Source organism: Alteromonas sp. 1_MG-2023, from assembly GCF_030547075.1.
In the GTDB taxonomy this organism is placed as follows: domain Bacteria; phylum Pseudomonadota; class Gammaproteobacteria; order Enterobacterales; family Alteromonadaceae; genus Alteromonas.
This window is the reverse complement of the sequence record NZ_JAUOQH010000013.1, coordinates 1-57671: the sequence shown is the minus strand read 5'-3', so window position 1 is coordinate 57671 and position 57671 is coordinate 1. Positions and strand designations below refer to the sequence as shown.

The window sequence follows — 57671 nt, the reverse complement described above, 5'->3', positions numbered from 1 at the left end:
AATTCCATTGAGTTCAGTGAGTGAAGTAGGTGACGGTTCGCTCAGACTAGAGGTGGTAAGTTCTCAAGCCCTTATCGAAAAACGCTCTTTCATGTATGTGCGCTTTAATAATGCCACTATTGGCCAAATCGCTTTTGATCCTCGTCGTCCTAGCCTTATTTCAAATATTGAAATACCTCAACAGCTATGGCGCGCTGGTTTTAATCGCTTAACACTAGCCGTAAGCCAGCATTATGCCGAAATGTGTGTAGATGGCAGTGCCCCTGAGCTTTGGAGTGAAGTTAACGTTTATAATTCTACCTTAACCCTAGATTCAACGGTTGCGGTAGATGATTTTAATCTTGATGATCTTGCGGGCTTTTTCAATCCAGGCATTGGCGGACAGCGAGATGTACAGCTTTTAACTGTACAAAATTCAGAAGGCTCTGTGGTAGATAAAACACTTCCATTGGTTGCGCAAGCACTCGCGCTTAGAAATCAATATCAGCCGCTTAGTGTGTCGCACGACTATATTCCAGATATGTATCAGTTACCCGAGGTAGAAACCGAAAACCCGCAGTCGTTTTGGAATGAAAGCCGAATAGATAGATTTGAAAACACCGCTTGGTATCTAGGGGCAGGAAAAACTCAGCAAGTGCATGTTTTAGTGGGCACTGAAAAGTCTCTTTCTCCTTTGTTATCCGATGCAGTGATAAACGAGATCAGTGGTCCGTATTTAAAGGCTGAGCGCACGCCTGCTTTCTTAGCAGCAGATAAAACCTGGGTGCCAGCGTCTTACCGTTTAATTGTAAGTGGTGAGAGCGTAGAAGATGTATATACCGCAGCAAAAGCCTTGGCGGTAATGGATGACGTGCTGAACCCAGTGTCGAGTATTGTAGTGCGTTCACAATCGCAAATGGGTGCAGAGATGCTACAACAAACACCCGTATTGCAGCCGGGTGAGCGTTACAGTTTTAGTGATTTAGGTGTGGGAACGGAACAATTTAAAGATGAGGGAAGTTTTGTTAAAGCGCTAACGGTAAGATTACCTGCTGACTTTTACGTTCCGGAGAACGCCAGTGTTCAGTTTTTATTAGATTTTGCTTATGGCGCGGGTGTTGGTCCTGGCTCTAATATGAACGTAAATGTAAATGGAGAATTAGTTCATGGATTGTATTTAGGCGATGAAAACGGCGAGTCTTTCAGAGATTACCAATTAAAAATTCCAGCGAGATTTTTTAAAGGTGGCATCAACAGTATTGAATTCCAACCGACGATGCGCGCGCCTTTAGCGGGTGTACCATGTAGCAACGTATTCGGCTCACACTTACTATTTCAATTGAATGATTCATCTAGCATAGAATTGCCTGAGGCTGGCCATGTTGCCGTGCAACCCGACTTAAACTTGTTTAGTGAAACCGCGTACCCCTTTGCGCGCTACAGCACTGCGCCACCAAGTAGTATTTATATCTCTTCCGACGAATATTTAGATAGTGCCTTAACCCTGGCTGGCAAATTAGGCCAAGTAGCACAAAGCCCCTTGCTTAATTTAGCAATCACCCGTGATGCGAATTCAAATAAGGGGTCGTTAATCGTGCTTGGTACGCCTGACGCGTTAAGTGATATTGACCAAGATAGCTTGGTATCAGCCGTGGGGAATACTAAAAGCTGGCCCTACCGTGCACAGAATATGTTGTATAACCGCGTTAGGGATATCGCCAACGATAAGTCGTATCGTAAAATGCGTACCAGTGGCGTTACGGTGCAAGAGAGCGATTTAGGCGAGCAAGCCGTACTTATTGCTGAACGTCATCCAAACAATAGCGCTACCGATACCTTATTTTTGCTGGTGGCTCAAACCCCAGAACTGTTGAACAGTAGAATTAACGACTTAACCAGCTTGTCCCTTTGGGGGCAAATGGCCGGTGACTTCTTCGTTTGGGATGATAATTTAACGCCATTACTTGTCATGCAAGTGAGTGAAAAGTTCGAAGTGGGTGATGCAGACAATTTCTGGCTAACAACTCGGTTATGGTTATCTAATAACCCTTGGTACTGGCTTATCAGCTTTATGTTGCTGGTATTTTTAGTAAGCCTATTGATTTATCTATTGCTAAGACGCCGAAATAAACAAGTACAAGACTCATGGTAACGTATCTTAGAAGGCTACTCTGCGTAGTAGTATTGGGAGGGCTGGTAACGTCATGTTCTAGCCCAGACAATCGTGATATTCAAAAGGCTTTTCAAGCCTATCAAGCCCTGTTTATTGATAATGGTCGTATAGTCGACACGGGCAATCAGAATGTGTCGCACAGCGAAGGGCAAGGGTATGGCTTGTTGTTCGCGGTAGCAGCTGATGATAAAGCTACTTTTGATAGGGTATGGGCTTGGACAAAAACCGTAATGCAACGGGAAGATAAGCTATTCCACTGGCGCTATCGCCCTTGTGTTTCTAAAGACAAAAACTGTATTGATGACCCTAATAATGCCTCTGATGGCGACCTGCTTATTGCATGGGCATTGTTACGAGCGTCAGAAAAGTGGGGCGATGGGCATTATCGCGAAGAATCTGCCGATATCATGCAGGCTATGGAGTCGAGTTTATTTTTTGAAACTGAAAAGTACTTGGTGATGCTGCCTGGTGAGTACGGGTTTGTAGAGGACGCCTCGGTACAAACTAATCTATCTTATTGGGTTTTCCCTGCTATTGATGCAATGGCGAAAGAATCGAAAACCCCACACCGCTGGCGATCGCTGCACGAAAGCGGTACATCACTTATTTATCAGGCAAAATTTTCAAAGCAAAACCTTCCCCCCGATTGGTTGCGTATTTCATCAGGCACATTATCGTTGGAAAACACCGTATCTCAAGAATATGGCTTTAATGCGTGCCGTATTCCGCTTCATTTGGTATGGGCCGGTATTGACGACGATGCCTTTTTTACAGATATTAAACAATGGTGGGATGGAGATAATACGCCTGCGACCATGAATTTAATTACCGAAGAGCAAGCAGAATATTCGATGACTCCCGGTATGCAGGCGGTTGAATCGGCTGTTCGACATATCCTTGATAACGAACCTTTAGTTCTACCTACTATCGATAGAAATATGGATTACTATTCTGCTAGTTTAACGCTGCTTTCGATGGTTGCGGTTATGGATACTACCCATTAATGTCTCAGTTACTTTCGCCTTACTGGCAACGTTCTAAGATAAACGTGGCAATAATTGCAGCGTGTGTTGCAACGCCCTTATCAACTATTGTTAGTATCAATGCTAGCGCTCAGGTAACCACTACCTACAAAGAACAGCAAGAGAAGTTACAGCCATTAGCGCGTTTAGATAAGCCAGATGTCACTGGCTTGTGGTATCACATCAATGAAAAACAAACAGTCTTAGCGAATCAAGAATTAGGCAGGCTTAAATACGAATTTCCTAATTGGGTCGTTCCCGACGATATTCAGCAGGCTATAAAAACGCTGAATGCACCTTCTGCTGCGCAATCTACGCCCGAGCCAGTTATCGCAACCCAGCCTGCACCTGATGAGGTATCGCTACCTACACAAGAGCCTTCAAAAGAGCCATCAAAAGATGCGCCATTGCGAAGGCTTGCTAGCCAATCACAATCACAGAGAGCAGGCATCACGCAGAACCACTTTAATCGCCTATCTCGGCTTGCCGATAGCTTAGAGCGCTACGATTATCATATGCTACTAGGTTGGACAGCTATTGATAAAAGCTTGTTACCTGAAGCCAAGCACCATTTTGCGCGAGCAGATAGGTTGCATACTACGGTTATCGAGAAAAAAGGGGCGGTTGAAGGGCTACAGGCTGTGATCAACAGCCGCATAGAGCTAGCCTTGAAGGAGGGTATTAGCATTGGTGGCGGTGACGGTAGCTCTGATGGTAGCTCTGATGGCACTCGTAATACTAAGCTCCTGGCGCTTTTACAAGAAGCTTCAACCGATGCAAGTCAGTTGGCCCAAGTAAAGGCTGCGCTTAGCGGAGCGGCTTGGGAGCAGTACGATAAAGAGCAGTACGATAAAGCGTTAAATCTATTTACTTTGCTAGATGATAGTGAGGGGATGTGGTTAAGTTTGCATGCACAAGGGCTCACCACAGAAGCGGCAGAGTTTGCGTGCGACCGCGCCGATTCCCAGGTTTTCTTAACCCGTTGTGCCGATTTTTTAGCGACAGAACAAGTTCGTTACTATGAAGAAAGTGCCTTTGCGAAAAGTGTTGAGGCTGGCCTTTCATTAAAAAGTATTCGTCGATTACGCGTAGGTGAACAAGCACTTCTGGGGTGGGCTGCGTCAAAATCCTTAGATGCTTCCCAACATCATGCTGACATTGCAAAAGCGGCTTTTAGCGAAACGTTAAAAGCACAACCTGACAACCAAGATATTGCTAATGCGTTAATAAATTTAGAGGAAGACAACTCAGCGCAATTGAAACAATTAGCGAACGAGTTCCCTCTTATTGCTCTAATTCAGCAGCGTAAATTAGTCACCAATGCGTGGCCTAGAAAACAATTTATTTTAGCGTTCAACAATAATGATAGTAGGGCTACCGAGGCACAGACGAAAGATGCCTACACAGCAGTGGCGGGGTTAACCACCCGTTCACGGAGTGGTCAAGAAGGGTTAGGCAACTTTGATGAGTTGATTAGTTATGTTGGGGTAGGCGGTATGGTAGCTGACTGGCGCTGGCAAGTTGCATTGGATTATAAGCAACTTTATAGCGGTAAACCGGCAGAAGGAAGTTGGTTTGCCAATGGCGAAACGACAAGTAGCTTTTTAGGTATATCTGGATTTGAAGATAAAGAAATGCGGGCTGAAGTTGAATATCAGCAAGAAGCATTTAACTTTTATGCAAATGCAGAATATAGCTTATTTGATCAACCCGAAAATGCCACCCTTACCGGGCAAATCTCGGCCACCTGGTTTTTACCCAAAGTCACCTTAGCGACCACATTATTTCGTTTACCTAAACAAGATAGCTTATTAAGCCAAACAGGTACGTTAAATAGCGAACACACTGACTCTTGGGGTTATGTATTAGCTGATGGCGTCTCTGTCTTAGCGGCACACAGTTTTAGACCTCAATGGTCTATTGCAGGCACATTTTCGTGGGCTAAGCTTTCTGGTGAACGGGTAGACGAAAACCAATCTCTTTCTCTGCGCGCTGATATTGGTTACGACTTAGCGCCCATCGTTTCAGAGAGGCTCGATTATTGGCGAGTGGGTCACTTTGCAAGTTACTTGGGCTATGAAAAGAATTTAAGCGGCTTCACTTATGGAAATGGTGGCTATTTCAGCCCAGATTACTTAGTGAGTATTGGCGGTTACTCAGAACTCTTAACGATGGAAGCGCATCGCTGGCAGTTTAAACTAAGTGCATCTTTAGGATTATCTATATTGCAAGAGTCGGATGACTTAAGGTTTCCACTGCTATCAACAACAGATCCTTCCTATGCGGACGTTGGTGATAAAAGGCTGCCATATAATAGTAGTACTGGCTTAAGTGGTAATGCTATGTTTGAGGGGCAGTACAGGCTGTCTGAGCAATGGATAGTCGCGGGGTATATTGGGAAGGCATTTGCTGTTGAATATCAGTCATTCGAAGCTGGTGTTCAAATTCGTTGGCGGCCCGGCAAAGGAATCGGTGTAACCAGTGACGAGCTAATGCGCTCGTCACCTCGATTATCAGGCTTTGCGCTGTAATTTACGACGTACAAATAGCATGGCTAACGCAGGAAGTAGCATAAGTACCGAACCTGGTGCTGATACCTGAGTAATGCCGAAGGCATAGTTATTAACCTGTCCGGTTGGCGCCAAGTAGGTTACTCCTTGGCTGTCCGTTAAATACACTTCAGGGGTATATACGCTGCTGGCTATTAGGTTTCCGTCTATGTGACCATTATAAAAAGCGACATCTGCGTATGGTGCAAGTATGCTGCCTTTAATCCCTACCGATTCCAGTGTCACCTCAGTAGCGTCAACAAAGTTAAACAAAATATTGTTGGTGTAAGTACCATCGTGTCGATAATCGGCATTTTGATCGTTATCTAAATATTGGCCATCAAACGCCGTGTTGAAAAAGCCAGTGTTAAATAGTGATACAGCATCGCCCACAACATTAATTATGTTGTAGCTGGTGGTCGAAAAGTCGTAAGTAATACTTTTATTACCGACCGAAAACCACTCGGCATCTATGGTGAAGATATTAATATCGTCATCTTCACCAGAAAAAACAATTCCATCAATACTGCTGCTGTCGGTACAGCCGGTAGCGCCTTGGCAGTAGAATGTGGTTTCTCCATTCACTGTCATATTGGCAAAGTCTGAAGACTGCGCTTTAACTTCACTCTCTATGGCAGCAAAATCAATATTGTCTACTTGTACTGTTGAAACTGCTTCAATACTGGCGTCATCACTTATCGATGAGTTTGCATCGGAAGAAATACTGTTGCCAGCTGTTGCACTGCCAGCACTTACTTCAGAGTTTGTCAGCGATATGCTATCAACAGCATTGATGTTTCCATTTTCAATTTGGCTGTTAATCAGTGATATATCGGTGGCATTAACACTGCCATTATTTACTTCAGCATTCTGCGCTATAAAAGTTTCCCCAGCATTCACATCACCATTGGTGACGGCAGTTTCACTAATACTAATGTCTCCGCCCGCATTTACCGTATCTTCAAACTCGACGTTATTAGCAACAATATCCCCACTCACCGTGGTTTCGCCATTGCGAATCTTTCCATTGGTATAGGAAACATCACCGCCCACATAAAATGAGCTTGCAGTTAAATCGGGGGAAAGTTGAAGGCCGATATCAAAATCGTTAACCGTAACATTGCCACCTACGGCAAGAGAGCCCTCTACATCGGAGTAGTATCCGGTATAGTCTTCAAAAATGAAGGCGTTATAATCGAAGGCTTCGCTAAGAGTTATTTGGGCCGCATGCAGGGGCATTGTTGCTAAAAATGACAAAGCAACTGCACGTGTTACACCAGTAATACTGTTTTTAATCTTGTAACTTGAATTTGAATTACGCATAAATTTCTCCAGTGACATCGAAGACTGGAATCTATTTTTCAACATGGATCACCAGGCACACCGAATAGTACGATCTGAACAAATTTCATGCATTAGCACAAGAGATACTTTGGTATACCCCTAGATACAAAAAAACCGCCTAGAAGGCGGTTTTTCTAAAGTTGAAGGGCGTTAGCCTTTCTTAACAAGTACCGAAACTTTATCGATACCAGCTACTTTAACCTGGTTCATTACTTCTACCACTGTACCGTGTTCAGTATCTTCATCAGCTTGGATTGCTGCTGAATCAGTGTTGTTTTCCGCTAAATAAGTTTGCGTGTTTGCAACAACGCGGCGGATGTCAACTTCACGGCCACCCATCATGATAGTGCCATCAGCAGCTATACGAATAGATAGGGCTTTAGAAGGCTGATCGTTCTTAGCCTGATTGTCTTCTGGGCGGTTTGTATCTAACCCTTTTTCTTTCACGAACGAGGTCGTTACGATGAAGAAAATCAACATGATGAACACGATGTCCAACATGGGGGTCATATCAATCTGAGCCTCGTCTTCGGCCGAGGTATGCTTTTTTCTTTTCATCTCGTCTTCTTTTTTCTGTTACGTTCGAGCGCTTTAGTATACTGCCTGTAACAAAAATAAACAGGGTTTTGTACAAAACAGCGTGCTCGTTAACACTTATTGCTGAAAAATTGCTCAGTTTCCATCGTAAAACAACAAACTTAAGATTGTTTGTGGGAAATGGCGACGCCTAATTGGTAAAAATACAACATCAACGACTCATTGAGCGCTATACGCAAATTACCATGAGGATAAATGCCAAGTCTAGCCTCTGTTGATCTTTTTGTGCCTTGAACTAAGAATGCATTTTTGATCGTATGGTCTTGAACGCAGGCCTCAAAGGCCCTAGCGGCCATTTCTTGGGGCATTGCGTAGTAATAGATTTTTAATGCGCGATCCGCTTCTACAGATCGCACAAAATAATCGTTAGGCCGATTATTGTTGTCTAAAAACAACGAAGAGAAGCATTTACTCAGTTTTTCATTGAGCGGATGGGGGTTAAGGGGGGCATTATCTAGCCATGCTTGAGAGGCGAAGCTGCCTACATCTACATCGGCAAACATTTTAGGCGCGATATAATGATCAAACGCATGAAACCACTCATGGGCTAATGCCCCTGCACCAGCATTCTTGGCTAATGCGAGTTGTCTTCGTGCACTATTATAATGAGCACTAGCGCCTTTTTGACCGCCACTGCCAAAAGCCAACGACAATGTGCCATTTAAAGATAGCACTTGTTCGTTAACGTTTAAAATGGTGGCCAAATCATACAAGGCGTCGAAGAATAGATTCGCCGCTATTTGCTGCTCATCAGCCGTTACCCATTTTCCAATGGTGATACTCGAAAAATTAAACAGTTTGCGAATATCTTGAAAAGTGACGTCGGCACCATCTCTATGGCTAGGACCATTACGATAGAATTCTTGGTGTATGCGCCCTTGGCTCACAGTTAACCCGCTAGCGACATAAGCAGTTGCTCACACCATGTAGCAATACGTTCTTCTGATTTGTCGTATTGGTTTTCGTCGTCTAATGAGAGCCCTAAAAACTGTGACTTATCTTCCGTTAATGCTTTGGACGCTGTGAACTCATAGCCCTCGTTGGGCCAATAACCAATGATAGTGCAGTTGGAAGGGGCGATAGCATCGTGCAGCATCCCCAAGGCATCTTGAAACCAATCAGCATAACCAAGTTGGTCGCCCATGCCATACAAGGCTACAGTTTTACCTTCCAAATTAAGCTGGTGGGCTTCTTCCCAGTGCGACTCCCAGTCTTCTTGAAGTTCACCAAAGTCCCAGGTAGAAATACCGAAGATAATAACGTCGTAGTCGGCGGTTCTAGCCAAACTAACATCTTTAATGTTGTGAACATCTACAATGTCTTCGTCGAATAAGCTGTTCAATTGTGCCTGAATTTTCTCCGCTGCCATTTCCGTATAACAGGTTGTTGAACCGTAGAACAAGCCAATCGACAGCGCATTATCACTCATGAAAACCTCTTTCGTACAAACTAATCATCTTTTAAGGGCGGGAATTCTACCTCTTTACCGTTGCTCAACAAAGCTTTGCAGCCAACAACTGTACTATTTTGTCAAATTTGTAATATACCAATGGCGCAGCCGTTATAAAGCTCACCGTATCTTGATGATGCTTTAGCGGTCATTGATATATTTCTATGCCGTTCCTTCGTGTGCCATCTAATTCTCGTCGTCCGTAGCTAGCACGCCTTTTACAAAGTGTGAAAGTCATGTTGCATGGCTTCAATAGATGAAACTTTAATGCTCCCCTCCCTTGACCTATGTGCAGCACATAGGTTTATTATTGAGGTGTTGAAATCACATGGAGCTAAATTATGTATGTAAAACAATTAGCTAAATTAATGGATGTGACGCCTGATACCGTTCGTCACTACACTCGAATGGGCCTTTTGAACCCCGTACGCAGTGAAGGCAATGGGTACCAGCAATATACGAACGCAGATAAACAACGTTTACAGTTTATTAAAAGCGCTCGCCAACTTGGATTTTCTTTAAAAGATGTGCAACGTATTATCTCTGAATCAGAGAAAGGGAATTGTCCTTGCCCACTTACGCGTGAGCTTATAGCTAAACGTTTAAAAGAAACTGAAACGCTTTTTCAAGAAACGCTTAAATTACGTACGCGCATGCAATCTGCATTGAAACAGTGGGAAGCATTTGATGATGGCGCTGTTTCAAGTGATATATGTAGTTTAATAGAAACATTTTCCGATCCTATTCCTAAGCCCGTAACTAATGAGGTGCGTGATGAATAGTAGTAAAAGTACCGAGCTGAATTTTATAATTGAAGGCGCTAATTGTAGCAGCTGCGTAGCCAAAATAGAAAAAGCCTTAAAGAACGTGCAAGGTACAAATAATGCAGAAATGAACTTTGCAGAGCGCACTGTGCGAGTAGAGGGAAGCGCTGAGCAAAACATGCTAGTAAAAGCGGTTGAAGACATAGGCTATGGCGCAAAACCTATGGGCAATAAATCTGATCAAGACGCCCTTGACGAAAAAGCTAAATCGGATAATGCGCATTACAAAAAACTCATACGAAATATGATGCTTGCCTTAGGTGTAGGCGTACCTTTAATGGTTTACGGCCTTATTTTTGATATGAGTGTAACGACAACAACACAACGCATAGCATGGTTTGCTGTGGGAATTGTTACCTTGGTCGTGATGACGGTATCGGGTAAGCATTTTTATAACGGTGCATGGCAGGGGTTTAAGAATCATTCTGCAAATATGGATACGCTAATAGCTCTCGGTACAGGCACTGCGTGGCTATATTCAATGTTTGTCGTCATAGCGCCCAGTTTATTACCTGAGGTGGCAAGGCACGTTTATTTTGAAGCATCTTCGATGATTATAGGTTTAATAAGTTTAGGCCTTGCCTTTGAGATTAAAGCCCGTGGGCGTACTTCACAAGCAATTAAGCGCTTAATTGGCTTGCAGGCTAAAACAGCGCGAGTTGTACGCCAGGGGCAAGAGCAAGATATTGATATAAGCGATGTACAAATAAACGATAACGTACGTGTACGGCCTGGCGAAAAAATACCGGTAGATGGCAATGTACTTGAAGGTAGTAGCCGTGTTGACGAGTCAATGCTCACAGGTGAACCGATGCCGGTAAGCAAACAAGCTGGTGATAAAGTTGTTGCTGGCAGCATAAATAAAAGTGGCACTTTATTATTTGAAGCCACACATGTTGGGCATGAAACCACCCTTGCTAATATTATTAATATGGTTAAGCGGGCACAAAACTCCAAGCCTTCGATAGGGCGCTTAGCTGATGTTGTATCAGGTATATTTGTACCTACAGTGATGATTATTGCCGTACTGGCTGCGCTCGCATGGCTTAATTTTGGCCCAGAGCCTTCAATTGCTTATGCTGTGGTCGCACTTACCACTGTGCTTATTATTGCGTGCCCCTGTGCACTAGGTTTAGCAACGCCTATGTCGGTAATGGTGGGGGTTGGTAAAGCCGCTGAATCAGGTATTTTAATTCGCAATGGCGAGTCCCTGCAAACCACCTCTAAAATCACAACAATGATTTTAGATAAAACCGGCACCATCACTCAAGGTAAACCACAAGTAACAGACGTTGTTACGTTTAATAACGCGGATGAAAGTAACGTAATGCTGCTAGTGGCAAGCTTAGAGAGTGGCTCTGAGCACCCTCTAGCAGACGCTATTACGCAGTACGCTGAGAAACAAAGCCTGAAGTTAAGTAAAGTTACCGACTTTGAAGCCATTACAGGTAAAGGTGTAAGCGGTACGGTGAACGAGCAAACTCTGTTATTTGGTAATAAAGCGCTTATGGATAAATACGAGATTGCCGTTGACGAAGCCGCTGAGCGAGCACAAGGCTTTGCAAAAGATGCTAAAACGCCCATGTATCTTGCTTCTAATAACCAGCTAACAGCGTTAATTGCGGTGGCCGATCCAATAAAAGAAGACTCAGCTGAGGCAATTAAGCGTCTGCAAAATAAAGGCATTCATATTGTAATGCTAACTGGTGATAACCAAGCAACCGCGCACGCTGTAGCTAAAAAAGTCGGTATTAATGATTTTATCGCAGAAGTGCTGCCAGAGGATAAAGTAAACGAAGTCACTAAACGTCAACAGCAAGGCGAGGTTGTAGGTATGACCGGGGATGGTATTAACGATGCTCCTGCGCTTGCCACGGCGGATGTAGGTTTTGCAATTGGAACAGGCACAGATGTAGCTATTGAAAGTGCCGATGTCACATTAATGCGAGGTTCACTCCACGGTTTAGCTGATGCAATAGCGATAAGTAGCGCGACTATTGGTAACATTAAGCAAAACCTGTTCGGTGCCTTTATTTATAACGTAGCGGGTATTCCTCTTGCAGCAGGCGTGCTCTATCCATTTTTTGGCTTGTTATTAAACCCTGTTGTTGCGGGAGCCGCTATGGCGCTTTCATCGTTAACGGTTGTTACTAACGCTAACCGCTTACGCTTTTTTAAGCCCAATAAATCTTAGGGAGTAGATTATGTTGATGATTAATATACTCGGCGCTGTTCTAATAACGGCAATCATTTACTGGTTTTGGTTGTACAAACCAAAGCAAATTGAAACTGATAATAATACAGCCACTATAGTGGTAGATAACGGCGTGTATCAGCCTGCCAATATCAAAGTCGCGGCCGATAAAAAAGTAGAGCTCACTTTTGATAGAAAAGACAGTGCACCGTGCGCCGAAACCGTAGTGTTTCCACAACTGGATATAAGCAAAAGCTTGGCAATGGGGGATGACAATAAAATCACTTTGCCTGCTCTTAAAGCTGGCGAATACGTTTTTCATTGCCAAATGCAAATGTACAAAGGCACGTTAATCGCGAAGTAGTATTATCCTGAATTAATATTGATACGGCCTAACAGCATGTTGAGCTATGCAATAGGTTAGGTCGCCCACGCCCCGCAAGCTACAGTTATTCTTTTAAATTATGCTGGCGAGCTTATTCCCTAGTGAGGTTCACAGTCTTTTTTCGTACAAACTAATCATCTTTTAAGGGCGGGAATTCTACCTCTTTACCGTTGCTCAACAAAGCTTTGCAGCCAACAACTGTACTATTTTGTGAAATTTGTAATATACCGATGGCGCAGCCGTTATAAAGCTCACCGTATCCTGATGAAGGTTCTCTGGCGGTGACCGACATATTTCTGCGTCTTGTGAACACATTGAGCACAGATTTTGGCCCATAGAAAACACGGTTAAGCCTATCTAACCAGCGAATTAAGCCATCGGGAAAGGCGTTCTTTAATCCGCTACAAGTAAACTGGGTAATGTGAGGGCTATTGCGGCGAAAACGTAGTCTTACGTCATATACAAACGAGTAATGAACATCACCGGATAAGATAATAAATTCAGGGGGCGTTTTGTAATGCCGAAAAATGTTCAACATGACATTTGCCGTGCCTTTGTGTGCCATCCAGTTTTCGGCGTCCACAGTAAGTGCCTTGCCAAAGAAGGTGAAAGTCTTTTGAATGGCTTCAATAAATTTAACCCCATAAATAGGGGCAGCCGACACCACTATTACGGCATCCTTTCCAATAATATTGTGCTGAAAGTCGCACAGCGCTTCCCAGTCCATCAAGCCAGACGGCTTTTTCATACTCGATTCCGAGCGCCAACGACGGGTTCGGGTATCTAGTACCTCAATAGGTGGCGTAGTGTCTAAGCGATAGTTCCAATGTTCAAAGTCTAACAATTGTTCGATGAGTTCGTCTTGTTCCACCATGCCCGTTTCGGTAAAGGTGTCGCACGCTCTTGCAACTAACGGCGCGCATTTTTGCGGCGCATTGCCCCAACCTTGGCAAAGTAAATAGCCGATAAGGGCATTGCCAATCATGCGTTTAGAGAAGGGGTTCCCATAAACTTCTTGTTCCCAACCTCGTGTAAGATTCCAGTCGTCGGTGACATCATGGTCGTCAAAAATCATATAAACAGGAATGTGCGCCAGCGCCCGTCGAACATTTGGCAACTTATTTACAAACCCTTCAATGGCACTTTGTTCTTTTTTAAAAGTGTCTTTGTGTTGCGCGGCTACATCATTGATATGAAAAGTCACATTTCGCCACAGGGCAGGGGACCACACCAAGAAATACATAGCCATCACTTCAGCACAACTTATTAAGTGGTTTTGCGCATTAACCGAGGTGAATATGGGTTTTCTTTTGGCACCAAAGAAGAGTGATGAGAGGGCGGTGTTTGTTTCTGTTTGTGGCAGTAACTGCTCTCGCTCATAAAAACCATGGGGGTGAGTAGGCAACTCTGCTGAGTTATCTAATATCGCGCCATCAAGTGGCTCTTCGAAAAGCCCAAGCAAGGCTATGGTTTGGTGAATGGCTTGTAGGGTAGGGCCGGCGACATCATCGGTGTATACCTGATCCCCTGTCATCATAAGCACATCAGGGCGAGGGCTGTTTGACGCAATGGCGTTATCGAGCAAATGATCGACTTGGGCCAGGGCATCATCGCCATCAAAATGAGGCTTTCGACAAGAGCCATGCAGTATGGTTTCTGGCTTGTTGGTCCAGCAAAAGCTTAATGCAGTTTGGTCTGAATAAAGTAAAGATTCGAGATCTTCAAGCCACTTTTCTTGGCACTCAGCCGCCGTAAAGGTAAGTTGGTAGTAAACAGGTATATTGGCAGTAAAGCTTTCATCTATAGTAGCAGACAATAAGTGAATGAATGCGTGTTTACCTACTTGTACACAGGTGCAATCCAACTCTGCTTCTAGCTGCACATCATGTTGCGTCAGCGAAAATGTTGGGACTGTACTCTTAGACGTTACTAACCAAATGTGACAGGTGTTTTGTGTCACTCGTCTAACGATTGGGCCTGCAATTACCGCAGGAATATATTGCTTAAAAATAATAGCTCCTACCAAAAGCAATCAGAAGAAAAATGTACCTTACTCTTTTTTGGTTTTAAACGGTATGGAAGATATACTCGCTTACAATTTTTAACCCATTGGGTTTTGCTGATACTAGCGTTATTACTAGATGCGCCCTTTCACAAAATGCTTAGGTAGCATTTTGGTTAGCCGCATCTTAAGTTGAAGGAAAAAGGTTATGTTGAAAAGTTGTGCCGTTGCCGCATGTACTGGGCTTTTGCTTGCTGGTGCTATTACAGGCTGTAGTGAAAAAAAAGAAGCCACATTTACCGAAGCAGCACCAAGTGCAAATACCGCTACGGTATTAACATCAATAGGGCGCTGGATATCCACCGATACTAGCGATGTTATGCAAGACCCTCAAACCTCAGGGCTTATTGAAATTGATGGCCAACTCGTGACCATTGCAGATGGGAGTGCCGCGTTCGAGCAGCAAAGAAAACTGCATTTTCTTGATAAAGATACGGCAACATTAACCAACTCAAGTAATGCATTCAACCTAGCCACAAAAGTGCGCCGAAGTTGTTTTAGTGACTACTTAACTAATGCACCAGATTTAGAAGCGCTAGCAAGCGACCCAAGTAACCCGAATGTGATTTATACCGTTACCGAAGATGCCACCCGCACGGGGACTCTCTCAACCCGCTGCGAAAAGAAATATCAAAACACGGGCTCTACCGATTATCCCACCTTGTTGGTTCGATTAGAGCGGGATGAGAATGATAGCGTCACCATGACCCATGTTCGTCCTTTGCAGTTTCCTACCGAATTTGAAGTGGGTAACTTTCCCAACGACGGTATTGAGGGCATGGCCATGGCAAAAGATGGCACCTTGTACTTAGGTCTTGAGAAAGACAAAACAGGGCAGCCGCGTATTTTTTCATTAAACATAACGGATGATTTTTGGCAAAGTGCGGATTTCGCTGTGGTAGATGAACCTGATTTATCGGTGCCTATTTTTGATGCGGGTAGCCACCCAATTAATGGCTTAGCGCTTTATAGTACTGCGGATAACGATGATAATTTCTTACTTGCTGCTGCTAGAAACGACAACGAAGTATGGGTCATTGATGTAGCCGGTAAAGTTGAAACCAAGCGTATTCCCATGCAGTTTAATGTAAGTGCGGACAATAATTGTGGCGAATATGTAATGGATAACGCCTCAATTGAAGGACTGGTAGTAGTAGAAGATACCTTGTGGTTAATTAACGACCCGTGGAAAGTAAACTACTTGAAGAACGTCAAATGTGAAGCAGAGACACCACGTTACGAAGCCATGGCACCGCTGTTGTTCTCGGTGCCTTTAAATGACGCATGGTTTCAGTAGTGCTATGCGTCAGTAGCACTAAGCTTCAGTAGCAAAGAACTCCAAAAACGCTATGTTGCAATAGCGCTGGGCTTCAATACACAGGCTATTGATAGAAATAAAAAATGCGGTTACAGATTTTAATCTGTAACCGCATTTTTGTTTGGCTTTTCAAGGCGAGCAAGCCAAGCTAATTCTATTGTGGCCGCTTATGCTTGCGTGCGTAAACGTGAAGCAAATGTCTTTTTAAACTTCGCTAGTTTAGGTGCAACTACCATTGAACAGTATTGGTTCTGTGGATTATTTTTAAAGTAATCTTGATGGTAGTCTTCAGCCTGATGGTAGTTATCAATGGGCACAACTTCAGTGACCACCGGATTAGGCCAAATCTCCTCAGACGTAATCTCTGCAATAATAGCTTCAGCAGCGTCTTTTTGCGCGTCGTCATGATAGAAGATCGCACTGCGGTATTGTGTGCCTACATCGTTACCTTGACGGTTCAATTGAGTAGGATCGTGCAGTGCAAAGAAAATCTCCAATATCTCTCGATAACTGATGTTATCAGCATCATAAGTCACCTGAACTACTTCAGCGTGACCAGTACCGCCACCACAAACTGATTCATAGTTTGGAGAGGCATCTTCGCCGCCCGCATAGCCAGATACTGCTTTTTCAACGCCTTCAACAGTATTAAATGCTGACTCTATACACCAAAAACACCCGCCTGCTAGGGTGGCTACTTGTAAATTTGCCATTGTGTTACCTCAGAAAAAACGTATGACATCAGTGTGGGTGTGAGTGCGGGTAAACTCAAGTCATCCAAGTGCATTTTTTTAGCGTATAAAAGCATAATAAATAAAAAGGCCAAAATATATAAAACCCAAAACATAGAAAGTACAAAACATAGAAAGCTACCGCCAAGTCAGAGGTGACTACATTGATAATTTTTTACGATGGCTACTGCCCGTTGTGTAAAACAGAAATGCGCCATTTACGAAAACGGGATAAAGACGGTGCATTAACCCTTGTTGACATTCAAACACCAGAATTTGCTGCTCAATACCCTGAGTTAGATTGGCACGCGCTCAATGCCAGGATTCACGGGTTATTACCCGATGGCACACTTATAACTGGGCTAGATGTAACCCACCAAGCCTGGAAAGCCGTAGGTGTGGGGTGGCTATATGCCCCTTTGCGCTGGCCTGTTATTCGAATTGTTGCCGATTGGTGTTACCTCAAATTCGCTAAGCACCGCTATACCATTTCGTATTTGTTGACCGGTAAAAAACGTACCTGTGACCGATGTGTGCCTGGCGACATTCAACAGGGATCACCCAGTGATGCGAATGCTGCGCATACTAAAAGCACAGCAGGAGCGAAAAATAATGCGAGTATCAAAAGCACAAAAGGCACAGGTGGCGACAATGACTGATAACCCCAAAGCTGAGCAAAATACTGCTGAGCAAAGCACTGGTACGGTGTATCTTGTAATCGGGGCGTCGGGCGGGATAGGTAAGGCTCTGGTTCATTTACTGGCGAGCGCCAATGCCAGTGAAGGTGAGAACCCTAAAAAGGTAATAGCGCTTAGCCGCAGTGGTTATAGAGACCCTAATTGGCCAAGTAATGTAACGGCAATTCGCTTGCCGGAACACAATGAAGCCAGTATAGCGGCGTTTGTTAAAGACCTTAAAGCTCAAGGTACACGAGTGAAGTTAGCGATTGTCGCTACCGGTGTACTTCATAACGAAACATTGGGGCTTCGGCCAGAAAAACGGCTTGAAGATATTAGTGAAGAAGCGTTAGCAACTTACTTTGCAATCAATAGTACGATGCCCGCTCTATGGATGAAGTACTTGGTGACTGTGATGGTGAAAAAAAGCCCGTCTATTGTTTGTATTAGTGCGCGGGTGGGCAGTATCTCTGATAATAAACTGGGGGGCTGGTATGGATATCGAGCTTCAAAAGCCGCGCTTAATATGTTGGTAAAAACAGCCGCAGTAGAGTACACACGGCGTTTAAAAGAACCACTTTTAATGTGTTATCACCCAGGCACTGTCGATACCGGTCTATCAGCGCCATTTCAGAAAAACGTAAAAGCAAAAAAGTTGTTTACGCCTGAATTTACAGCTAATCAACTGCTTACTCATTTGTCAAAACTGAGTGTATCTCGCCATCTAAATGGCAACGAAAGCTGCCACTTCATTGACTGGGACGGTAAAGTGGTAACTTGGTGATACGCCAATTGCCGCTTTCTGTAAGCCCAATATCAAGACTTTTTATTACACTGCTGTTACCATGCATTTCAGGGAATGGTGCAGTTTTTTGACTCGCTTAAAAAAGGCGAGCAATACGACGTAGTCGACGCCATTAGCACGATGAAATAATTGTAAGTTATCGCCATCCCAGAAAACATAAAAATAAACTCAACAAGAGGAAGGGATATGAGCGGGGCCAGAGAACAGTTCGGATCGCGCATAGGTTTTATTCTAGCAGCGGCAGGATCGGCAGTAGGTATTGGTAACCTAGTGGGTTTTCCTGTTGGCGCAGCAAAAAATGGCGGTGGTGCATTCTTATTGATGTACGCCATTTTTGTATTCGCTATTTGCTTACCTGTGATGTTAGCGGAAATGTCGGTAGGGCGTCATGCCAAAAAAGATCCACTAGGCGCGTACAGTGCAATCAGTGGTAATTCTGGAAAGTGGAAAATCGCTGGCTGGTTAGCCATTGCTACACCATTTATGATTGCGGTTTTCTATATGGTGATCACGGTATGGATTTTCGGTTATCTTTTTGAAACCGTCAGCGGTAATTTAGACACTTTAGCTAACCCAGATACCTTTGGGTTATTTATTAATTCATCGTCTATCTTTGCTTATATGGCTGTGGTTGTCGGTGTGGTTTATCTCATTCTGCAAGGCGGTGTTAAAGAGGGTATTGAGAAAGCAGCCAAGCTGCTAATGCCAGCTCTGTTTGTTATGCTAATTGGCTTAGTAGTGTTTGTACTTACCCAAGAAAATGCCATGGCAGGTGTGAAGTTTTATATCATTCCAGACTTCTCAAAGCTGACCGCAACCGTGGTAAATGGTGCCCTTGCACAAGCTTTTTTCTCTCTATCGCTAGGTATGGGGATATTGATTACCTACGGCAGTTATATCGACAAAAGAGCGGATGTACCTACGTCGGCAAAGTTAGTAGCCATAACCGATACCGCAGTGGCTTTCACGGCCGGCTTGATGATTTTACCTGCTATATTCTCATTCAACCCTGATATTAATCCTGATGAACTTAGTGAGTCATCGGTGAGCATGATTTTCACTTATTTACCTAACATATTTTTAGCGCTGCAAAGCTCTATTGGCTATGTTGGGGCGTCTATCGTGGCAAGCCTATTCTTCTTATTAGTGTTTTTTGCCGCAATTACGTCTTTAGTGTCTATCTTTGAAGTGCCAGTAGCGGCTTTAATGGATGAGAAAGGCGTAAGCAGAAAGTGGGCGTTAGCATCACTTGGCAGCGTAATGCTTGTGCTAGCGGTACTGTGTACCTTGTCATTTGGCAAAGTGGAAGCACTTACGCAGTTCGCCAGCTACGCGGGTGTCGATAAGTCGCTGTTCGACGTTATTATTGACGTGTTTTACGAGACCATTTTGCCATTAAACGGCTTCTTAATTTGTATCTTCGTTATCTATCGTTGGAAGAGTGCAAACTTCAATGCATCCCTTGAAGAGGGAAGTTCAGGCTATCGCGGCGGATGGTTTGAAAAGTATGTTGATGTATCGCTTAAGACCTTTATTCCAGCCATATTATTAGTTATTTTCATCAATACTGTGGCGGTTAAATACTTCGGCGTTAGCCTGTTTGGCTAGTCGCTGTTCTTGACTAGTAGTTATTCTCAGTTAGTTGCTACATTAGGCTAGTTGACGTAAAACGTAAATCAATAATAAGGCGCTCAAATGTGAGTGCCTTATCTGTTTATAAACCTATGCGTGCGACGTCATCATGTCACAACATGCTATTTCACTACACCATGTCATCAGGGTTAGCATAGTCAGGTACTATTCCTAGTAAATCCCAACTTGCTTTTGCATCTATCACTTTGCCCGTAGGCGTTAAATCTGACTCACTAAACGTAGGCGCAGGTATCCCTTTTTTGTTTGCTGCTTGGGTATAGTAGTCACCTCTTTTCGGGTGCTGTAAGCTACATAAGTGATATAAGTTTGTGCGGTTAGCCTTGCTAGTATCACCGTTGCTACTATCAGCCTTGCTACTATCGGTCTTAGTACTAGCGGCCAAAATAAGTGTCTTTAAGGCGGCTACCACATCATGAATATGCACTAAATTAATTCTTTTATTGCCCGCATTCAGGTTTCTGCCACTTAATGAATTTATAGGGTGACGATCTGGGCCTGTTAACCCTGCAAGGCGAACTATCTTAACGTCTACCTTGGCATCCGTTTGTAAATCTAATAGGTGCTGTTCTATCGCAACATGGGCTTTTGCCGACGCGGTCTCAGGCTGGGTACTGGCGTGTTCATTTAACTCATCATTCCTAGTATCGCCGTATACCGAGGTGGTGCTGATAAAGATAATACGGGCCACGTTGGCCGCCACTGCGTTATTAATAAGGGCAAGCATGCTATCGGTAAAATCATTTAACTGGGTATTACGACGACCAGGTGGAATGTTTAGCACCAGTGTTGCGTCGCTAAGCTCTTCACATAGCGCGTTAATGTCGTCCCCCAAACTAAATACCAGGCCTCGAATGCGTTTATTGCTTATTTGCAGCGCTTTTTCTTCGTTTCGTGTGGTGGCAACAATGGAATGTGTTGCTGACATGGCTTCGCCTAAGTAGCGACCCAGCCAACCGTAACCGCATATTACTAATTTATTATTCATAGGGCCTTCGTGGATGAAAAAAGGGCGTGGCAGTAAAGTATCAAAGATACGCCGTAAGGCGCAAAGTAGATTAATGCTGGTTGCTAAATGGTAGGTGCTGGGTGACACCTTTTAGATCATAGTGGCAAATTTTAGGTGATAGGTAAAAAGTGCCGAATGCTAAGAGGTGAGGCTGGAAGAATACCAAAATAATATAAGCTAAAAGAACAAAAACGCTAGCTGGGAAGCTAGCGCTTTAAGGATATTAAACGTAATTTGCATATGGTTTGAACATAGCGGGACGAGGCAGGGCAGGGCAGGGCAGCAACACAGAATCTGTTACAGGCTCGCTCTCTGTTGCAGGCTGACACGGTTACATTTTCATTTCGCCACTGCGCATGTCAATTAAGTCTAAACCACTCAATCCAGGAATGTCGTTCTGCATGTTGTTTTCCGCATAATTTGCTTCTTGTAACACTTCGCACAGCGCGTCGCCTTTCTCTTCAAGTGCTGCGGCTTGAGTTTCAACACGATCTTCAATAGATTCACCAAAGCGTTCCATTTTTGCCTCGAACTCTTCCATGTCTCCACCGTTCCATAGCATTTGCGTACCAACAGCTATAAGTATGCGGCCCATTGATTCACTAATTAGCGACTCGAACTGCGCTTCAAATTCGTCTTCCCAGCTTTCATCGAAAAAGCCTGGTTCGTCAAATTTAGTGGTATCCACTTTGATATTGCCGCTGTCATCATAAAAAGACGTTGCTAACTTGTCGTTAAGCGAAGTAAACATCGTATCAAAGTCTTTGGTAAGTTCATTATCGCTGCCAAGCAGTTCACCGAATACTTCAGAAACGGCGACACTCGCAATCTCTAACCCTTCACTTGCGATATTGAGGGTCATGGGGATTGCAGTATCAATACGGTCGTAATAGGTATTTACCCATCGTTGTTGTTCGTTGTTCAATGCAACACTTTCCCCATTGATAACTAAATTATAGGTGTCATCAATGGTCATTGTAGAACCATTTTGCATATCGATGGTGAGCAAGCCTTGGTAATATTGAAGGTGGCCGTCTAACTCAATGTCGCAACTTGTCTCGAAAGCAAACGCCGGTACGCTAAGTAGTGAAGTAGATACTAGTGCGATTGGAAGTAGTTGTTTAATTTTCATTTTTTAAATCCTATTAACCGTGATGCTGTCGCGAAAATTCTTAGCGTGATAAGTGTCTTAGGTAGTCACACTGCTTTATAACCTGCTGTTGCAACCTCGATGCCATTCTAATAAATTCTTTTATTTCAATGCCTTATGGTTTTGTGACTAGGTTGTAACATTCGCTATTTACCAAAAATTAGTAATTAGCTTAACTATTTGGCATTTTTGACTAAGATCAAAGAGGTAAGAAAAAGAGCGCATTACTCGTATTTAATGCTTTTTGAGGCATGTTCATCTAGATTGATTTCATGCATAATAACGCCAGAAAAATTAAAGGGTTTAGAGAATGACTGATTGGATTAACGCAATTGTATTTGGTGTTGCGCTAATTGCCTTCACTCTGGGGCTTAGCAGCATCGTAATGGGTTTCATGACAGCTGAAACTGGCGCAAAAGGCATGCAAGAAAAAATCGAATACGGTTTCTTCGGTGTGTCAGGGCTAGTGGTATGCATGCTAATGGGTTATGCATTAGCTTAAATATTGATTTCTATAAAAAAACCGGCTCAAGCCGGTTTTTTTATGTCTAGCGTTTATATTTCGTTGCTACACTAGCAAGCGCTAGTCTTGTTCACTCTGGCTCATTTCCATGGCATTGGATAAATAACCCAAATGGCCGTCACGCTGGTAAGCAACTAGGTCAAACAAAGACAGCATGGCCATGACATGATCAAATATATCCGCTTGAACCTTTTCGTATTTCACCCAGTCTTTTTCAATACTAAAACAATATAGCTCTAGTGGCAGTCCAATCTCATTAGGGGGCAGTTGACGTACCATTAATGTCATTTCTTGGTTCACACTTGGGTGTTTTCGCAAATAAGACTCTAAATACGCTCTGAAGGTGCCAATATTGGTTAACTTTCGACTATTCAATAAATCAGACTCATCAATAGAATAGTCTCTGTGGTAAGCACGCAGTTCATTTGTTTTTTTGTCGATATATTCACTGATATAGCGAATTTTAGAGAAGCGCTCAAGCATCTCGGTATCACATAATTTAATAGAATGAACATCAATGTAGACGGAGCGTTTAATTCTTCGCCCACCCGACTCTTGCATTCCACGCCAGTTTTTAACCGCCTCGGTAGTTAAGTTATAGGTGGGCAGCGTAGAAATGGTTTTATCCCAGTTTTGTACTTTAACGTTGGTTAAGCCTATCTCTTTAATTTCACCATCGACTTCGTACTTTTGCATGGTGATCCAATCGCCGGTATTGAACATGCGGTTGGCAGCAATTTGAATCCCCGCCACAAAACCTAATATGGTATCGCGGAAAATTAATAACAGCACCGCGGCGATGGCGGTTAGCCCAGAGACCAGCAGAAGCGGGCTTTTATCAACTATTAACGAAATACTAAATAGTATGGTCAGAATGGCAAAGCCAAGTTTAGTGACTTGAATGAAACCAGTAATAGGCGCACGTTTAGACAACGCAGATGCGTTATACACATCTTCTATCGTACTTAAGATGGCATAAATACCCAATAAGCCACTGTACAGCATGTAAAGCAGTGAGCTTTTAATCAGCAGCCCAAATAGAACGGACTCTTCTTCAATAAGCACAGGAGTGGAAAGAAAGATAAACAGAGCAGGGAATAAATGCATTAAACGGCGGAAGAAGCCGTGCTCTTGCAGCGCGTTATCCCAAATGTTAGTCGTTTTTGATACCCATCGTGCTATTTGAGGGCGAACAATTAGCCTAGCAAAAATATAGATGACAATAGCAATGGTTAAAATTGTACCCAGTGCTAGCGCATTATATAACGGGTCGTGCATAGAGATTGCTGGGAAAAAATCTTTCACTAAATGCATGAAATTATCACGAACAGTCGAACTTACTTCCACAATTACGACTCCAAAAGACGTTTGATACGGTTATCTTTGTTTTTCCAAAGGGTGTTTAACCATTCTTGGAACGTCGTGCGGAATTCGGGTTCACTCAATGTAGAGTGTTGCTGAAGTGCTGGCACGGGGATCACATTAACATCGATAATGATTTTGGTCATGGTGCCACTCAACATGGCCATCATCGGGTGACGTTTGTTTTCAGGGTACAACAATGAAATATCGAGCACGTTGGTAAACAGTTCTCCCATCGCGGCTAACGTAAAAGAAATGCCACCAGCTTTAGGAGGCAGTAAGGTTTCGTACGGGCTCTGTTTTAACTGATGCTTCTGCGGCGTAAAGCGGGTTCCCTCTACAAAGTTAATAACCGTAGTAGGAACATGACGAAACTTCTCACAGGACGCTCTAGTCGTTTCTAAATCTTTGCCTTTTTTCTCTGGATACTTTTCTAAATACGCTTTGGTGTATCTGTGCATGAAGGGCATATCTAACGCCCAAGCACCTAACCCCACAAAAGGAAGCCAAATCAGTTCTTTCTTAAGAAAGAATTTAGGCGCGGGGATGCGGTTGGTCGCAAACTCTATCAACAGCACAATATCTAGGTAACTAAGGTGGTTGGCAATAATCAAATACCACCCGTCTTTTGATAATCTTCCATCAATAGGACGCTCTATGCTTATGTTATTAAACAAGCGAATGAGTAATACACTAAAGCGACCAAAACTGAACAAACAAGCATGCATCAGGCTGTTCCATACTTGGGTAACTTTTCCTGCTGGTAGTATAAGTTTAACTACGCCCAAAAGGATGATTAATCCCCCCCACAACGCAAGATTAAATACTTGAAGCGTAGTATGAATGAGAAAAATAACGGGGGAAAACAAGGTACGGATCATAATGGCTTCTGGGTTGCGTTAATCGATTCTAACTGGTCGTTTTTATCTTCCCAGCGGCTATTCAACCAGCGCTGAAACTGACTTCTTACCTTTGGGTCGTCGAAGTAATTGTCGTTGAAGTAACCGTTCTCTGTGATATCTGTAATGGGGGTGACTTTAATACTCACACGAATATCACGCACCTTTCCGCTAACAAAGTCCCAAAAAGAGGGCACGCCTCTAGGGTAATCAATGGTGACATCAATAAGCTTATGTAATTGAGAGCCCATGGCTGATAGCACAAATGCTACGCCACCCGCTTTGGGTTTTAGCAAATGGCTAAACGGTGAGTTCTGACGGTCATGTTTTGCTTGGGTAAACCGTGTGCCCTCAACAAAATTCATAATGCTGACAGGTTTAGTTCGAAACTTCTCACACGCGATACGGGTCGTTTCCATATCTTTGCCTTTCAGGTGCGGATTTTTCGCTAAGAAAGATTTTGAGTATCGACGCATAAACGGAAAATCGAGTGCCCACCATGCAAGTCCTAAAATAGGAACATAAATTAGTTCTTTTTTAAGGAAGAACTTCAAAAATGGAATTTTTCGATTAAATACACGTTGTAAAACTAAGATATCGACCCAAGATTGATGATTGGCAATTACCAAGTACCAGTCATCAGGGGTAAGTTGTTCGATGCCGGTAACATGCCATTTTGTTCTGCTACTCACTCGCTGATTAAGGTTGTTAATTGAAATCCAAGCGGTTGCACAAGCGTCTAAGATATACGATATAAATCGTCTCCAAGGCGCGACTGGAATGAGTTTGAAAAAAGACAAAATTATGATGGGCGTGGCCCATAAGACCGTATTTAAAAAATAAAAAATTACTGAAATGGTGCCAACCAGATGATGCATTAGGCTTCTTATCATCGTACTTACCTCAAAAATTAGGCACTTAGTGTAAACGAACTTGATTTAAAATCCGATAGACCCTTTACTGTTTGCTATAGCAAAGTGGTAATTTTTTCCAAATTTATTAGTGTACAGGAGTCATTATGCAGCTTATTAGTGAAAATCGCGCATTTGGCGGTAGGCATTTACGCTACAGTCACGATGCAAAAAGTACTGATTGCAGTATGACATTTGCGATTTTTCTGCCCCCATTCGCTTCAGCCGAAAAACCAGTACCGGTTTTATACTGGCTGTCAGGGCTTACCTGTAACGACCAAAATTTCATGCAAAAAGCAGGGGCGATGAAACTAGCTGCAGAGCTTGGTATGGCTATTGTAGCACCAGATACCAGCCCTCGTGGTGAAGGGGTGCCAGATGATGACAATGGCGCTTATGACTTCGGGTTGGGAGCAGGTTTTTACGTGAATGCCACACAAGCGCCTTGGAAGCAAAATTACCAAATGTACAGCTATGTAACCGAAGAGTTGCCAAGTGTTATTGAGCAAAACTTCCCTGTTACTAAAGAGCGCGCGATCAGCGGACATTCTATGGGTGGCCATGGTGCGCTGGTAGTCGGGTTACGTAATCCCAACCGTTATGTGTCTGTTTCTGCGTTTAGTCCAGTGGCGAACCCATCTGATTGCCCGTGGGGTCAAAAAGCACTTAGTCAGTATTTAGGTGATGACCAATCAACGTGGGATGAATACGACGCAGCAAAGATTATTGCAAGTAAGAACCACGCTATTCCTTTGTTAGTAGAGCAGGGTAATAGTGATGAATTTCTTGCAGAACAACTAAAACCTTTGGCGCTAGTGCAAGCTGCGCAGCAATCAGATACCCAGCTAACATTGAACATGCATGAAGGGTACGATCATAGTTATTTCTTTATCGCCTCGTTTATCGAAGATCATCTAGAGTTTCATGCTGGGCATTTAGGGTTAATTTAACTATCTAGTACTAAAAAGTTCAGGGCCTATTACTCGTGCTTTACTTTACTTTTAACGTGTAGCCATTGCGGCGTAACCACCAATAAAATTAGCACGAGGAAAGGCCAGAGTATTGAAGCTAAAGTGCTAAATAACGCATAAGTCATCACGTATCCATACTCGGGTGAATGCTTGTTGTAGGCTATTGTCACAGTATCTCCAGATGATAGTAACCCGCTAGCACTATATGCATGTGAGTTTACCCATATCCAGTGGGAAACGCCCTCTACAAAGTATTCAATTAAAACTTCATGCCTTTCGGGTGTTCTTTGAGATACATTCAAATAAGCTGGGCGTTCTTTTGCAATACTGTATTCAACCACTTCACCTGACACAGTGTCTGCAAATAAGAACGCAACGAAAGCGTCTTTCCCCAAATAAACAATACAAGCGAGCATGACCACACCAATGTACATGGTGACCGTTAGCTGCCTCACTTTTTGTTTATACGTCATAACAATGCTTAACTAACGTATTTTCCCAATTTTCGCTACAAAATCAGTAATGGCCATAGGCTTGTCGAAATAATAGCCTTGCGCGTAGGCGCACGCATTATTGACCAAAAAGGTTTGTTGATCTTGGGTCTCAACACCCTCGGCAATAATACTGATATTAAGGTTCCTCGCTAAGCCTAAGATAGCTTGAATAATGGCTTGGTCGTCGGTGTTAGCTTCTAAATCGCTAACAAAAGAACGGTCTATCTTAAGTTCATCGATGGGAAGCTTTTTAAGGTAAACCAACGAGCTGAAGCCAGTACCAAAATCGTCAATGGAAATAGTAATACCCATAGCACGAAGTTCGTTAAGTAATATAGACACCGTATCTAAGCTATCAATAAAAACGCTTTCGGTAAGCTCTATGGCTAAATGCTTAGGATCAATTGAGCGGCGTTTTAATGATGACTGTATTTGATGCAGTAAAACAAGATCGGTGACTTGTCGACCAGAGATATTGATGGCTAAACGTATATCTAAATTAGCTTCTGTTAACTTTTCTATGGCGTTACAGGCCTCTTCAATTAACCACTCACCAAAAGGGAAAATTAATTCTGTACGTTCTGCTAATGGAATAAAAACATCTGGGGGGATGTAGTTACCATCTTCTGTTTTCCAACGCGCTAACGCTTCACACTTAACAATTTTTCCTGTTTCTAAATCTACGATGGGTTGTAAGAAGAGGGAAAGTTGCTTGTTTTCAATTGCCGCTCGAAGTTTGCCCTCCAACTCAGACATGGCTTGATGTTGGCGATGCAGCATCTCACTGTATACAAGAATAACGTTTTTACCTTGAAATTTAGCAATTTGAAGCGCGATGTCGGCATGACGGAGTAATTTATTCGCTTGGCTGCCGTGTTCAGGGTAGCTTGCAATACCAATATTAATACCAAGGTTGGATTCTGAACCATGTAAAGACGTATAAGTATTTATTAGCTTATTTTTCATATCCTGCGCATAATCTAATGGGCTAACGCCACTGAAGGTATCGGTGCGCTTTACAATGGCAAACTCATTACTGCCGATACGGGCGATAAACCCACTGTTGCCAACAAAGCCTTGCAACCTTGATGCGAAAGATTTGAGAATTTCATCACCGGAGTGATAACCAAGCTTCTCGTTAATTTTCTTAAATTCACGAATGTCGATTATGAATTGGGTGAAGTTAACTTCTTCTTTAACCAATTTTTGTACATAGCTATTAAAGAAATTACGGTTTGCTATTTTGGTCAGTGAATCCATGCCGGTGGCCGACAATACGCTTTCTTCTTTATTGCGAATGTGGCTGATATCGGTAAGTAGGTACACCCAGTGGGTAAGCTCGTTATCTTGAATAACCGGGTGAATGGTAACTTGTAGCCAAACTTCATAATTATCCGTCGGCTGCCAGTAGAGCTCTCCCTGCCATGCAGAACGTTTCTCAATGAGGGTAGGAAGAAAGGTGTCTGGCACACTAACATCTTCAAGTAAGTTCTCAAGCCTATCGGCGCTACTATTTGATTTATTGCAGAAAAGCAGTTGCCTTGCGGATCTATTATCTAACACCGTTTCACGGTCTTTATTTAAAATAACTACACCCGTTTCTAAATGGTGTATGGCTTGTTTAATCGGGGGAACTAATTTTTCGTAATTTTTGTTTTTAAGCAGGGTTTTGTCTAAACGCTGACGAATGTATTCATGCTGACCTACTATTTCGTGGTGGCTTAAGAGTAATTCACGGGCAACTTGTAGTGTTTTTTGTTTTTCTTCGTATTGGCTTTCTACATTTTTCACCACTAAAAAATGCTCGCCTTTACCACTGTTAATCGCAAGGGCTTCTAAATGCACTAACTCACTTTCATCTTCTTCCGTCCAAAAACCTGAAGATAAAGTAAATACGTTGTCGCTTTGCCAAATTTCATTGGCATCTGTCATGAAGTCATTTAAAAAAAGGGAAGAAATAGCGTCTTGTTTAACCACATTGTCAGCGTCAAGGCAGACTATTTTAGGTAACCAAGTTACGTCAGGCGTTAGGCACTGAAGCCCCGTTGTGCTCTTAAATATTGCGCAGTCTGTAATGCCAAGCGCGTTGAGAAGATGTATATCCATATCTTACCCCTACCAAAACGCAATCGTACTGAAGAGAGTTTCAACATTTTCACCGGTTTTCGCACTGGTTTTTGTCAGTGATGTAAATTTTTTAGCATAAGACGCGAGTTCTTCCTCACTCCAATGCCAGCTAGATGGAAGGTCAGTTTTATTTACCACAAAAAATGCCGGAATATCTGGGTAATGCTCTTTTGCCATTTCGAGGATTTCAATACCTTCTAAAAGCGACTGTGAGCGGGTTTGATCGACCACGATGATATAGGCGCTAGCCCCACGTAAATAGCGAGGATTAAAGCCACAATACCTATCGATACCCTCTAAGTCCCAGAGTAAAAGCTGCACACCTCTACCGTCCTGATTAACTTGTTTCTTGTCAATTTTTACGCCGATTGTCGTTTTATATTTTTCGGAAAAAATGCTTTCAACAAATTGTTTAACAAGGCTCGTCTTCCCAACTCCTGTCGGGCCTAAGATACATACCTTTTTTTGAATCACTGTGCGTTGACCTCTGATGTCTGCGAGTCAGATAGCAAAACGTTAATAAATACAGTTCGTCCCATTGAACCCTCACTTAACGATAACTGGCCAAGCCCCATTGGAAAGAGAATGCTAGGGTCGACCTTCATAGGTAGCAGTGCATCTTTAACATTGTTAGCTCTTAATTTACTTAATGCCATATTTCGGGCTGGGCTACCTGAATTGTCGCTAGCACCCAAAATAAAGACCGCGACTGACAGATTAAGCTGCTTCGCAAGTGCCTGCAACTGGAGCAGCTCTTTCCCAACGCGTTCTAACACGGCTATTTGTCCAGAATCTAGGTTCTCTTGGGCAATTGCAAATGTTAAATGCGTTGATGATATTCTTGCTACCAACTCTTTTATTATTACAGCATCAATTTCATCAGTATTCGCGCTGATGCTATCAGCAATATCAATTCCAGTCAGATTCGGCTTGAACTGTGCTACCCCGGGAATTGCTCGCAGTTCTCGTGTAAATTCACCCAATTCATTAACCGCCAATGTGCCGCTCAAAAATAAAGCATCGCTTTCATCATACGACGCTGTAATACCAGCAGTGCCAGCAATTAATGCCGCTATTTTGTCTCTGACGACATTTTTCTGTAGCGATACAAATGCTTCTTCATGAATAAGCACTTTGCTAATTTCGATATCTTTATTTTCTAACCATTCCAACGAGCTTTGCATATGAGGGTCGCGCAATAAGCGAATCTGCACCTTTCCATCTTTAACGGCAGTATCGGTAAGTACAATGCCAGGAGGAGGCGTGAGATCGCGTATTGAATTTTGAAGTATTGATAAATCTATTCTTAAGAACACTAAATAACCCAAGAGTAGAATAACAATAGCAATAATAACACCGCCAAGGAGCCGCTTTTTCTCACCTTTTTCATCATCTTTTTTTGCACTGATCAGGCAGTCGTTTAATAGGGTTTCACAACCGGCAAAGGGGGCACTATCGCCTTGATACTCTAGTAGCGGCACTTGATAAAACTGATGAAATTCTTCTAGCGCCTGTTGCAAGCGGCTACGAATATCAGGCGGGACACTGCCGACAACGGCGGCAACCAATATGGCCTGAGGGCCTATTTTTATAAGCAACGTAAAGTCGCCGGTTTTAATTTCACCTAGTTCGTTTTCGGCTTCATTTTCTTGTGACTGAAATGCATCAGCAACGAAGTCATTAATGGCAACCAGCATTGATGAAATAAGGTCGGCATCTTTGCTGCGCTCCGGATCAGAAGAAATTGTATGTAGCAAAGTACCGGTTTCTCGGTGAATCACAAACAGTTGCTGAACTTGATATTGATATACTTGAGATGCGACGTAGTCAGAATACCTGACACCGGATTGCCACGCTTTAAAACGCCATGATACGCTTTTAGGACTAAGGCTGTTTTCTATCAGCGCGTTAGTTCGCTCTACAAAATCGACTAGAAACGACGACACCGCTTTTCGAACTAATGTTCCAACAAGGGGGTAGAGTGTTCCTACAATTTTGTCGCTGTTTGCTTCTATAGAGCGATGGAGCGACTTTTCCACTAACGGCACCAGCACTTTATTAACCGAGCCGTCTTTATTTTCCCTTTCGTGCAATGCTTCAGAAACAATACCGCCTACCACTTCCTTGGCATCGCGCTTCAAGATTTCCTGAACATATTTGTCATCCTGACCGAGTATTAATGCTCTGATTTTATCCAGAGAATGATCTCTCGATTCAGGAAGGGGCCCATTGTCTTCCATTAACTACTACTGATCGGTCGCTAAGTTAGACGCCATGGTAGAAAGCAAATTAGCCAGTGTTTTTCTATCAGTTTTCGTTTCTGACAACTCACTCGTTACCTGCTGTAGACGCTCTAATAATTCTTGATGGCGTTTACTGAATACACTTTCCAGAGAATCCAGTTCTTTCACCACATGGGCTTCAAGGGTATCGTTATCATTTTTGGCAGACGTTTCCGCTATTTCAAGTTCCGACTGCAATTTATCTGTGGTGGCTTTAAGTTGATTTTGTACGTTGTTATTTGCGTTATTCGAACCTTCAAGTTTCTGGGATAAGTCTTGAACTTGGTTATCGATAAGCTTTCGAATATCGTTGAATTGAACTTCTAGCTGGTTATTTAATGTAGCGAAGTTGTCATTTATGCGAGATTCTAAGCTGGCTAGGTCGGCCTTGAATGCTCGATTAGTTTGACCAAAAAGTATTTCTCTCAACTGAGTGAGTTCATCAGCTGCTTGAGGAACTTCGGCTTCCACGTTTTTCGATGGTTTATTTGCCATGCAAAAATCTCCCTTAGGCATAAACATAACTGCGTTTACATCAAACCGTTGAAATGGGCTTTGAAATTAAACCCATTAAACTAAAATTAGAATATTTTTCATCCTTTTACTTACCATATCTTGTATCGACCTGCTTGGGAATAACACATTAGTTCTAAATAAGTTTTATGGTTTAGTAGCAAAGGATGCTGTTAATGTAGGCAATCAGCTTTAACCTTTGTCATTACAGTAGTAAAATAGCGCTATACAGCGATAGTGTTTATAGACTTAAGTATTGGTCTTAAAACAAGGAAACGCTACTTGTCTATACAATATTGAGGTTACTTTTTTGTCTTTCGCTCCGCTAAACCGTAAATTTTCCATCGCGCCAATGCTTGATTGGACCGATCGTCATTGTCGTTACTTTCTTCGGTTACTTTCAAAACATTCTTTGCTATACACCGAAATGGTAACCACGGGGGCGATTATTTATGGCAAAGGGGACTATCTCGGATTTAACCAAGAAGAACATCCTGTAGCTTTGCAACTTGGTGGTAGTAACCCAGAGCACATGGCGAAATGTGCGGTACTTGCTCAAGAACGCGGCTACGATGAAGTGAATATTAACGTGGGTTGTCCGTCTGATAGGGTGAAAAACGGCAGCTTTGGTGCGTGTTTAATGGCGCAACCAGAAATTGTGGCCGACAACGTTAAGGCTATGCAAGCGGTAGTGGACATCCCGGTTACGGTTAAATGCCGAATTGGTATCGACGATATGGATGAATATGAAGATTTTGCCCGCTTTATCGATATAGTCGCTAATGCTGGTTGCGATACTTTTATTGTTCACGCGCGCAAAGCTTGGCTGCAAGGGTTGAGCCCAAAAGAGAACAGAGATATTCCTCCGCTGAATTACCCTAGAGTTCATATGCTAAAAGAGGCCCACCCGGGACTTTCTATTAGTATTAATGGCGGTGTTAAAACACTAGCCGATACTCAAGAGCAGTTGAAATACGTTGATGGCGTAATGATGGGCAGAGAAGTGTATGCCAATCCTTATATTCTGGCCAATGTAGATGCCGAGATTTTTGGTGACGAATCTGTTCACCCTATTAGCCGCCGTGATGTCGTACTTAAAATGCAGCAATATATAGAAGCGTGTATTGCGCGTCAAAATGACCCTTATTTTAAGCCGTGGCATGTTGCAAGGCACATGCTTGGGTTATATCAAGGGCAAGCGGGAGGCCGTATATGGCGTCGCTACTTGAGTCAGAATGGCACGGGTAAGTCTCCCGATCCGCACTTACTAATGAATGCATTAGACGCGGTAGAGGCTGCTCAGCAGGAAATTAGTGATTACAACGCCCAAAAAGCGGCGAACAATATTTCCTGATACTGCGTGTAAGCATCTAAGTGGTCAAATACACTAATTCACTTAATGTATTTGACCAAAGCTTGGTGTTGTATGAAAAGTGCGCTATTGGACACATGTCGCTCAATTTTTAAAAATCATATTAAAATCAAACTGTTATATTTATATTTCCTAGATGGCACGAGTTTGGCTATCTATTAATCAAAGCAATAGCGAAGGGCTGTTGCAGTGATTAACATCAAGGGAAATTATGAAAACTTCACTTTTAGCAGCATCAATCTTATCTATCACTTTATTTAGCACAGGCGCGAATGCGCAAGAATCAATCCTTCAGTCAATATTGACAAATATGGTTGATCACGCCGTAAGTATCACTACCAATGAAGTAAAAGCAAATGTGTATCAAACGGTTGCAAATACGGCATATCACTTTGAATTAGAAGGTGAAGCCACAACAGGGAAAGTACAAGTTACTGATATCGCGGCTACATCAGATACGGATGTTAACCAAGATGATAACAGTGCTGAGTAAGCCTTTACCTGTTACACCCTATTTAGAGAAGGCGACCTATAAGGTCGTTTTTTTTTGCGCCAATTTTAGGTTATTCATTAGGTTACTTATTTTAGGTGGTTCAATTATGGGGCTAAATTTTCGAGCTCAAAATTCCACAAGCTCAATTTCTTGATCTCAATTCCACGAGCTCTATTCAGTGAGCTAACGGTAATGAGCTTAGTTCAGCAAGCTAAATTCAAAAAGCTATCTCACTTTTTTGCTGGTTAAATTGACGAATTTCAGGTGGTTAAATTCACTAAATAATTGGTTTTAGTAAATGCTTTATTACTTTGAAAAAGTAAAGATTTTTATTTTTACAATATAAAACAGCTACTTAATAGTTTGGCACGGCACTTGTAATACTTAATGTAGGAAACGTAAAAACGAAATCAAAGCAAACAAAAGTAATCAAGTAGCTACAAGCAACAAGGTTGGGGTCAACAAAGTTAGTCGCCAACAGTAGCATGGCCACTGGCTAGAACAGGTTACTAATCACAATGAAACGGAGAACCACAATGGGTATGTTTTCAAGAATTAATGACATCGTGCAAGCTAACTTAAACGCCATGTTAGACAAGGCAGAAGATCCAGAGAAAATCATTCGTCTTATTATCCAAGAAATGGAAGAGACGCTAGTTGAAGTACGTACCGATGCAGCACGTTACTTAGCGAACCAAAAGACATTAGCTCGTCATATGGCATCAGCTGAAAAAGATATAAATGGCTGGCAAAATAAAGCGCAGCTTGCCATGAATAACGACCGAGAAGGCTTGGCGAAAGCCGCCTTAGTAGAGAAACAAAAATACGTTGCGAAGCTTAACGAGTTAAAACAACAACATGGGCAACTCGCGGAAACTATCGAAAAAATTCAGATTGATACAAGCCGCTTGAATAGCAAGTTAAGCGAGGCCAAGCAGAAGCAGAAATCACTGGTAAGCCGTAAGCAAACGCTAGAAACCCGTCTTAAAGTGAAAAGCGTAGATAGCAGCACCAAGATTGATGATGCCATGAGTCGTTTTGAGCATTACGAACAACGTATCGATAGCTTAGAAGCGCAGGTTGATGCCTACAACCTAACTAAGCATAGCGATGGTGCAACATCCTTGGCCGCTGAGTTCGAGGCGCTAGAAACAGATGAAATCATAGAGAATGAGCTAGCTGCCCTTAAAAAGCAAAACGTAGCTTAAGTGCTGCGTACAACCCTAAGCAAATCTGAAATGAATTAGAGGAAATGAAAAATGAAAATGCCATCACAAAAACGTATTTATAGAGATTTAGACAGCGCGGTCATTTCAGGTGTTTGCGCGGGCGTTGCACGTCACTTAGAAGTAGATCCAATTTGGGTTCGTATTGGTGCTGCCGCAGCACTTATTACGATGCCCGCTATTGCTATTGTGGCTTACTTTGCTGCTGTTATGCTATTACCAAGGACGGTGTAATGAAAAACTTTCTTATTGCTATAGTTCTGGCTGTGATTTTAGTTAACTGTTTGGGGAGTGTATTCAACGACTGGTTTGATATGCATATTACCATGTCAGATCAATTGCTCAGCCCGTTGGAAAACATTGCTGCGCTATCTGTCATAGGTGTTTTGTTGGCGGTAGTTGGTTTTGTAGTTGCAGTGAGTGTGCTGGGTACAATATTGCTGGCAGTGGGTGCCGTCTTTTTGGCATTATTAGCTGCAGGTATTGGCGCATTTTGGCCCATCGTTGTTCTTGCTATACTTATTTATGCAATGAAAGGTAATACAAAGCGTGATCAACACCAAAATAGCCCTGTATGATGACTATAAGTTTATTTAAGTTGTGTTATTAGGCTGTTAAATGGTGATATAACTGCAACCGTCATAAAGGTTTAGTAATTCTCGCGTATTTATAATTAGTTATACATTGCCGGTTAAGTCCGGCTTTGTGTCATTTGAAAGGAAGGTTGGCATTGATATGAGAAAATCAATAAGCACAAAACGAATAGCCCTTGTCATTGCAGTGTTGTTTCTGATTTTTTGGTTAATAGGTTTGTATTGGAGCATGGCTCCAGACGCCTATGACGTTAAAAAGCGAGTGGCGCAACAAGCACAAAATATTAATCCAGAAAACGTGGCCGGCTATACGCTTACTGCAACCATGATTGATGTCTCTGAAACCTTACTAGATAAGCCTGGTGGTTACCTGTCGAACGATGTGATGCCTCCGGGTGTGTTCTTAGATAATATGCCTTCTTTTGAATTTGGCGCGTTGGAAATGATTCGTGACCTTGCGCTCTCTATGCGTAAAGACTTTAGCCGTTCGCAATCTCAATCGTTAGAAAACCCTTATCTTACTAAAGCGCACCCTAAATTTAACATGGATCATAAAAGCTGGATGTTTCCGTCGTCTGAGTCTAGTTACCGAGACGGAATAGAGCTTCTTAAGCTTTATCGCGATCAGCTTGCGAACCCGCAAAATTCTGACAGCCAATTTTATTCCCGTGCTGATAATTTACGTGAGTGGCTTAAGCAAGTAGAAAAGCGTTTAGGCAGCTATTCTCAGCGTTTAAGTGCTAGCGTTGGTTCTGCAAGAATTAATACAGATTTAGCCGGCGATTCTAAAGCGAAGCAGTCTACGTCGATAGCGCAGCAGCGCACCGTTAAAACCAGTTGGTTCAAGTTAGATAATAATTTTCATGAAGCGCGCGGAGCGACCTGGGCGCTGCTACACTTCCTTAAAGCGGTAGAAGTTGAATTCTACGACGTGTTAGAAGATAAAAATGCATTGGTTAGCTTGCAGCAGATAATTCGTGAGCTTGAAGCAACTCAGCAGTCTGTGTTCAGTCCTGTTATTCTAAATGGCAGTGGCTTTGGCATGCTGGCTAACCATTCGTTAGTGATGGCGAACTATATTTCTCGCGCTAACGCTGCTTTAATTGAACTTTCAGAACTTCTCAGTCAAGGATAACAAATGAAAAAGTGTCTATTGGCAACCCTAGTGGGTTGTGCTCTTTTCTCCGCATCTTCACATGCAGACACAATTGCAGGAGTGTACGCAGGTGCACAAGTTTGGCAAACCGATACTAGTGGTGGGTTTGCTGATAATTCATCTACCGCCGACTTTAATTTCGATGATGAAACAAACACCGCGCTTTATGTGGCGTTCGAACACCCGTTGCCGTTTGTGCCTAACGTTAAGATAGGGCATACCACCTTAGATAACTCGGGTACTACTACGCTAAATACTAACTTTACCTTCGATGGCGACCTGTACACCGCAGATAGCCAAGTCGATACCATTATTGAGTTAGACGCTACAGATATTATTTTGTATTACGAACTGTTCGATAACGACTTAATTAGCTTCGATGTAGGTTTAAATGCCAAGTACATCGACGGCGCGTTTTCAGTTTATGATACGGCCAGCGATACGCAAGGCTCGGGTGATTTCTCAGGTGTTGTGCCAATGGTGTACTCTAAAGTACAGGTTGGCTTGCCGTTTACGGGCTTAGCGGCTTATGCTGAAGGGAGTTATTTGTCGTTTGATGATCACGAACTCAGTGATTACCAAGTGGCTGTGACCTACTCATTTATAGAAAGTCTCGCGGTTGATATGACCGTTCAGGTTGGCTATCGCAAAGTGACAATGGATATTGAAGATCTTGACGATATCTATGCAGACATGGAATTTGATGGCGCGTTTGCAGGGTTAGAAGTTCACTTCTAATTATTGCCAGCATCTACCTGATAAACAAAAAAACCGACATGTGTCGGTTTTTTTGTGTCAGCGCCGTTGCGCTAGTGGCCAAACTTAACCCTTATACCGGCGTTAGCAATGAAGCCATCGTTGCGAGACCATATATCAGTGGTCCATTGCCCACTGGCCGCGCGGCTAGGCAAAAGCAAAGGATGTTCGTCGGTTTGGCGCACATTCAATAGGTTTTCTAAGTTGATGAAGTAGCTAATGCGGCCCAGAGTGATTTCTCCCATTAGGCCTAAATGCCAGTAAGGTTTAGTCTCGTCGATATACGGGTTATCGTTCAAGCGCTGTGAACCTGTGTAATAGGCTTCAAACCCCGTTCTGAAACTACCATGCTGCTCCCACATAGCCACAAAACCTGCAGAATGACGAGGAGTGAGTGCTATCTCTTGTCTACCTTCACCAGTATCTGACACTTCACTTGCATCAACGTACAGGTAACTCGCGGTTAGCTTTACGTCGCGCCAGTAATAACGTACCAAAAACTCGGACCCACGAATTTTACTTTCACCCTCAGCATTCACCAACCTGACTCGGTCTAGTTCACTGGTCCCATTACTTGAAAAAGCTTCTAGTTCGGTAACGTTATCAACGTTTGAACCAAACAAGGTTAAGCTAGTTTCAATGTTGCCCAGCGTATAAGTGACATCAAGAGAAGCGGTTTCTGCCTTTTCTTCTTCCAAATCTTCAATACTAGCCAAGCGAGATAGTCCGGCGGCTTCTATTTCTTCAACAAAGGGAGTAGGGGCAAAGTAGCCCTGACCATAAGACCCTCGTACCGTAATATCACCGGGGCGGTAGAGTAATGAAACTCTAGGGCTGAACTGGGTACCGAACTCGTTATGTTCGTCTACTCGGGCGCTAAGCGAGGTGGTAAGGATGTCGGAAAGTTCGTAGTCGAACTGAGTGAAAATACCGGGAACCTGGTAATCGTAATCAAACTCTGGGTAGATGTGTGAAGTGAAAACCTCTGATTGATAGGCAATGCCTACTACCCAGTCACTTTTATCTGTGTATCCAGCCAGACTGGTTTCGGCTAAATAGCTCTCGTGTTCATCATCGTCAAAATCGTTCCCATACGTGTGTTCATGGTCTTGCAGCATAGCCGAACCGCGGGCATTAAAGGTAAGATTGTCGAATACTGGTTTAGTGAACACAAAACCGCCATCGATACGCTCAGAATCTTGTGTTTGCGCGAACGCTTCTCCATTGGCAACGGTTGCTCCCTCTAACGTACCGCCTTCACGTTGCTCTGTCATAAAACCAGTAGTGACATAAAGGGTTTCGCCATCTTCACCTTCCCAAAAAAGACGAGGGCGAGCGGTGTAGCGCTCATACCCTGCTAAATCAATCCAGCCGTCGCCATCAATATCTTGCTCATGTTGATAGTGCGCGCCTGCGGTAATCGACATTTTTACCGAATCGTTAATGGGGGATTCGAAATAGGTAGTGAGATCTTGGCCGTCTCGCGTGGTGGCATTAAGTAACGTCTCACCACTGAATTCATCGCCTGGTTGACGCGAGACTAAATTGATCACGCCGCCTAGCGCGGAGCCACCGTAAAGGGAAGAGGCAGACCCTTTAATAATTTCGATGCGGCCCAAATCGGTTGGCGGTATTTGAAGCAAGCCAATAGAGGCGGCTTGGTTGCCATAAAGTGGTAAACCGTCTGCTAACAGTTGGGTATAACGACCATACAAACCTTGCAGCCTAATATTAGCACTGCCTAACGCAGGAGAGGTGGTTTGCATTCTTACGCCGCCGGTTTCAGCAACCAGCATGGAGATATTGCCTGGGCGCATTGCGGCTTTTTCTTCAATTTCTTCGCGGTTTATAAGTTCAACGCGAATAGGTTGTTCATCGGCTATACGGCCAGAACGAGTCGCTTGTACAACAATTTTCTCAACCTCGTCGTGATGGTCTTCATGTTCTCCATGCTCTTGATGTGCTTGTTCGTCGGACTGTTGTTTATTGTGCTCAGATTCATCGAGCATGGGGTCATCGTGCTCATCTTTTTGCTCCTCATTATTAGATTGCAAATCTGAGTGCTTAAAAGAGTCAGCATGACTAGATGAAATTGCGCTAAGAAAGAACAGAATAATTAACGAGACATTTGATCTGAAAAAAGAAAATATAGACATAAGACATAGATTAAAGAATTTGTGTTATTAGACCATATTTGAATGCTCAGGTCTCTACGAATTCTTCATAAAATATATTTATATATTAATTGCTTACGTATCTTTTTATTTACTTTTTAAAACGCTTTTTTAGCAAGAGTTATACTTAAAACACTGTTAGATTTAGCTTAATGTTCTCATGTTAGATGTCTGGCTATGGGTTAAATTAGACAGTTATAGTGCCTATAATGCATAGCGTTATCTTCAAAAGTAGTCTGTTTATACTCCAAAACACATCCTTAATCACTTTCAGTAATAAAAAAGTCTCATTTATTCTTTTCTCTTCTTCTAGAAAGCCGTTAGCCTTATGCCCATCGAATTAAGGCTAAAGAATTATGTCACAACAATCGAACAATCCATCGGCTACTGGTGCCGTATTAAATGAACAACAGTTCAATGCAATTACCCAAGCAATTTCTGGGTTAAACCGTGATCAACTGACTTGGATCAGTGGCTATGCTGCAGGTATGGCCGCTGCACAAGGTGGTGCTGTTGCGCCAACTGCTGCCAGTGCAGTAGCGCCTGCGCAGACTGATGCCCCTACGCTTACTATTTTATTCGGTTCACAAACCGGTAATGCGAAAGGCGTGGCACAGCAATGTCAGTCTAAAGCAGAAGAAGCGGGCTTTAACTCTAAGTTAGTTAGCATGGCAGATTACAAGCCTCGTTCGCTTAAAGCTGAAACCCACGTGGCGCTATTTGTTAGCACCCATGGTGAAGGCGATGCGCCAGATGATGCAATCGAGTTGCATGAATTTGTTAGCGGCAAGAAAGCACCTAAATTAAGCAACACTAAGTACGCGGTATTAGGGTTAGGTGATAGTAGTTATGAATTCTTCTGCCAAACGGGCAAAGACTTCGATGAACGCCTAGGCAAACTTGGTGGAACCGAGTTGGTTGCGCGTGCCGATTGCGATGTTGATTATGAAGCACAAGCTGAAAGCTGGCTGAACGATTTAATTGCATCCCTTAAGGATGACTTTAGTGCAGCAGCGCCTGCTGCCCAAGCGGTTCAAACCGGCTCGGCGGTTCAAGGTGCACCTGAGCAAGCGTATACCAAAAAAGCGCCTTTCACCGCGACCTTGCTTGATGCTCAAAAAATTACCGGCCGAGATTCAGTAAAAGACATTCGTCATATTGAAATTAGCCTAGAAGATTCTGGTATCACCTATAAAGCAGGTGATGCATTAGGTGTGTGGTTTAAAAATGCACCAAGCCTTGTTGAAGCGTTCATAGACACGCTTTCTCTTGATGGCGATGCAGAAGTGACGGTTGCTGATGCAACGTGCACGTTGCGTGAAGCATTAAGTAGCAAGCTTGAGCTAACGCTGAGCTACCCTAACTTCATTAAAGCCTATCAAGCAGCTACAGGTTCAGAAAGCTTAGCTGCGATGATGGAAGATAAAGCGAAACTACGTACTTATATGGCAGAGCGTCAATTGATTGATATTGTGCGCGACCATCCAGGCAGCTTAACTGCGCAACAACTTGTAGAAGCGTTTCGACCACTCACACCACGCTTGTACTCTATTGCGTCTAGTCAAACCGAAGTTGAAGATGAAGTTCATCTAACGGTCGCTCACGTAGACTATGAAGCCTTTGGTCATCGTCACCAAGGCGGGGCGTCTGGTTTCTTATGTGAGTATTTAGAAGAAAGCGGTGAAGTAGACGTGTTTGTTGAAAACAACGATCACTTCCGTTTACCTGATGATGCTAATACACCAGTCATTATGGTTGGCCCAGGTACTGGTATTGCCCCATTCAGAGCTTTCATGCAAGAGCGTGATGCACAAGATGCTGAAGGCAAAAACTGGTTGTTCTTCGGTAACCCACATTTCACGCAAGACTTCTTGTATCAAGTGGAGTGGCAAGGCTACGTGAAAGACGGCCTACTAGATAAAATTACTTTGGCTTTCTCTCGCGACCAAGAAGAGAAAGTGTATGTGCAGCATCGTTTGCTTGAGCATGGTAAAGAAGTGTACGAATGGCTTCAGCAAGGCGCGCATTTTTATGTGTGTGGCGATGCAATGTACATGGCGAAAGATGTAGAAAACGCACTTATCAGTATTGTGCAACAGTACGGCGAAAAATCAGAAGCCGATGCTAAAGCGTATTTAGTTGAACTACGCAAGGCGAAACGTTATCAGAAGGATGTCTATTAATGAGCAATGAAAAATCACCATTTATCGTTGAGGGCAAACTGGCTGACAACGAGCGCTTAAAGCGTGAAAGTAATAACTTACGCGGCACTATCGAAACCGATTTAAAAGACGATTTAACCGGTGGATTCACGGCGGATAACTTCCAACTTATTCGCTTCCACGGTATGTATCAGCAAGACGACCGCGATATTCGCGCCGAGCGTGCTAAGCAAAAATTAGAGCCGTTACACAATGTAATGCTACGTGCCCGTTTACCAGGTGGGGTCATTACCCCTGACCAATGGTTAGCTATCGACAAGTTTGCCGCCGATCACACGATGTACGGCAGCATTCGTCTTACTACCCGTCAAACCTTTCAGTTTCACGGTGTATTAAAGCCGAAAATTAAGTCGATGCACCAAATGCTTAATAAAGTAGGTATCGACTCTATCGCTACTGCTGGTGATGTAAACCGAAACGTACTTTGTACCTCTAACCCGGTTGAGTCTGCTTTACACGTTGAAGCGTACGCGTGGGCTAAGAAGATAAGCGAGCACTTACTTCCGAAAACCCGTGCCTATGCTGAAATTTGGCTAGATGGCGAAAGAGTGGAAACCACTGAAAAGCCAGTAGAACCAATTTTAGGTGACAATTACTTACCTCGTAAGTTTAAAACCACAGTAGTTATTCCACCGCAAAACGATGTAGATGTTCACGCGAACGATCTTAACTTTGTAGCCATTGCTGAAAACGGCAAACTGATTGGTTTTAACGTACTAGTGGGCGGCGGCCTAGCCATGACTCATGGCGATAAGAGCACGTTCCCACGTAAAGCCAGCGACTTTGGTTTTATTGGTTTGGATGACACATTAGCCGTTGCAGCAGCAGTGGTGACTACCCAGCGCGATTGGGGTAACCGTGTTAACCGCAAAAACGCCAAAACCAAATACACACTAGAACGTGTAGGCGTAGATAACTTTAAGGCCGAAGTAGAGAAACGTGCAGGCGTGACCTTTGGTGAAACCCGTCCTTATGAATTCACGACTCGCGGTGATAGTTTCGGTTGGGTTGAAGGTATAGACGGCAAGTACCACTTAACGTTATTTATCGAAAACGGCCGAATTTTAGATTATCCGGGCAAAACCTTAAAAACAGGGTGTGCTGAGATTGCAAAAATTCATACTGGCGACTTCCGCTTAACCGCGAATCAAAACCTGATTGTTGCGGGTGTACCGGCAGAAGATAAAGAAAAGATTGAAGCCTTGGCTCGTGAGCACGGCCTTATTGCGCCAGAGACTTCAAATCAACGTCTTGATTCTATGGCTTGTGTTGCGTTGCCAACTTGTCCATTAGCAATGGCAGAAGCAGAGCGCTATCTGCCTGATGCGGTGACGGAACTAGAAGGCTTGTTAGCCAAGCATGGCTTAGCGGATGACAGTATCATTTTCCGTGTAACAGGCTGTCCGAATGGGTGTGGTCGTGCGATGTTGGCCGAAGTTGGTTTAGTGGGTAAAGGCCCAGGTAAATATAATTTCCACTTGGGTGGCGATCGTGAAGGAACGCGTATTCCTAAGATGTATCGTGAAAACATCAGTGAAGAAGAAATTATGGCCGAACTTGATTCATTAATTGGCAGGTGGGCGAAAGAGCGTAACGGTAACGAATCGTTCGGTGATTATGTTATTCGCGCTGAAATTGTCGCACCGGTTGTCGATTCAGCTAGAGACTTCTATGAGTAATTCAACGCTACTTACTAGCAGTCCGTTAACACTTGATATCAGCAAGGAAGCCCTTGCCGATATCAATGTTGAACTGGAAGAAATGAGTGCTCAAGCCCGCGTTGCGTGGGCGCTTGAAAACTTACCTGACAGTCACATTGTGTCATCAAGCTTTGGTGCCCAATCTGCGGTTATGCTACACATGCTTACCCAAGCTAAGCCAGATATTCCTGTGGTATTAACGGATACTGGCTATTTGTTTCCTGAAACCTACAAGTTTATTGACGAGCTGAAAGTTGGATTGAATTTAAACTTGCACGTGTTTAACGCAGATATTTCATCTGCGTGGCAAGAAGCTCGCTTTGGTCGATTATGGGAGCAAGGGGTTGAAGGCATTGAACAGTACAACCGAATGAACAAGGTTGAACCTATGCAACGTGCCTTAAAAGAACTTAACGCAGGTACGTGGTTTGCCGGTTTACGCCGTAGCCAATCTGACACCCGTGGTAAGTTACCGGTGCTTCAAAAAGTAGGTAATCAGTTTAAGCTTTATCCTATTATTGATTGGAGCAACAAAGACCTGCACTACTATTTGAAGGAGCATGGTTTGTCGTACCATCCTTTGTGGGATGAAGGCTATGTGTCTATTGGAGATTGGCATACCACGCAGTCGCTTCAAGAAGGCATGAGTGAACAAGATACTCGCTTCTTTGGGTTAAAGCGTGAGTGTGGATTACACGAGTTTGGTGACGGTATTTAATTTCGTCACCTTATTTCGTTTTGATTTAGTTTCAATTTCGCTTCGTTATCTTATTGCGTTGACTGGCTCGTAGAGTCTGTTCAAAAAGGCGAGATTAAGTGACATTAAACACTTCGCTTAATACCCCTTTCAACGCCGAAAGGTAGGCGGGGTTTTGTTTTCTTGGCACAAGTTTGTAAAGCTCACTGCCTACCGCGGTGAACTTAAAATAGACTAAGGCCACCCCAGACTGCTTACTTTCAAGGGTGAACTGTTCAGAGCCACAGCGCCATTTCGTTTGCTGGCCTTCTACAAACTCACCGCTTTCAATTTCACTGACATAAAGTAACTTCATGTCTTGTAGAGAAAGTAAGTCAGGGTAGCTTAGACCAACAGACGCTAAATTGAGTTGTTCGGGTACAGGGCGTTTAAAGAATGAAAGTAATCCTTTCCTTCTATGAAAACCCACTAATATCCTTGGAATAGTATCGTGTTGCCGTCTACTTGCTATACTTACAGCCTTAGCAAAGACTTTAGCGTCTCTGTGAGTGAGTAACTTAAGCATTTGTAAACTGCGAAGAGAAAAACTGCCGGGTTTGCTTACCTCTACGGCAAAAATTTTACCCCAAAGTTCTTGCATGCCGGGGCTGTGGACTTCTTCTGCCATGTTACTAAAGGCAAAAAACCAATCTGGATCAAGACCATCGCTTTCTGATTCGGTGATCGTCACATTTAGTGCTATATTTAAGACAGCTTGTAGGTTAGCGGCTTTTTGTAATTCAATTATCTGCTTTCTTCGTTCTAACGTGTTTCGTTGGCTTTTCGGGTCGTTGGTCATCGAAGGAGAAATACCGACACGAGAGAACCAAGAGAGTATCTTTTGGCGTACAAAGTGTACCGGAGTATCTTGTTGAACGTTTTGGGGCTGCACACTTTTTTGAGTCGCATTTTGGCTTGGATTGTCGTTACGGCTAGCCGGCGATGGTTCGGTTGGGCGCTTGGTCTTAGGAAGTGAACTGGTATAGGGATCTGGGGTTATCTTCATTTTAATATGTAGATTGCCATTAAAAGCATGAACAATAGGATACCACTATTGCATTGCAGTATCGATTTAGCAATTCTGATAAACAGCATACAGGCAAAAAGTATGTATGAATCAGTGATGAGGGTTTAAGCAGTTATGTCGGCAACGGATTACGATAATGATGAACTTATCTTCCTAGATGATGATGGAAGTTCAGATATCGATACTACTTTCTATAAAGAATGGAATATTCTTATCGTCGATGACGATGAGGAAATCCACACCGTTACGCGGCTGGCGCTCTCAGACCTCATAGTTAATGACAGAAAGCTCAATTTCCTGCATGCCTATTCAGCAAAAGAGGCAAAAAACCTTCTACATGATTATGGCAAGACCATCGCCATTATTTTACTTGATGTGGTAATGGAAACCGATGATGCCGGTTTCGATGTGGTGCGTTATATTCGTGAATCTATGGGGCTCAGTGAGCCTCGTATTATCTTAAGAACGGGACAGCCCGGTTATGCGCCTGAAGAAGAGGTTATTAAGCTTTACGACATTAACGACTATAAAACCAAAACTGAGCTTACCCGCGCTAAGTTGATGACCACGGTGATTTCTTCGTTACGTTCATATCAACAAATCATGACAATAAACCAAAACCGAATTGGTTTAGAAAAGATTATAACGTCTTCGGCAAACCTATTTGAAGAGCATTCTATTAAAGGGTTTTGCGAAGGGGTAGTGACACAAATTAGCTCTCTGATAGGTTTAGATGCAGAAGGGCTGGTTTGCGCAAAAGCGGGCTCGGTCATCGATAAAGATGACAATGGTGTCTATGTTCTAGGGGCTGCAGGCGAGTATGCCTCGTTCATCAATGAGTCCATTGAAAAAATTAATGATACAGAAATTGCCGAACAGGTATCACGATGTTTACGCCTAAAACGTCATATTTTTGAATCAGACTCTTCAGTACTTTATATTAATCGGTCGGGCTTTGAAGCTGCGGTTTACGTTAATAAGGTAAATGAAATTAGTGGCTTGGATAAAAGCTTGCTGGAAATATTTCTATCAAGCATTTCTGTTGGCTACGAAAACGTAAACTTATTTCATGAACTTAGAAATGCAGCCTTTAGAGACTGGCTGACTCGTCTTCCAAACCGCAACGAATTTATCAATATGCTGAATAAGCCGCATATTTTTGCCTGCGAAAACTGCTCTGTTGCCCTAATCGATGTTAACCATTTCTCTGATGTAAACGATGGCTTAGGCCAAGAAGCGGGTAATGAGCTTCTTAAAGCTATTAGTGAACGCTTCCAATCCTGTTTCGATGACTCAGTGAAAATTGGAAGAATAGGCGCCGACGTTTTTGGGTTAATTGGCCCATCAGATGTGGTTAATCCTACAAATATAAACTCACTGTTTCAGTCGTCGTTTAAAGTGAGCGATCATACCTTACCCGTTAGCGTAACTATGGGGTTATGCCAACTAGATGACAAACGAAATATTGGCTTAGAAATTCTAAAGCGTATTAATATTGCGTTAAACCGAGCGAAAAAGAATATTAGCGACAACTTCGAGTATTTTGCCAAAGATATCGAAGATAAAACCACTTGGCGACTAGATATGATACGCCGTTTACGTAGCGACTTTATGGCCCGTAAATTGGAGTTATGGTTTCAACCACAAGTCGATTTAGTCAGCAAGAAAGTGGTAGGTATGGAAGGTTTATTACGTTGGCCCGATGGCAACAACGGTTATATTTCGCCTGCTGTGTTTGTGCCTTTAGCAGAGTACTCCGGCCTTATTGTTGATATTGGTGAGTGGGTACTTGAAGAAGCATGTCGCCGATTGAAAGAATTAAGGGATGCTGGTTTCGGTGATTTACGTGTGGCTGTAAACATATCAATGCCGCAATTTAGAGATAGATCTTTTGTATCCAAGGTGCTCGATACTGTTACCGGTTCTAAGTGCGATCCAAGCTTGCTTGAATTGGAAATTACCGAAAGCGTGGTGATGGATGAACCGCAAATAGTGATTGATGCCCTTAGAACGTTAAAAGAGCATGGTGTAGCCATAGCAATAGATGACTTCGGCACTGGATTTTCGTCAATGAGTTACTTACAGCAACTTCCGTTAGACAGGCTTAAAGTAGACCGTTCGTTTATTCGCGATATTGAACCAGGTAAAAGTGCAGTATTAGCCGAAACAATCGTTACGCTAGGGAATAAATTGGGGTTGCTTACCATTGCGGAAGGCATAGAAACCATAGAGCAAGCCAACTATATGATTGAATTAGGCTGCAACGAAGCACAAGGTTTCTTCTACGCTAAACCCATGCCATTTAATGAATTGATGGTTTATCTAGAATCGCAGAAAGATGCGAACTAACCGCTCATTTAAGTAGTGGGGTAATTTGTTCAACAACACTTGGTAAGTACTCGGTTTCAAACCAAGGGTGCTGCGCAAGCCAACGGTTATTTCTACCTGAAGGGTGGGGCAGTACAGCAAACCTTTCATCACGATTGTTCTTTATAGCCTCTGTCAGCGTGCGATACTCAGGTAAGTAGTACTGCTGTGCGTATCTGCCTACCAGCAAAATCAATTCAGGTTGAATGACGCTTAACATTCTATTGTGCCATGTAGGTGCACATTCTTTTCGAGGCGGAGCATCAGCTCCGTTTTTATACCCTGGGAAGCAAAACCCCATAGGCATAATAGCTAATTTGTTTTGGTTATAAAAAGTTTCAGTATCAATTTGCAACCACAGCCTGAGTCTGTCGCCACTTTTATCGCTAAACGCTTTGGTATTTTGATGTGCGATTAAGCCAGGAGCTTGACCTACTAGTACTACCTTTGCTTTTGGGCCAATTGAAAAAACTGGATTGGCTCCATAAGGAAGATGCCCCACACACAAAGTACATTGTCTCGCCTGTTTAACTACATCCTCGAAATTATTTGTCGAATTATTCATATTATTTCAGCTTGTAATATTGCTGTCATATTTCCGTGATCTGATTTGACATTAAAACGTATATACATTATTATTGGATCATCGCAGTTACCAACTGCAAAACAGGAGAAAAACCATGCGTAAAGTAGTACTAGGATTAACCTTAATGTCCGTCTTTGGTATTGCGCATGCGGGCTCTGGCGAAAACCAGCTTTTCGATTGTATGGACGCAAAATCGTTCGAATTGAATAATGAATGTATAGCTGACAATATCAACAACAACATTCATTTCCGTGATGCACAAACAGATTTAGTTAATGTTGCCAGCGAAAGTCTTGGAGACTACGCGATTGCAACAATGACATTCGACCAAGAAAAAATGCAGATCGATGTCGTGGCACACAGAGATGCGCTTTCTGCGCTAAACACTCTAGCTGCTAACTAAGATTAGTCGCTCTAAAAAACCGGCACTTGATGCCGGTTTTTTGTCTTTAAATTCCCCTAAAATATTCTATTCAACCCATTAATCGCGGCTACGCGATAAGCTTCAGCCATTGTTGGGTAATTAAACGTTGTATTCACAAAGTAGTCGATAGTATTTCCTTCGCCTTTTTGCTGCATAATAGCTTGCCCAATGTGAACAATCTCAGATGCACGCTCTCCAAAGCAATGAATACCTAAGACTTTCTTAGTTTCTCTGTGGAATAGAATCTTTAAGCTACCCACCTGTGTTGATGCAATCTGCGCACGAGCTAAATGTTTAAACTGTGCTCGGCCCACTTCATAAGGGACTTTGGCTGCGGTAAGCTCTTGCTCGGTTTTACCCACAGAGCTAATCTCTGGAATGGTATAAATACCGGTAGGAATATCAGCCACCAATGCGGTATGTGTGGTGGACCCTAACATGGCTTCAGCGGCAAATCGGCCCTGATTGTACGCAGCAGATGCTAAGCTTGGGTAGCCAATAACATCACCCACAGCGAAGATATTATCTACTTGCGTTTGGTATTTCTCATTGACGCTAAGTTGCCCGCGATTATCCGCTTTTATGCCAACCGCATCTAAGCCCAGCATATCCGTATTACCAGTTCGACCATTTGCGAATAATAGGCAGTCAGCTTTCATCCGCTTGCCCGATTCCAAATTCAATATTACGCTGCCGTCTTTTCCTTCAACTGATTTATAGGTTTCGTTATGCCTGATTAGCACGCCGTTGTTCCACAAGTGATAACTTAATGCATCTGATATCTCTGCATCTAGGAAAGACAGAAGTCTGTCCCGCATATTCACTAAGTCTACTTTTACGCCCATCCCTCTAAAGATACTGGCATATTCCGACCCGATAACCCCAGCGCCGTAAATAATGATAGATTTTGGATCATGATCAAGAGATAAAATAGTGTCGGAGTTGTAAATACGAGGGTGATCAAAGTCGATATCAGGTGGCGTGTAAGGGCGAGATCCCGTAGCAATGGCGATTTGTGCTGCGGTTAAAATGTCTTTAGAGCCATCTTCACGAACAATTTGTAATGTATTGGCATCAATAAAGCTCGCCTCTCCGTGATACAGAGTAACTCTATTTCTATCATAAAACGAAGAACGTAGGCGGGTTTGGCTGTTCACAACACCACTTGCGTGTCGCATTATTTCTGCAAACGTGAGGCTTCTACTGACATGATTGTCAGCAAAAAGTGGCGAACTATTATATTCAATTAAGCGACTGACTGAGTGTCTCAGCGCCTTTGAGGGAATAGTTCCCCAATGCGTACAACCACCCCCAACAGCTTCATACCTTTCAACTACGGCGACATTCTTGCCTGCTTTAGCCAATTGCATGGCAACCCCTTCACCCCCTGGTCCAGTACCAATAACAATTGCATCGTATTGGAATGAAGGGGTTACTGATTTTTCTTTTTGCTTAGTCGCCATAACTGCATCCTATTTATGAGTGCCGAGCTTGTCGTAAAATTACTACTACTAATAATCTACGTTACTGGGTTTATCACTCTAACTCTAGTGCTAATCGCCAAATAAACAAAACCCACATGAGCAAAGCGCATGTGGGTTTTTATGTAGAATGGGATGGAGCCAGTAAATCTATGCTGTTTGAAGCGGTAGACTCTGCAGCTGGAGCCACTTTTCTTTTTGTTCAGCTAACGCATGCTTAAGTTCTTTATACTTGTCCGTAAGCTCTAAGCCTTCAAGGGTGCGTCGAAGTGATTTTTGTTTTATTTTCATCAAACGCTTCTTCGCTGCATAGTAATCAGACATGCGTTGCATCAGTAGTTCGTACTCTTGCTCAATGGTATGCATAAGCTCTTCTGCATTTGGCAACACTGATACTTGCTCACTGGTTCGTTGCAATTGCATTGCCGCTCTCGCTTTTTCAATACGCTCTTCAGGCACACGACGTAGGTTATGCGTTAGACCTACGTAAGAAAGTCCGCGGATTAACCATTTTGTTGGATCAAACTGATACCAACGAATACCGTTGCGGTAGTCATATTCAAAAATATGATGGTAATTGTGATAACCCTCGCCAAAGGTGAAAAACGCAAGTACGCCGTTATCTCTGGCCGTGTTTGAATCAGTGTACGGCTGGTTTCCCCAGAAATGTGCTAAGGAATTAATAAAGAAAGTGACGTGATGAACAAGAACCAAGCGCAATACGCCAGCCACTAAAATCATGCCTAGAATGTCGCCATTCAACCAACCTAAAAAGCAAGTAACGCCAAAGTTAGCAGCAAGAACGATAGGCAGGTAGTAGTTGTGTTGCCACATAACAACTTTATCTTTCTGCAAGTCTTTACAGTTTCTATAGTCGTCATATCGCTTCTCTTGATACTCGCGGAGCATCCAACCAATATGTGCAAACCATAACCCGCGCTTTGCTGAATAAGGGTCTTTATCGTTGTCATCTACATGACGGTGGTGAATTCTGTGATCTGAACTCCAGTGCAAAATACTATTTTGCAGTGCCATTGCGCCGCCGATAGCAAGTATTACGCGCACGACAATATTCGCATCATAGGTTTTATGTGACCACAGACGATGGTAACCGGCAGTAATTGACATACCAGTGAAATAAAATAAGAAAATCGCAGTGCCTATTTCCGCCCAATCAATTCCATGATTGATAACCCATACAGGTACGCCAATAAAGGCGATGGCGCCGGTAATTATGAACACTAAGACATTCGTCAGGATAAGAGGTGGTTTATTCATTTTCTACAACTCAGCTTACAACTGTGCGCTAATTTATCGTTTTATTGCTCATCAGGCAAGCAGAATGGACAGAAGTTCTGCTTACGTGTGTAAACTTTAATTATAGTAAGCTTCTAAAAATTGCCTACTACACTTTATACATGAATGGGTTTATAGCTGTTTACAAAGGGAATTATTCTATTGCTTTAAGCTGATAGTGCTTCATGCTGTGGGGGTTCGTTGTTAAATATTTGGGACGTTTTTTTCGATAAGATACTGCCGAATGGTATCTTCCATAACAAATAACCTATCTTGGCCCCATACCTGAATATCTTTATATCTGAAAACAGGCACACCCCAACTGCCTTTTTGGTATATATCCGTTTGGTTTGCACTGACCTCTTCTTTGTAGTCAGTATTGGTTAGATGTAACTTCGCTTCCTGCCAAGACAAACCTGCGCCTTCTACTATTTTCCTCATTCCACTATCAGTATCTGCTCTAACACCATGAGCATTTACCGACTTCGCAAACGACAGTAAATAGTCTATGTATTTATTGTTTTCCCGTGCATAAGCTAATAGTGCATAGCATCGCTCTACACCTTCACCTAACGGATCGGCAAGAAACCCATATTCAATTCCCTGTTTTTGCGCTTCGCGTTTTGTATCTAGAAATATATACATAGCTTTTGTGGGCGGCACGTATAACCCACGCATCATCATCGGCAGTACCGGTTTTACTTCAAGGGGAATGCCGTAGTGCATGGTTAGTTTTACTGCCTGTAGCAACGCAATATAAGAATAGGGGCTACGGGCAGACCAAAAAAGCGTTAAGGGTTCGGCGTGCTTTTCCTTCACGTTAGCATCGTTGAGAGGTTGAAATAGCGAAGCGTAGGTTTTATTAAATTCAATTTTCGTGTTGGATTGAATTGCATAGCCTTCTTCGATAAGTCGACGTTCTAGGTGATCAAGCCTATCTACTCCCCAATACCATTCGCCATCATAATAAATCGTGGCGGGCAGATAGTGACCTTTCGAAGAAAGTTGATGGAGGTGTGCTTCAAAGCGTTTTTCTAATGCCGCCTCATCAATGCTAGACGAGGCATCAATATGAACACCTTTCCAATAGGCTAGTAGCAATTCAGCGATGTCCGCCCATGAAGCGCCTTCATCTATTTTTTGCTGAACGGCACAGGACGCAGTAAAAACTGAGCGAGCTTGGTGAGTAACCCTAGTAGCCGAACACGGAAAATGAAGGCGGTAGACGTTTGCTAAATGCAACGCATCGTTAACTGAGTGTTGGTTCCACATAGCTAATTCGGGAAACATGACTGGATCTGAATTGATAATGACGCGAGCTTTGATATTTACTTGGTACTTTTTTTCTAAAATCGGCAGTGTTTGAATAAGTAGAAGTGAGTAAGGATCATCTACTTTAATGAAAATCTCTAATTTAGGTACACCACGAGTAAAAATTCGTGCACAAATATAATAGGCGCGTTTAATACTTCGTAGCATATTACTCGAAATTAACCGTAGCACGTAAGGCTGAATACTTTTTTTCATTATTAGGTCAGCTATTTTTGTTCATGTAGGCCGTTAACCCCATAGCCCTGCATTCCCAAAGTAAATAGTTAGATAAGACAATTCTGGTTAGGCACTTTGTCAAAGTTTCAGTAATACCTATCATGTCCACATTGGGATAACGGCTATCTGGTTAATAATTTGTTAAAATAAGGCTGTACAGTAACAACAGTTACTAAAAAACGCTACGGAGATAGTATTGAGTAAGCACTATTAGTGTTTCACCCTAGGGCAGAATGAATTTAAGCTTCTCCCTATAGGTACTCATGCGATAGACTAGTGAAGACTAACAAACTGGTATTATTGTGACTCGTCAGGAACAAAAGCTTAAAACCCGCCAAAATATCATTCATGCGGCATTCCTACTACTGGATGAAAACCGCAGTTTGTCTGCTATTAGCTTACGTGAAGTAGCACGAGAAGCTGGCATTGCGCCAACGTCTTTCTACCGACACTTTAAAGACATGGATGAATTAGGGTTAACGCTGGTGGATGAAGCTGGGTTAGCCCTTCGTCAATTAATGCGCCAGGCTCGCCGTCGAATCGCTTCAGGTGGCGGGGTGATCCACACGTCAGTTGAAACCTTTATGGAGTTTATTTCTGCAAACAAAAATGTATTTAGATTATTGTTGCGGGAACATACAGGCACATCAGCTGCATACCGAATGGCGGTTTTTCGAGAAATTCAACATTTTATTGAAGAGCTAACCGATTACATCATCGAGCAACAAAGCGTAGAGTATAATGTTGCGCAGCTCCAAGCGGATGCTATGGTTCGGTTGGTATTTAGTGCAGGGGCAGAAGCACTAGAAGCTGATACTAAACTGAAGGTCGAAATTGGCGAAAGGGTTAAAGCCCAATTACGTTTCGTGCAATTGGGCGCAATGTCGAAGCTTTCATCAGAGACATCTTCCGACGCATCTTAAGCTTTAAAACCTAAGTGTGCTGCGCATTCATTCACAATGTGCCACATTTACAATATGCGATATTCATAATATACAGAGCATTACTTTTTGGTGAGTAACACACCTGCTTCTATATGGTGGGTGAACGGGAATTGATCGAACAGCGCCGCATTTGCTACTTCGTGAGTTTCACAAAGCAGGCTTAAGTTTTCAGCTAAGGTTTCAGGGTTACAAGAAATATAGATAATATTATCGTACCCTTGAATCATCTTTAATGAATCTACGTCTAGCCCTGCTCGAGGTGGGTCGACCAATACAGTAGTAAAATTGTATTCAGTTAAGTTGATACCTTCTAAACGAGAGAAGGTTCTTTCCCCGTTCATTGCTTCAGTAAACTCTTCAGCCGAAAGTCTCACAATTTTCACGTTATCTAAGTGGTTTGCCGCAATATTGTATTGCGCTGCTTGTACAGAGGGCTTTGCTATTTCGGTTCCTATCACGTTGTCAAAATGAACTGCCAATGGCATTGAGAAGTTCCCTGCACCGCAATACATTTCGAGTAAATCGCCAGTTAGGGGAGCAGAGCATTCAAGTGACCACTCAATCATGCTGCAATTCACTTCTGCATTAGGTTGAGTAAAGCTATTTTCGATATGTTTGAATTCAAATTCACGGCCATTAATAGGTAGCCGTTCTATAATAAAATCGTTACCCACAATGCGTTTTTGCTTTCTAGCCCGCCCAATAATACTCACCGCGGTAAATTGCGTAGCTAAAAAGGTGCGAAGCAATTCAGCTTGCGCTTCCCATTCATCATCTAGTGGCTTGTGATAAAGAAGGCTAATAACCAGTTCGCCGGATAGCCCAGTTAAATAATCAATTTGGAAAAGCTTTTTGCGCAGCAGTTCATTTGGCTTTAAATATTCTATTAACTGCTGCATAGCATTGTTAATGGTTTCACTTGCTGGTGGAAATGTATCTACGCGGTATTTCTCTTTAGAACCCTGATCGAACATGATGTGATAAAGATCGTCACCGTCATGCCATACGCGAAATTCAGCTCGCATGCGGTAGTTTTCAGGTTTAGACGGAAACACCGACAGGGTAGGGGCGTTAAACGGCGCAAGGAGAGTACCTAACCGATCCACTTTCTCATCGAGTTGAGCTTGATAGTCTTTTGCAGTGGTGGTTGTCATGTGATTCTCCGAACATCATTTAAATAAGGCTGCGAATTGTAGTGCCTTATATTATATGTGCAACGGATAAAACTCACAGAAGCAAAAATTTCGTATTAAAATTAAACAATACGTGATTGATGCCGATAACTTGATTGAGGATAGTGAGGATCAAATTATGAACGTGAGTCAAATTAAGGCTTTCATGGGCGACCAGAAAGTGGATGAAAAGGCATCGGTTCACCCGAATGAAGCTATAAAGAAGCAGCTTCAACAGGAAGGCTTACAACAAGCAGCCGAGTTTACCAAGCAGCATTCAGCGACGGTCACCGTGAATAGCACGCAAACCAGTATTGGCTTAAAGGTCTTCAGTGGTAGCTTAAGTCAAAATGTGGTTGTTGATGGCAAGCGCCCGAATGAAAGCAAACAGTCAGATGACGGCGAAGAAAATAAAAGCTTATTCGATTTCGAGAAAGTCGCTCGTAATGTACTTGGGTTCGTTACCGGCGTCATTCAAGGTGCGGCTGATGGTGGTGCCGATGACGACACCCTTAAAGGTTTGTTTGGACAAGCGCGTGAAGGAGTAAGTCGTGGCTTCGCTATGGCTGAAAAAGATCTCGAAGGCTTTATGAATGATGATATTGAAGAAGGTGTTACCCGTAGTCGTGAAATGATAGACGGCGGCATCAACGATTTAGAACAAAATATCTTCAATTCTAATCCGGTGAGTGTGAGCGAGCTTAACGCGGTATCTGCATCTGATACTAAATCAGGTAGTTTGCTTATTCGAACCAAAGATGGGGATGAAGTAAGCCTTAGTTTTGAAAGTATCAGACAATTCAGTGCTGCTAGTCAGGCATCACTTTATATACCTACAAATGATGAAAGCGATGAATCGAGCTTAGATACTGGCTCGGATACTAACTCAGTTGTGGCACAACAAACATCTCAGTACGAATTCTTTGAACGAAGCGGCATTAGCTTTTCGGTTAAAGGCGAAATAGACGAAGATGAAATGACAGCTATTGCGGACCTTGTGGGTGAAGCACAAGATTTAGCTGATACCTTCTATAGCGGTGATATGGATAAGGCCTTCGAACAAGCGTTGAATTTAGGTTTCGATGATAAAGAGTTAGTTGGGTATGCATTGCAGTTAAACCGCACTACACAAACCGAAATGGTAAAGGCTTATGAGAACGTTAAGCACTATAGTGAAGAAGGTGAAGCAGAAAACCAATACGGTAATGTTGTAAGCCCAATAGCACAGTATCTAGAGAAGATGATGTCTACATTCGAAAGTGCTGAGAATACCTTAGGCTCTGGCGATGATTATAATACATTGCTTGCAGGTATTATTAGTGAGATGAAAGATGTACAAGTACCCGATTTAATATCAGCGATAAATCGCTTCCATACGTTTAATCAAAACTTATTAAACGCGATGCCACAGCAAGCGGCTTCAGAATAAAGTAAAAAAAACCTGGGTCAAACCCAGGTTTTTTAACTTATGCTTGTTCTACTTTGTCTTTAGCTGGCCTAACTTTTAATGTTCGCTCTTGGAACACTGAGTCGTTAGTCTTCGCTATTACTGGGTCAAGGTCGCTAGTTATCACTTCAATAAAGCCATAACCTTTTCGCTTGCCAGTTTTTCTATCCTTCATGAGTCGGACAGATTGCACTTCGACAAAACTACCAAAATACTCTTTAACCGCAGATTCGTTTGCACGATACGGTAGATTACCCACATAGAGTGTTTCAGTGGTTGTGCTGCTGGTGGAGGGCGCAGCTGTTTCAGAGGGTGAATTGTTAAGGAGTGAAGCTAGCCACGGCGTTAATATACCGCTTATTAATAAAGACGCTGATACCGTTAACGGAACGTGCGCTTCTATACTAGCTGATGAAAACAACAGATATCCTGCGATTGCAAAGATAGCACTAATAACAGTGCATTGAATAAAGCCTACTTTCATATACCTACCTTTCTAGTGTTTATTATCATAATGAAGGCTGGTCATAGTTTACTCATTTGTAACAATTAGAACAATAAAATGTGAAAGAACTATCCTAAAGACCAATGGAATACACCCAAATGATGTAAAAATGAGCGTTTGAAGCTGGAAATGGTATTAAATACAAATAAGTGTCAAATAACGGTTGATCTTTTACGCCACCTATCTATAATGCGCTCCACGTTTTGAGGGGGCTTCAGGCACTCACAAGACATAGCGCTTAACCCTGCTTTATGACTGATTAAAAAGTTTAAAAACAAGGTTGACATCGGAACTTAACGATGTAGAATGCGCGCCTCGCTTCAAGGAGTTGGCAACAGCACCGGAAAAGCAGTTTTCATTAGCTCTTCGGAGTTAACAACGGTTCGAAAAGAAATTTACGAAAAACGTTGACACTGAAAACGAACGGCGTATTATACGCCTCCCG

At 42.9% G+C, this 57671-nt stretch carries 49 protein-coding genes and 1 pseudogene (1 of these 50 running past the window's edge); 26 read left to right on the top strand and 24 right to left on the bottom strand.

Annotation, left to right across the window (positions count from 1 at the left end; genetic code table 11):
- The 3 genes in view from Q4561_RS14205 to Q4561_RS14195 are tightly spaced (each overlapping or abutting the next) and all read left to right on the top strand, a layout consistent with a single transcriptional unit that may run on beyond the window.
- Positions 1-2131, top strand: partial view of a cellulose biosynthesis cyclic di-GMP-binding regulatory protein BcsB gene (locus Q4561_RS14205; protein WP_303461386.1) — the 3' portion only. Its footprint begins 146 nt before the window's first position; 2131 of the gene's 2277 nt are visible here — the last part of the coding sequence; its start codon lies off the left edge, out of view; it ends in the stop codon at positions 2129-2131.
- A complete protein-coding gene (locus Q4561_RS14200; RefSeq protein ID WP_303461384.1) occupies positions 2125-3156 on the top strand; it encodes a glycosyl hydrolase family 8 in 1032 nt (343 codons plus the stop codon). Before Q4561_RS14205 ends, Q4561_RS14200 begins: the two co-directional genes overlap by 7 nt.
- Positions 3156-5705 carry a cellulose synthase subunit BcsC-related outer membrane protein gene (locus Q4561_RS14195; RefSeq protein WP_303461382.1) on the top strand — a complete coding sequence of 850 codons (2550 nt, stop codon included), beginning with the start codon at positions 3156-3158 and terminating at the stop codon, positions 5703-5705. The genes Q4561_RS14200 and Q4561_RS14195 overlap by 1 nt, the downstream gene beginning before the upstream one ends.
- Here Q4561_RS14195 and Q4561_RS14190 read toward each other — a convergent pair.
- From Q4561_RS14190 to fldB, 4 genes are all read right to left on the bottom strand, one after another.
- A complete protein-coding gene (locus tag Q4561_RS14190; protein WP_303461380.1) occupies positions 5688-7046 on the bottom strand; it encodes a choice-of-anchor A family protein in 1359 nt (452 codons plus the stop codon). The genes Q4561_RS14195 and Q4561_RS14190 overlap by 18 nt on opposite strands.
- A 171-nt stretch (positions 7047-7217) precedes the next feature.
- Positions 7218-7625: a biopolymer transporter ExbD gene (locus tag Q4561_RS14185; RefSeq protein ID WP_303461379.1), complete on the bottom strand. Its 408-nt coding sequence runs from the start codon at positions 7623-7625 to the stop codon at positions 7218-7220.
- A 140-nt stretch (positions 7626-7765) separates the two neighbouring features.
- On the bottom strand, positions 7766-8551 hold the full coding sequence (locus Q4561_RS14180) for a CLCA_X family protein (RefSeq protein ID WP_303461377.1): 786 nt from the start codon (positions 8549-8551) through the stop codon (positions 7766-7768).
- Positions 8552-8553: 2 nt separating this feature from the next.
- The gene (fldB, locus tag Q4561_RS14175; RefSeq protein WP_303461375.1) at positions 8554-9093 is read right to left on the bottom strand and encodes a flavodoxin FldB; all 540 of its coding nucleotides are present in this window, start codon (positions 9091-9093) and stop codon (positions 8554-8556) included.
- Positions 9094-9455: 362 nt separating this feature from the next.
- Between fldB and Q4561_RS14170 the strand changes: the two genes are divergently transcribed.
- Genes Q4561_RS14170 through Q4561_RS14160 form a run of 3 tightly spaced genes read left to right on the top strand, consistent with a single transcriptional unit; the run spans position 9456 to position 12496 of the window.
- The gene (locus Q4561_RS14170; protein ID WP_303461374.1) at positions 9456-9896 is read left to right on the top strand and encodes a MerR family transcriptional regulator; all 441 of its coding nucleotides are present in this window, start codon (positions 9456-9458) and stop codon (positions 9894-9896) included.
- Entirely contained in the window at positions 9889-12132 is a 2244-nt protein-coding gene (locus Q4561_RS14165; protein WP_303461373.1) for a heavy metal translocating P-type ATPase, read from the top strand. Before Q4561_RS14170 ends, Q4561_RS14165 begins: the two co-directional genes overlap by 8 nt.
- 10 nt (positions 12133-12142) lie before the next feature.
- Positions 12143-12496, top strand: coding sequence for a cupredoxin domain-containing protein (locus Q4561_RS14160; RefSeq protein ID WP_303461371.1), 354 nt, complete (start codon positions 12143-12145; stop codon positions 12494-12496).
- Positions 12497-12647: 151 nt separating this feature from the next.
- On the opposite strand, the gene Q4561_RS14155 is transcribed toward Q4561_RS14160, so the two are convergent.
- Positions 12648-14513, bottom strand: coding sequence for an alkaline phosphatase family protein (locus Q4561_RS14155; protein WP_303461502.1), 1866 nt, complete (start codon positions 14511-14513; stop codon positions 12648-12650).
- Positions 14514-14727: 214 nt separating this feature from the next.
- Here Q4561_RS14155 and Q4561_RS14150 point away from each other — a divergent pair, with 214 nt between their 5' ends.
- The gene (locus Q4561_RS14150) at positions 14728-15876 is read left to right on the top strand and encodes a hypothetical protein (RefSeq protein ID WP_303461369.1); all 1149 of its coding nucleotides are present in this window, start codon (positions 14728-14730) and stop codon (positions 15874-15876) included.
- A 188-nt stretch (positions 15877-16064) separates the two neighbouring features.
- Here the strand turns inward: Q4561_RS14150 and msrA are convergent, their stop codons facing one another.
- Complete coding sequence (msrA, locus tag Q4561_RS14145) at positions 16065-16610, bottom strand: peptide-methionine (S)-S-oxide reductase MsrA (protein ID WP_303461368.1); 546 nt, start codon at positions 16608-16610, stop codon at positions 16065-16067.
- A 182-nt stretch (positions 16611-16792) separates the two neighbouring features.
- On the opposite strand from msrA, the pseudogene Q4561_RS14140 reads away from it, so the two are divergent.
- From Q4561_RS14140 to Q4561_RS14130, 3 genes and pseudogenes are all read left to right on the top strand, one after another.
- A pseudogene (locus Q4561_RS14140) lies at positions 16793-17173 on the top strand (thiol-disulfide oxidoreductase DCC family protein); the annotation flags it as partial.
- Positions 17174-17279: 106 nt separating this feature from the next.
- Complete coding sequence (locus tag Q4561_RS14135; RefSeq protein ID WP_303461366.1) at positions 17280-18089, top strand: SDR family NAD(P)-dependent oxidoreductase; 810 nt, start codon at positions 17280-17282, stop codon at positions 18087-18089.
- A gap of 207 nt (positions 18090-18296) precedes the next feature.
- The gene (locus Q4561_RS14130) at positions 18297-19718 is read left to right on the top strand and encodes a sodium-dependent transporter (RefSeq protein WP_303461365.1); all 1422 of its coding nucleotides are present in this window, start codon (positions 18297-18299) and stop codon (positions 19716-19718) included.
- Positions 19719-19872: 154 nt separating this feature from the next.
- On the opposite strand, the gene Q4561_RS14125 is transcribed toward Q4561_RS14130, so the two are convergent.
- The gene (locus tag Q4561_RS14125; RefSeq protein ID WP_303461363.1) at positions 19873-20748 is read right to left on the bottom strand and encodes an NAD-dependent epimerase/dehydratase family protein; all 876 of its coding nucleotides are present in this window, start codon (positions 20746-20748) and stop codon (positions 19873-19875) included.
- A 352-nt stretch (positions 20749-21100) separates the two neighbouring features.
- Positions 21101-21901 carry a DUF2884 family protein gene (locus tag Q4561_RS14120; RefSeq protein ID WP_303461361.1) on the bottom strand — a complete coding sequence of 267 codons (801 nt, stop codon included), beginning with the start codon at positions 21899-21901 and terminating at the stop codon, positions 21101-21103.
- Between the two features lie 328 nt (positions 21902-22229).
- Here Q4561_RS14120 and Q4561_RS14115 point away from each other — a divergent pair, with 328 nt between their 5' ends.
- Positions 22230-22421, top strand: coding sequence for a hypothetical protein (locus Q4561_RS14115; RefSeq protein WP_303461360.1), 192 nt, complete (start codon positions 22230-22232; stop codon positions 22419-22421).
- Positions 22422-22502: 81 nt separating this feature from the next.
- Here Q4561_RS14115 and Q4561_RS14110 read toward each other — a convergent pair whose 3' ends face one another.
- The 3 genes from Q4561_RS14110 to Q4561_RS14100 are packed head-to-tail and all read right to left on the bottom strand — an operon-like array spanning position 22503 to position 25596.
- The gene (locus Q4561_RS14110; RefSeq protein ID WP_303461358.1) at positions 22503-23789 is read right to left on the bottom strand and encodes a mechanosensitive ion channel family protein; all 1287 of its coding nucleotides are present in this window, start codon (positions 23787-23789) and stop codon (positions 22503-22505) included.
- A gap of 2 nt (positions 23790-23791) precedes the next feature.
- On the bottom strand, positions 23792-24685 hold the full coding sequence (locus tag Q4561_RS14105) for an acyltransferase (RefSeq protein ID WP_303461357.1): 894 nt from the start codon (positions 24683-24685) through the stop codon (positions 23792-23794).
- Positions 24682-25596, bottom strand: a complete 915-nt coding sequence (locus Q4561_RS14100; protein ID WP_303461355.1) for an acyltransferase — start codon at positions 25594-25596, stop codon at positions 24682-24684. The genes Q4561_RS14105 and Q4561_RS14100 overlap by 4 nt, the downstream gene beginning before the upstream one ends.
- A 125-nt stretch (positions 25597-25721) precedes the next feature.
- Between Q4561_RS14100 and fghA the strand changes: the two genes are divergently transcribed.
- On the top strand, positions 25722-26564 hold the full coding sequence (fghA, locus tag Q4561_RS14095) for an S-formylglutathione hydrolase (protein ID WP_303461354.1): 843 nt from the start codon (positions 25722-25724) through the stop codon (positions 26562-26564).
- Positions 26565-26593: 29 nt separating this feature from the next.
- Here fghA and Q4561_RS14090 read toward each other — a convergent pair whose 3' ends face one another.
- The 5 genes from Q4561_RS14090 to Q4561_RS14070 are packed head-to-tail and all read right to left on the bottom strand — an operon-like array spanning position 26594 to position 31983.
- Positions 26594-27058 carry a hypothetical protein gene (locus tag Q4561_RS14090; RefSeq protein ID WP_303461352.1) on the bottom strand — a complete coding sequence of 155 codons (465 nt, stop codon included), beginning with the start codon at positions 27056-27058 and terminating at the stop codon, positions 26594-26596.
- A gap of 12 nt (positions 27059-27070) precedes the next feature.
- Positions 27071-29185 carry an EAL domain-containing protein gene (locus Q4561_RS14085; protein ID WP_303461350.1) on the bottom strand — a complete coding sequence of 705 codons (2115 nt, stop codon included), beginning with the start codon at positions 29183-29185 and terminating at the stop codon, positions 27071-27073.
- A gap of 9 nt (positions 29186-29194) precedes the next feature.
- A complete protein-coding gene (locus tag Q4561_RS14080; protein ID WP_303461348.1) occupies positions 29195-29680 on the bottom strand; it encodes a Rab family GTPase in 486 nt (161 codons plus the stop codon).
- Complete coding sequence (locus tag Q4561_RS14075) at positions 29677-31446, bottom strand: OmpA family protein (RefSeq protein ID WP_303461347.1); 1770 nt, start codon at positions 31444-31446, stop codon at positions 29677-29679. The genes Q4561_RS14080 and Q4561_RS14075 overlap by 4 nt, the downstream gene beginning before the upstream one ends.
- 6 nt (positions 31447-31452) lie before the next feature.
- Entirely contained in the window at positions 31453-31983 is a 531-nt protein-coding gene (locus Q4561_RS14070; RefSeq protein ID WP_303461345.1) for a hypothetical protein, read from the bottom strand.
- Between the two features lie 328 nt (positions 31984-32311).
- Between Q4561_RS14070 and dusA the strand changes: the two genes are divergently transcribed.
- The 7 genes from dusA to Q4561_RS14035 all read left to right on the top strand — a co-directional run bounded on the left by dusA (position 32312) and on the right by Q4561_RS14035 (position 37579).
- Complete coding sequence (gene dusA, locus Q4561_RS14065; RefSeq protein WP_303461344.1) at positions 32312-33355, top strand: tRNA dihydrouridine(20/20a) synthase DusA; 1044 nt, start codon at positions 32312-32314, stop codon at positions 33353-33355.
- A 229-nt stretch (positions 33356-33584) separates the two neighbouring features.
- Positions 33585-33866, top strand: a complete 282-nt coding sequence (locus tag Q4561_RS14060) for a hypothetical protein (RefSeq protein WP_303461343.1) — start codon at positions 33585-33587, stop codon at positions 33864-33866.
- Positions 33867-34402: 536 nt separating this feature from the next.
- A complete protein-coding gene (gene pspA / locus Q4561_RS14055) occupies positions 34403-35074 on the top strand; it encodes a phage shock protein PspA (protein ID WP_303461500.1) in 672 nt (223 codons plus the stop codon).
- Between the two features lie 51 nt (positions 35075-35125).
- A complete protein-coding gene (locus tag Q4561_RS14050; protein ID WP_303461341.1) occupies positions 35126-35326 on the top strand; it encodes a PspC domain-containing protein in 201 nt (66 codons plus the stop codon).
- On the top strand, positions 35326-35670 hold the full coding sequence (locus Q4561_RS14045) for a hypothetical protein (RefSeq protein WP_303461339.1): 345 nt from the start codon (positions 35326-35328) through the stop codon (positions 35668-35670). The genes Q4561_RS14050 and Q4561_RS14045 overlap by 1 nt, the downstream gene beginning before the upstream one ends.
- 157 nt (positions 35671-35827) lie before the next feature.
- Positions 35828-36820, top strand: coding sequence for a DUF2333 family protein (locus tag Q4561_RS14040; RefSeq protein WP_303461338.1), 993 nt, complete (start codon positions 35828-35830; stop codon positions 36818-36820).
- A 3-nt stretch (positions 36821-36823) separates the two neighbouring features.
- Complete coding sequence (locus Q4561_RS14035) at positions 36824-37579, top strand: TIGR04219 family outer membrane beta-barrel protein (RefSeq protein ID WP_303461336.1); 756 nt, start codon at positions 36824-36826, stop codon at positions 37577-37579.
- 71 nt (positions 37580-37650) lie between these two features.
- Here the strand turns inward: Q4561_RS14035 and Q4561_RS14030 are convergent, their stop codons facing one another.
- Complete coding sequence (locus tag Q4561_RS14030; protein WP_303461498.1) at positions 37651-39606, bottom strand: TonB-dependent siderophore receptor; 1956 nt, start codon at positions 39604-39606, stop codon at positions 37651-37653.
- Positions 39607-40127: 521 nt separating this feature from the next.
- Between Q4561_RS14030 and Q4561_RS14025 the strand changes: the two genes are divergently transcribed.
- Genes Q4561_RS14025 through Q4561_RS14015 form a run of 3 tightly spaced genes read left to right on the top strand, consistent with a single transcriptional unit; the run spans position 40128 to position 44411 of the window.
- Positions 40128-41954, top strand: a complete 1827-nt coding sequence (locus Q4561_RS14025; RefSeq protein ID WP_303461335.1) for an assimilatory sulfite reductase (NADPH) flavoprotein subunit — start codon at positions 40128-40130, stop codon at positions 41952-41954.
- Positions 41954-43672, top strand: a complete 1719-nt coding sequence (gene cysI / locus Q4561_RS14020; RefSeq protein WP_303461333.1) for an assimilatory sulfite reductase (NADPH) hemoprotein subunit — start codon at positions 41954-41956, stop codon at positions 43670-43672. Before Q4561_RS14025 ends, cysI begins: the two co-directional genes overlap by 1 nt.
- The gene (locus tag Q4561_RS14015) at positions 43665-44411 is read left to right on the top strand and encodes a phosphoadenylyl-sulfate reductase (protein WP_303461331.1); all 747 of its coding nucleotides are present in this window, start codon (positions 43665-43667) and stop codon (positions 44409-44411) included. Before cysI ends, Q4561_RS14015 begins: the two co-directional genes overlap by 8 nt.
- 94 nt (positions 44412-44505) lie before the next feature.
- On the opposite strand, the gene Q4561_RS14010 is transcribed toward Q4561_RS14015, so the two are convergent.
- Positions 44506-45435, bottom strand: coding sequence for a TIGR03899 family protein (locus Q4561_RS14010; RefSeq protein WP_303461329.1), 930 nt, complete (start codon positions 45433-45435; stop codon positions 44506-44508).
- Between the two features lie 135 nt (positions 45436-45570).
- Between Q4561_RS14010 and Q4561_RS14005 the strand changes: the two genes are divergently transcribed.
- Positions 45571-47805 carry an EAL domain-containing protein gene (locus Q4561_RS14005; protein ID WP_303461328.1) on the top strand — a complete coding sequence of 745 codons (2235 nt, stop codon included), beginning with the start codon at positions 45571-45573 and terminating at the stop codon, positions 47803-47805.
- Between the two features lie 4 nt (positions 47806-47809).
- Here Q4561_RS14005 and Q4561_RS14000 read toward each other — a convergent pair whose 3' ends face one another.
- Positions 47810-48388: a uracil-DNA glycosylase family protein gene (locus tag Q4561_RS14000; protein WP_303461326.1), complete on the bottom strand. Its 579-nt coding sequence runs from the start codon at positions 48386-48388 to the stop codon at positions 47810-47812.
- Between the two features lie 115 nt (positions 48389-48503).
- Between Q4561_RS14000 and Q4561_RS13995 the strand changes: the two genes are divergently transcribed.
- Positions 48504-48812: a pyridine nucleotide transhydrogenase gene (locus tag Q4561_RS13995; RefSeq protein ID WP_303461324.1), complete on the top strand. Its 309-nt coding sequence runs from the start codon at positions 48504-48506 to the stop codon at positions 48810-48812.
- 56 nt (positions 48813-48868) lie between these two features.
- On the opposite strand, the gene sthA is transcribed toward Q4561_RS13995, so the two are convergent.
- From sthA to Q4561_RS13980, 3 genes are all read right to left on the bottom strand, one after another.
- Positions 48869-50296: a Si-specific NAD(P)(+) transhydrogenase gene (gene sthA / locus Q4561_RS13990; protein ID WP_303461323.1), complete on the bottom strand. Its 1428-nt coding sequence runs from the start codon at positions 50294-50296 to the stop codon at positions 48869-48871.
- Between the two features lie 168 nt (positions 50297-50464).
- On the bottom strand, positions 50465-51592 hold the full coding sequence (locus Q4561_RS13985; protein ID WP_303461321.1) for a fatty acid desaturase: 1128 nt from the start codon (positions 51590-51592) through the stop codon (positions 50465-50467).
- 222 nt (positions 51593-51814) lie between these two features.
- The gene (locus Q4561_RS13980) at positions 51815-53137 is read right to left on the bottom strand and encodes a DsbA family protein (protein WP_303461319.1); all 1323 of its coding nucleotides are present in this window, start codon (positions 53135-53137) and stop codon (positions 51815-51817) included.
- A 323-nt stretch (positions 53138-53460) separates the two neighbouring features.
- Between Q4561_RS13980 and fabR the strand changes: the two genes are divergently transcribed.
- Positions 53461-54081, top strand: a complete 621-nt coding sequence (gene fabR, locus Q4561_RS13975) for an HTH-type transcriptional repressor FabR (protein ID WP_303461316.1) — start codon at positions 53461-53463, stop codon at positions 54079-54081.
- An 80-nt stretch (positions 54082-54161) separates the two neighbouring features.
- On the opposite strand, the gene trmA is transcribed toward fabR, so the two are convergent.
- A complete protein-coding gene (trmA, locus tag Q4561_RS13970; RefSeq protein WP_303461315.1) occupies positions 54162-55256 on the bottom strand; it encodes a tRNA (uridine(54)-C5)-methyltransferase TrmA in 1095 nt (364 codons plus the stop codon).
- A gap of 157 nt (positions 55257-55413) precedes the next feature.
- On the opposite strand from trmA, the gene Q4561_RS13965 reads away from it, so the two are divergent.
- On the top strand, positions 55414-56703 hold the full coding sequence (locus tag Q4561_RS13965; protein WP_303461313.1) for a DUF5610 domain-containing protein: 1290 nt from the start codon (positions 55414-55416) through the stop codon (positions 56701-56703).
- 37 nt (positions 56704-56740) lie between these two features.
- On the opposite strand, the gene Q4561_RS13960 is transcribed toward Q4561_RS13965, so the two are convergent.
- Positions 56741-57205: an RNA-binding protein gene (locus Q4561_RS13960; RefSeq protein ID WP_057789431.1), complete on the bottom strand. Its 465-nt coding sequence runs from the start codon at positions 57203-57205 to the stop codon at positions 56741-56743.
- Between the last annotated feature and the right edge of the window lie 466 nt (positions 57206-57671).

Coding starts and splice junctions, on each gene's coding strand:
- Q4561_RS13980 (WP_303461319.1), bottom strand. CDS start 53,137: ATGAAAAAAAGTATTCAGCCTTACGTGCTACGGTTAATTTCGAGTAAT.
- Q4561_RS14160 (WP_303461371.1), top strand. CDS start 12,143: ATGTTGATGATTAATATACTCGGCGCTGTTCTAATAACGGCAATCATT.
- Q4561_RS14035 (WP_303461336.1), top strand. CDS start 36,824: ATGAAAAAGTGTCTATTGGCAACCCTAGTGGGTTGTGCTCTTTTCTCC.
- Q4561_RS14195 (WP_303461382.1), top strand. CDS start 3,156: ATGTCTCAGTTACTTTCGCCTTACTGGCAACGTTCTAAGATAAACGTG.
- Q4561_RS14015 (WP_303461331.1), top strand. CDS start 43,665: ATGAGTAATTCAACGCTACTTACTAGCAGTCCGTTAACACTTGATATC.
- Q4561_RS14200 (WP_303461384.1), top strand. CDS start 2,125: ATGGTAACGTATCTTAGAAGGCTACTCTGCGTAGTAGTATTGGGAGGG.
- Q4561_RS14050 (WP_303461341.1), top strand. CDS start 35,126: ATGAAAATGCCATCACAAAAACGTATTTATAGAGATTTAGACAGCGCG.
- Q4561_RS13985 (WP_303461321.1), bottom strand. CDS start 51,592: ATGAATAAACCACCTCTTATCCTGACGAATGTCTTAGTGTTCATAATT.
- Q4561_RS14045 (WP_303461339.1), top strand. CDS start 35,326: ATGAAAAACTTTCTTATTGCTATAGTTCTGGCTGTGATTTTAGTTAAC.
- Q4561_RS14085 (WP_303461350.1), bottom strand. CDS start 29,185: ATGGATATACATCTTCTCAACGCGCTTGGCATTACAGACTGCGCAATA.
- Q4561_RS14090 (WP_303461352.1), bottom strand. CDS start 27,058: ATGACGTATAAACAAAAAGTGAGGCAGCTAACGGTCACCATGTACATT.
- Q4561_RS14060 (WP_303461343.1), top strand. CDS start 33,585: ATGAAAACTTCACTTTTAGCAGCATCAATCTTATCTATCACTTTATTT.
- Q4561_RS14005 (WP_303461328.1), top strand. CDS start 45,571: ATGTCGGCAACGGATTACGATAATGATGAACTTATCTTCCTAGATGAT.
- Q4561_RS14010 (WP_303461329.1), bottom strand. CDS start 45,435: ATGAAGATAACCCCAGATCCCTATACCAGTTCACTTCCTAAGACCAAG.
- Q4561_RS14070 (WP_303461345.1), bottom strand. CDS start 31,983: ATGGCAAATAAACCATCGAAAAACGTGGAAGCCGAAGTTCCTCAAGCA.
- Q4561_RS14170 (WP_303461374.1), top strand. CDS start 9,456: ATGTATGTAAAACAATTAGCTAAATTAATGGATGTGACGCCTGATACC.
- Q4561_RS14150 (WP_303461369.1), top strand. CDS start 14,728: ATGTTGAAAAGTTGTGCCGTTGCCGCATGTACTGGGCTTTTGCTTGCT.
- cysI (WP_303461333.1), top strand. CDS start 41,954: ATGAGCAATGAAAAATCACCATTTATCGTTGAGGGCAAACTGGCTGAC.
- Q4561_RS14165 (WP_303461373.1), top strand. CDS start 9,889: ATGAATAGTAGTAAAAGTACCGAGCTGAATTTTATAATTGAAGGCGCT.
- Q4561_RS14115 (WP_303461360.1), top strand. CDS start 22,230: ATGACTGATTGGATTAACGCAATTGTATTTGGTGTTGCGCTAATTGCC.
- fldB (WP_303461375.1), bottom strand. CDS start 9,093: ATGAGTGATAATGCGCTGTCGATTGGCTTGTTCTACGGTTCAACAACC.
- Q4561_RS14030 (WP_303461498.1), bottom strand. CDS start 39,606: ATGCTCGATGAATCTGAGCACAATAAACAACAGTCCGACGAACAAGCA.
- trmA (WP_303461315.1), bottom strand. CDS start 55,256: ATGACAACCACCACTGCAAAAGACTATCAAGCTCAACTCGATGAGAAA.
- pspA (WP_303461500.1), top strand. CDS start 34,403: ATGGGTATGTTTTCAAGAATTAATGACATCGTGCAAGCTAACTTAAAC.
- Q4561_RS14100 (WP_303461355.1), bottom strand. CDS start 25,596: ATGATAAGAAGCCTAATGCATCATCTGGTTGGCACCATTTCAGTAATT.
- Q4561_RS13960 (WP_057789431.1), bottom strand. CDS start 57,205: ATGAAAGTAGGCTTTATTCAATGCACTGTTATTAGTGCTATCTTTGCA.
- Q4561_RS14130 (WP_303461365.1), top strand. CDS start 18,297: ATGAGCGGGGCCAGAGAACAGTTCGGATCGCGCATAGGTTTTATTCTA.
- Q4561_RS14075 (WP_303461347.1), bottom strand. CDS start 31,446: ATGGAAGACAATGGGCCCCTTCCTGAATCGAGAGATCATTCTCTGGAT.
- Q4561_RS14120 (WP_303461361.1), bottom strand. CDS start 21,901: ATGAAAATTAAACAACTACTTCCAATCGCACTAGTATCTACTTCACTA.
- Q4561_RS14135 (WP_303461366.1), top strand. CDS start 17,280: ATGACTGATAACCCCAAAGCTGAGCAAAATACTGCTGAGCAAAGCACT.
- Q4561_RS14125 (WP_303461363.1), bottom strand. CDS start 20,748: ATGAATAATAAATTAGTAATATGCGGTTACGGTTGGCTGGGTCGCTAC.
- msrA (WP_303461368.1), bottom strand. CDS start 16,610: ATGGCAAATTTACAAGTAGCCACCCTAGCAGGCGGGTGTTTTTGGTGT.
- Q4561_RS14105 (WP_303461357.1), bottom strand. CDS start 24,685: ATGATCCGTACCTTGTTTTCCCCCGTTATTTTTCTCATTCATACTACG.
- Q4561_RS14040 (WP_303461338.1), top strand. CDS start 35,828: ATGAGAAAATCAATAAGCACAAAACGAATAGCCCTTGTCATTGCAGTG.
- fghA (WP_303461354.1), top strand. CDS start 25,722: ATGCAGCTTATTAGTGAAAATCGCGCATTTGGCGGTAGGCATTTACGC.
- Q4561_RS14025 (WP_303461335.1), top strand. CDS start 40,128: ATGTCACAACAATCGAACAATCCATCGGCTACTGGTGCCGTATTAAAT.
- Q4561_RS13995 (WP_303461324.1), top strand. CDS start 48,504: ATGCGTAAAGTAGTACTAGGATTAACCTTAATGTCCGTCTTTGGTATT.
- Q4561_RS14000 (WP_303461326.1), bottom strand. CDS start 48,388: ATGAATAATTCGACAAATAATTTCGAGGATGTAGTTAAACAGGCGAGA.
- sthA (WP_303461323.1), bottom strand. CDS start 50,296: ATGGCGACTAAGCAAAAAGAAAAATCAGTAACCCCTTCATTCCAATAC.
- Q4561_RS14190 (WP_303461380.1), bottom strand. CDS start 7,046: ATGCGTAATTCAAATTCAAGTTACAAGATTAAAAACAGTATTACTGGT.
- Q4561_RS13965 (WP_303461313.1), top strand. CDS start 55,414: ATGAACGTGAGTCAAATTAAGGCTTTCATGGGCGACCAGAAAGTGGAT.
- Q4561_RS14185 (WP_303461379.1), bottom strand. CDS start 7,625: ATGAAAAGAAAAAAGCATACCTCGGCCGAAGACGAGGCTCAGATTGAT.